50 protein-coding genes and 1 tRNA gene (2 of these 51 cut by a window edge) are annotated in these 57671 nt (G+C 69.1%); 23 read left to right on the top strand and 28 right to left on the bottom strand.

Annotated features, from left to right (window positions below):
* Window positions 1–1245, top strand: partial view of an alpha/beta hydrolase gene (locus A3CE_RS0123520; protein WP_084641741.1) — the 3' portion only. Its footprint begins 393 nt before the window's first position; only the last 1245 of its 1638 coding nucleotides appear in the window; the start codon falls outside the window, past its left edge; its stop codon occupies window positions 1243–1245.
* Between the two features lie 111 nt (window positions 1246–1356).
* Window positions 1357–2151, top strand: coding sequence for a maleylpyruvate isomerase family mycothiol-dependent enzyme (locus A3CE_RS0123515; protein ID WP_020642565.1), 795 nt, complete (start codon window positions 1357–1359; stop codon window positions 2149–2151).
* Between the two features lie 594 nt (window positions 2152–2745).
* On the opposite strand, the gene A3CE_RS0123510 is transcribed toward A3CE_RS0123515, so the two are convergent.
* Window positions 2746–3980 (bottom strand): IS3 family transposase gene (locus A3CE_RS0123510; protein ID WP_245589481.1). Its coding sequence is split into 2 segments (ribosomal slippage): window positions 2746–3701 and window positions 3701–3980, totalling 1236 coding nucleotides; the frame shifts between segments, so codons are not numbered across the junction.
* A 57-nt stretch (window positions 3981–4037) separates the two neighbouring features.
* Between A3CE_RS0123510 and A3CE_RS0123500 the strand changes: the two genes are divergently transcribed.
* Entirely contained in the window at window positions 4038–4841 is an 804-nt protein-coding gene (locus A3CE_RS0123500; RefSeq protein ID WP_020642564.1) for a hypothetical protein, read from the top strand.
* A 358-nt stretch (window positions 4842–5199) separates the two neighbouring features.
* On the top strand, window positions 5200–5616 hold the full coding sequence (locus A3CE_RS56660) for a hypothetical protein (RefSeq protein ID WP_125592395.1): 417 nt from the start codon (window positions 5200–5202) through the stop codon (window positions 5614–5616).
* Between the two features lie 8 nt (window positions 5617–5624).
* Here the strand turns inward: A3CE_RS56660 and A3CE_RS56655 are convergent, their stop codons facing one another.
* Window positions 5625–6089, bottom strand: a complete 465-nt coding sequence (locus tag A3CE_RS56655; RefSeq protein ID WP_125592393.1) for a hypothetical protein — start codon at window positions 6087–6089, stop codon at window positions 5625–5627.
* Between the two features lie 22 nt (window positions 6090–6111).
* On the opposite strand from A3CE_RS56655, the gene A3CE_RS55330 reads away from it, so the two are divergent.
* Complete coding sequence (locus A3CE_RS55330) at window positions 6112–7164, top strand: serine/threonine-protein kinase (protein WP_084641738.1); 1053 nt, start codon at window positions 6112–6114, stop codon at window positions 7162–7164.
* An 11-nt stretch (window positions 7165–7175) separates the two neighbouring features.
* On the opposite strand, the gene A3CE_RS0123490 is transcribed toward A3CE_RS55330, so the two are convergent.
* Both A3CE_RS0123490 and A3CE_RS0123485 read right to left on the bottom strand, forming a co-directional pair.
* Window positions 7176–8408: a helix-turn-helix domain-containing protein gene (locus A3CE_RS0123490; protein WP_020642562.1), complete on the bottom strand. Its 1233-nt coding sequence runs from the start codon at window positions 8406–8408 to the stop codon at window positions 7176–7178.
* Window positions 8409–8441: 33 nt separating this feature from the next.
* Complete coding sequence (locus tag A3CE_RS0123485; RefSeq protein WP_020642561.1) at window positions 8442–8930, bottom strand: NUDIX domain-containing protein; 489 nt, start codon at window positions 8928–8930, stop codon at window positions 8442–8444.
* Between the two features lie 133 nt (window positions 8931–9063).
* Between A3CE_RS0123485 and A3CE_RS0123480 the strand changes: the two genes are divergently transcribed.
* From A3CE_RS0123480 to A3CE_RS51530, 5 genes are all read left to right on the top strand, one after another.
* Window positions 9064–9276: a hypothetical protein gene (locus A3CE_RS0123480; RefSeq protein ID WP_020642560.1), complete on the top strand. Its 213-nt coding sequence runs from the start codon at window positions 9064–9066 to the stop codon at window positions 9274–9276.
* Window positions 9273–9572 carry a hypothetical protein gene (locus tag A3CE_RS0123475; RefSeq protein WP_020642559.1) on the top strand — a complete coding sequence of 100 codons (300 nt, stop codon included), beginning with the start codon at window positions 9273–9275 and terminating at the stop codon, window positions 9570–9572. Before A3CE_RS0123480 ends, A3CE_RS0123475 begins: the two co-directional genes overlap by 4 nt.
* Before the next feature lie 49 nt (window positions 9573–9621).
* Window positions 9622–9819: a hypothetical protein gene (locus A3CE_RS51540; RefSeq protein ID WP_245589576.1), complete on the top strand. Its 198-nt coding sequence runs from the start codon at window positions 9622–9624 to the stop codon at window positions 9817–9819.
* Window positions 9820–9822: 3 nt separating this feature from the next.
* Window positions 9823–10620: a helix-turn-helix domain-containing protein gene (locus A3CE_RS0123465; RefSeq protein WP_020642557.1), complete on the top strand. Its 798-nt coding sequence runs from the start codon at window positions 9823–9825 to the stop codon at window positions 10618–10620.
* A gap of 133 nt (window positions 10621–10753) precedes the next feature.
* Entirely contained in the window at window positions 10754–11368 is a 615-nt protein-coding gene (locus tag A3CE_RS51530) for a tyrosine-type recombinase/integrase (RefSeq protein WP_084641735.1), read from the top strand.
* A 139-nt stretch (window positions 11369–11507) separates the two neighbouring features.
* Here A3CE_RS51530 and A3CE_RS53590 read toward each other — a convergent pair whose 3' ends face one another.
* The 10 genes from A3CE_RS53590 to dnaA form a co-directional block, all read right to left on the bottom strand.
* Window positions 11508–12317 (bottom strand): hypothetical protein, encoded by an 810-nt coding sequence (locus tag A3CE_RS53590; RefSeq protein WP_020642556.1) that lies wholly within the window; start codon window positions 12315–12317, stop codon window positions 11508–11510.
* 1522 nt (window positions 12318–13839) lie between these two features.
* Window positions 13840–13913: transfer RNA gene (locus tag A3CE_RS0123450), tRNA-Ile, on the bottom strand.
* A gap of 49 nt (window positions 13914–13962) precedes the next feature.
* Complete coding sequence (locus A3CE_RS0123445; protein ID WP_020642555.1) at window positions 13963–14640, bottom strand: DUF3566 domain-containing protein; 678 nt, start codon at window positions 14638–14640, stop codon at window positions 13963–13965.
* Window positions 14641–14687: 47 nt separating this feature from the next.
* Window positions 14688–17225 carry a DNA gyrase subunit A gene (gene gyrA / locus A3CE_RS0123440; protein ID WP_020642554.1) on the bottom strand — a complete coding sequence of 846 codons (2538 nt, stop codon included), beginning with the start codon at window positions 17223–17225 and terminating at the stop codon, window positions 14688–14690.
* Window positions 17226–17276: 51 nt separating this feature from the next.
* Entirely contained in the window at window positions 17277–19244 is a 1968-nt protein-coding gene (gene gyrB, locus A3CE_RS0123435; protein ID WP_020642553.1) for a DNA topoisomerase (ATP-hydrolyzing) subunit B, read from the bottom strand.
* Between the two features lie 197 nt (window positions 19245–19441).
* A complete protein-coding gene (locus tag A3CE_RS0123430) occupies window positions 19442–19996 on the bottom strand; it encodes a DciA family protein (protein WP_020642552.1) in 555 nt (184 codons plus the stop codon).
* A 196-nt stretch (window positions 19997–20192) separates the two neighbouring features.
* Window positions 20193–21347 (bottom strand): DNA replication/repair protein RecF, encoded by a 1155-nt coding sequence (gene recF, locus A3CE_RS0123425; RefSeq protein ID WP_020642551.1) that lies wholly within the window; start codon window positions 21345–21347, stop codon window positions 20193–20195.
* 9 nt (window positions 21348–21356) lie between these two features.
* Complete coding sequence (gene gnd / locus A3CE_RS0123420; RefSeq protein WP_020642550.1) at window positions 21357–22247, bottom strand: phosphogluconate dehydrogenase (NAD(+)-dependent, decarboxylating); 891 nt, start codon at window positions 22245–22247, stop codon at window positions 21357–21359.
* Between the two features lie 33 nt (window positions 22248–22280).
* Window positions 22281–23414: a DNA polymerase III subunit beta gene (gene dnaN, locus A3CE_RS0123415; RefSeq protein WP_020642549.1), complete on the bottom strand. Its 1134-nt coding sequence runs from the start codon at window positions 23412–23414 to the stop codon at window positions 22281–22283.
* Between the two features lie 851 nt (window positions 23415–24265).
* Entirely contained in the window at window positions 24266–25912 is a 1647-nt protein-coding gene (gene dnaA, locus A3CE_RS0123410) for a chromosomal replication initiator protein DnaA (RefSeq protein WP_020642548.1), read from the bottom strand.
* Between the two features lie 601 nt (window positions 25913–26513).
* On the opposite strand from dnaA, the gene rpmH reads away from it, so the two are divergent.
* From rpmH to A3CE_RS0123370, 9 genes are all read left to right on the top strand, one after another.
* A complete protein-coding gene (rpmH, locus tag A3CE_RS0123405) occupies window positions 26514–26657 on the top strand; it encodes a 50S ribosomal protein L34 (protein ID WP_013231070.1) in 144 nt (47 codons plus the stop codon).
* Window positions 26658–26678: 21 nt separating this feature from the next.
* Complete coding sequence (rnpA, locus tag A3CE_RS55325; RefSeq protein WP_084641732.1) at window positions 26679–27113, top strand: ribonuclease P protein component; 435 nt, start codon at window positions 26679–26681, stop codon at window positions 27111–27113.
* A 5-nt stretch (window positions 27114–27118) separates the two neighbouring features.
* Window positions 27119–27475, top strand: coding sequence for a membrane protein insertion efficiency factor YidD (gene yidD / locus A3CE_RS0123400; protein ID WP_043792525.1), 357 nt, complete (start codon window positions 27119–27121; stop codon window positions 27473–27475).
* Between the two features lie 5 nt (window positions 27476–27480).
* A complete protein-coding gene (gene yidC, locus A3CE_RS0123395; protein WP_020642546.1) occupies window positions 27481–28629 on the top strand; it encodes a membrane protein insertase YidC in 1149 nt (382 codons plus the stop codon).
* Between the two features lie 29 nt (window positions 28630–28658).
* Window positions 28659–29219, top strand: a complete 561-nt coding sequence (locus tag A3CE_RS0123390) for a Jag family protein (RefSeq protein WP_026468784.1) — start codon at window positions 28659–28661, stop codon at window positions 29217–29219.
* 72 nt (window positions 29220–29291) lie between these two features.
* Entirely contained in the window at window positions 29292–29834 is a 543-nt protein-coding gene (locus A3CE_RS0123385; protein ID WP_020642544.1) for a DUF6886 family protein, read from the top strand.
* Between the two features lie 145 nt (window positions 29835–29979).
* Window positions 29980–30672 (top strand): 16S rRNA (guanine(527)-N(7))-methyltransferase RsmG, encoded by a 693-nt coding sequence (gene rsmG, locus A3CE_RS0123380; protein ID WP_020642543.1) that lies wholly within the window; start codon window positions 29980–29982, stop codon window positions 30670–30672.
* Between the two features lie 77 nt (window positions 30673–30749).
* Entirely contained in the window at window positions 30750–31670 is a 921-nt protein-coding gene (locus tag A3CE_RS0123375; protein WP_020642542.1) for a ParA family protein, read from the top strand.
* Window positions 31667–32668 carry a ParB/RepB/Spo0J family partition protein gene (locus A3CE_RS0123370; protein WP_020642541.1) on the top strand — a complete coding sequence of 334 codons (1002 nt, stop codon included), beginning with the start codon at window positions 31667–31669 and terminating at the stop codon, window positions 32666–32668. Before A3CE_RS0123375 ends, A3CE_RS0123370 begins: the two co-directional genes overlap by 4 nt.
* Window positions 32669–32802: 134 nt before the next feature.
* Here the strand turns inward: A3CE_RS0123370 and A3CE_RS0123365 are convergent, their stop codons facing one another.
* Complete coding sequence (locus A3CE_RS0123365) at window positions 32803–33747, bottom strand: D-alanine--D-alanine ligase family protein (protein WP_020642540.1); 945 nt, start codon at window positions 33745–33747, stop codon at window positions 32803–32805.
* 35 nt (window positions 33748–33782) lie between these two features.
* Window positions 33783–35102, bottom strand: coding sequence for an aminotransferase-like domain-containing protein (locus tag A3CE_RS0123360; RefSeq protein ID WP_020642539.1), 1320 nt, complete (start codon window positions 35100–35102; stop codon window positions 33783–33785).
* 213 nt (window positions 35103–35315) lie between these two features.
* On the opposite strand from A3CE_RS0123360, the gene A3CE_RS0123355 reads away from it, so the two are divergent.
* Window positions 35316–35960: a GNAT family N-acetyltransferase gene (locus A3CE_RS0123355; RefSeq protein WP_026468783.1), complete on the top strand. Its 645-nt coding sequence runs from the start codon at window positions 35316–35318 to the stop codon at window positions 35958–35960.
* 221 nt (window positions 35961–36181) lie between these two features.
* Here A3CE_RS0123355 and A3CE_RS0123350 read toward each other — a convergent pair whose 3' ends face one another.
* The 9 genes from A3CE_RS0123350 to A3CE_RS0123305 all read right to left on the bottom strand — a co-directional run bounded on the left by A3CE_RS0123350 (window position 36182) and on the right by A3CE_RS0123305 (window position 47508).
* On the bottom strand, window positions 36182–37330 hold the full coding sequence (locus A3CE_RS0123350; protein WP_020642537.1) for an N-acetylmuramoyl-L-alanine amidase: 1149 nt from the start codon (window positions 37328–37330) through the stop codon (window positions 36182–36184).
* A gap of 281 nt (window positions 37331–37611) precedes the next feature.
* Window positions 37612–37935, bottom strand: coding sequence for a thioredoxin (gene trxA, locus A3CE_RS0123345; protein ID WP_020642536.1), 324 nt, complete (start codon window positions 37933–37935; stop codon window positions 37612–37614).
* A gap of 33 nt (window positions 37936–37968) precedes the next feature.
* A complete protein-coding gene (trxB, locus tag A3CE_RS0123340; RefSeq protein ID WP_020642535.1) occupies window positions 37969–38961 on the bottom strand; it encodes a thioredoxin-disulfide reductase in 993 nt (330 codons plus the stop codon).
* Between the two features lie 77 nt (window positions 38962–39038).
* Window positions 39039–39836: a hypothetical protein gene (locus A3CE_RS0123335; RefSeq protein ID WP_026468782.1), complete on the bottom strand. Its 798-nt coding sequence runs from the start codon at window positions 39834–39836 to the stop codon at window positions 39039–39041.
* Entirely contained in the window at window positions 39833–40456 is a 624-nt protein-coding gene (gene sigM / locus A3CE_RS0123330; protein ID WP_026468781.1) for an RNA polymerase sigma factor SigM, read from the bottom strand. Before sigM ends, A3CE_RS0123335 begins: the two co-directional genes overlap by 4 nt.
* Window positions 40457–40487: 31 nt before the next feature.
* Window positions 40488–42077, bottom strand: a complete 1590-nt coding sequence (locus A3CE_RS0123325) for a protein kinase family protein (RefSeq protein WP_043791015.1) — start codon at window positions 42075–42077, stop codon at window positions 40488–40490.
* A gap of 79 nt (window positions 42078–42156) precedes the next feature.
* Entirely contained in the window at window positions 42157–44076 is a 1920-nt protein-coding gene (gene murJ / locus A3CE_RS0123320; protein WP_020642531.1) for a murein biosynthesis integral membrane protein MurJ, read from the bottom strand.
* Window positions 44077–44803: 727 nt separating this feature from the next.
* On the bottom strand, window positions 44804–46957 hold the full coding sequence (locus A3CE_RS0123310; protein ID WP_020642529.1) for a DUF6049 family protein: 2154 nt from the start codon (window positions 46955–46957) through the stop codon (window positions 44804–44806).
* Window positions 46954–47508, bottom strand: a complete 555-nt coding sequence (locus A3CE_RS0123305) for an NUDIX hydrolase (protein ID WP_026468779.1) — start codon at window positions 47506–47508, stop codon at window positions 46954–46956. Before A3CE_RS0123305 ends, A3CE_RS0123310 begins: the two co-directional genes overlap by 4 nt.
* A gap of 101 nt (window positions 47509–47609) precedes the next feature.
* Between A3CE_RS0123305 and A3CE_RS0123300 the strand changes: the two genes are divergently transcribed.
* The 3 genes from A3CE_RS0123300 to A3CE_RS0123290 all read left to right on the top strand — a co-directional run bounded on the left by A3CE_RS0123300 (window position 47610) and on the right by A3CE_RS0123290 (window position 51336).
* A complete protein-coding gene (locus tag A3CE_RS0123300) occupies window positions 47610–49046 on the top strand; it encodes a CCA tRNA nucleotidyltransferase (protein WP_020642527.1) in 1437 nt (478 codons plus the stop codon).
* Between the two features lie 3 nt (window positions 49047–49049).
* Window positions 49050–50369 carry a sensor histidine kinase gene (locus tag A3CE_RS0123295; RefSeq protein WP_020642526.1) on the top strand — a complete coding sequence of 440 codons (1320 nt, stop codon included), beginning with the start codon at window positions 49050–49052 and terminating at the stop codon, window positions 50367–50369.
* 115 nt (window positions 50370–50484) lie between these two features.
* Window positions 50485–51336: a class I SAM-dependent methyltransferase gene (locus A3CE_RS0123290; RefSeq protein ID WP_020642525.1), complete on the top strand. Its 852-nt coding sequence runs from the start codon at window positions 50485–50487 to the stop codon at window positions 51334–51336.
* On the opposite strand, the gene A3CE_RS0123285 is transcribed toward A3CE_RS0123290, so the two are convergent.
* The 3 genes in view from A3CE_RS0123285 to A3CE_RS0123275 are tightly spaced (at most 34 nt apart) and all read right to left on the bottom strand, a layout consistent with a single transcriptional unit that may run on beyond the window.
* Window positions 51323–53230: a TNT domain-containing protein gene (locus A3CE_RS0123285; RefSeq protein WP_026468778.1), complete on the bottom strand. Its 1908-nt coding sequence runs from the start codon at window positions 53228–53230 to the stop codon at window positions 51323–51325. The genes A3CE_RS0123290 and A3CE_RS0123285 overlap by 14 nt on opposite strands.
* 34 nt (window positions 53231–53264) lie before the next feature.
* Window positions 53265–56105 carry an ADP-ribosylglycohydrolase family protein gene (locus A3CE_RS58705; protein WP_020642523.1) on the bottom strand — a complete coding sequence of 947 codons (2841 nt, stop codon included), beginning with the start codon at window positions 56103–56105 and terminating at the stop codon, window positions 53265–53267.
* A gap of 16 nt (window positions 56106–56121) precedes the next feature.
* Window positions 56122–57671 carry the 3' portion of an ADP-ribosylglycohydrolase family protein gene (locus A3CE_RS0123275; RefSeq protein ID WP_020642522.1) on the bottom strand. 694 nt of this gene lie beyond the right edge of the window, so 1550 of the gene's 2244 nt are visible here — the last part of the coding sequence; its start codon lies beyond the right edge, outside the window — the gene reads right to left on this strand; its stop codon occupies window positions 56122–56124.

Here is a 57671-nt window from a genome sequence, read left to right as displayed (position 1 = left end):
CCGCGCGGCATTCGCAACTCCACCCCCGTCACCTGCTCCGACGACCCTGCCGACGACGCGAAACTGAGCCCGGTCTTCCCCGTCACCGAAGCCGAAGAGGCCGCCGCGATCCGGCAGGTCGGCGAGGTCACCGCGCGCTGCGCACAGCACGCCGGGCCGCTGCTGGGGCACATGTCGACGGCGAACGTGGCCCGGGACCTGGACCTGCTGCGCCGCGCCGTCGGCGACCAGCAGCTGAGCTACCTCGGCACGTCCTACGGGACCCACCTGGGTGAGGTGTACGCCAACCTGTTCCCGCAGCGGGTGCGGGCCATGGTGCTCGACGGCGTGCTGCAACCCCAGGAGTGGACCACCGGCACGCTGCCGGGGCAGAGCGGCGAGCCCTACATCTACCGGATCGGTTCGTACCTCGGTGCCCAGACCGCGCTGAACACCGTGATGCGGGAATGCGCGGCCCACGCCCAGTGCGAGTTCGGCGAGCCCGGCGCCACCGAGCAGAGCCTGCACCGCAAGTACGACGACCTGCTGGCCACGCTGCGCCGGGGACCGGTCACCCTCACGGATTCGCACGGCGAGACGCAGCAGATCACCTACCAGGACCTGGTCATGCGGATGTTGAGCGGGCTCTACAACCCGGACGCCGCCGCAGACCTGACCCCTTTCTTGCAGACGCTGTACCTCGCCGCGCAGCACCCGGCCGCCACCGCACCGGCGCCCGGGCATGTCCCCGTGCCGGCTCCGCCACGGTTCTCCCGCGCCGCCGAGCCCGACGAGCCGCAGATCGCGTACAACACCTGGCACAACGCCGTCGCCTGCACGGACACCGACAACCCGCGCGATCCGCGGGCGGTCGGCCGCTACGCCCGCCTTGCCGAGGCAGCCGCTCCCGGGTTCGCGTCAGTCTGGATCTACGCCGGGTTGCCCTGCGCGAGCTGGCTGGTGACCGACCCCGACCGCTACACCGGCCCGTGGAACCGGCCGACCGCCAACCCCGTCCTGCTCATCGGCAACCGGCTCGGCGACCCCGCAACCCCGTACGAAGACGCGGTCTCGACCAGCCACCTGCTCGGCCGGGCCCGCCTCCTCACCGCGGACATCGCCGGACACGGCGTCGCCTACGACGGCCGGAACCAGTGCGTGGACCAGTGGCTGGACGGTTACCTGACCGACCTGACGCTGCCGCCGGCCGGCACGGTCTGCGCCGCCGAGCGCGGGCCCTTCGACCCACCGTCCGGCTCGCGCTGACCCCATGATTGTCGAGCCGGAAAAATCGTGGCGGGCTTGTCGATCGCGGCTGTCGTCGTTCGACGCGTCGTCGAAGACTCAGAGGCCGGCGAGACGAGAAGGAACGATCCCATGACCGAACTGAACGCGGAAGACGCCCGGCGAGCGATCGTCGAACACACCCGGCGCCTGGCGGAGTCAGCAGTCGCGGCCGGACCTGACGCCGCCGTGCCGACAGCGCCGGGGTGGACCGTCACCGACCTGGTCGAGCACGTGGGCCAGACACAGCACTGGGTCGCGGAGCTCATCGAGCGGCGCGTCACCGACCCCACCGAGCTGCCCACGGAGATGGCCGTACCGCCCACCGGCCCCCGCGAGTGGCAGGCATGGCTGTCGGAGTCCGCGCAGCGAGTCGCGAACGCGTGCTCCGACGACGCACTCGACGCACCGGTGTTCAACGCCGCGGGGGACGAGCGGTCCGGGACACGATTCTGGCTGTCGAGCATGCTCAACGAGGCGGTCGTCCACGGCGCCGACGCTGCCACCGCGGCGAACCGACCGGCCGACATCGACGCCGGCATCGCAGCGGCGCTCATCAGCAACCACCTCGCGATGCTCACGTCCCCGACGTGGGAGATGCAGCGGTCCGAGTCCGCGCAAGCCCTCCGGGGCACCGGGCAGACCCTGCAGTGGCAGGCCACGGACACGGCGAACGCCTGGTTCGTCGAACGACGGTCTGACGGGGCGACGTGGCAGCCGGGAACCCGGCAGGCCGACGTGACGGTGACCGGCCCGGCACAATCGCTGCTGCTGACCTTGACCCGGCGACTCAACCTTGCCGATCGCGAAACCACCAACATCAGCGTCAACGGCGACGTCGGTCTCGCCCAGCACTGGGTCGACAACACCGCCCACGCCAGCAACTGACCCAGGTCACGACAAAGCCCGGTTCGCATTCCGCGAACCGGGCTTTGTGATGCGTGGGCCTACCAGGACTTGAACCTGGGACCTCTTCGTTATCAGGCCAAGATCACCCCTTTGTGATCAAGGCGCACACCTCATGACCTCGGGTTCGGGCGTCCGTGGACGTCCACCGACGGGTCCGGCAGTACCGGGTGATTGTCAGGCGGTTCGTCAGGCCATCGTAGGTGCGCGACCAGGCAAAACAGCTAACCCAGGGACGGCCAAGATCCCAAGGACGCCCCGCGAGTCGGCCGCCATGACGACCGGAATGTCAGACCTGAGGAGCACAATCGTGCCATGTGGCACAGCGACGGATTCCGGATGCCCGAGGGCGCCGAGGTAGTAGGCCGGCAAGAAGACGTGTTCGAGATGCGGATTACCATCCCGTCCGACGAGCATGGTTTCTTCGGCCGACAGTGTCCGAGCTGTACACAGATGTTCCGGGTCGGCTCTGACGACTACGAGGCTCTCCCTGACGACCTTGAGCTGTGGTGCGTGTACTGCGGTCATCACGCCGAACACAGTGAGTGTCAAGTACCGGGTTTGATGGAGACTGGATTAACTGGTTTCCAGGGTTGCGGTGACCGTGTGGGTCATCGCGTGTAGTGCTTCGTGCTCGGCGGGCGGTACGTGTCCGAGTTCGCCGTGCAGGCGTCGGTTGTTGTACCAGTCGATGTACTCGACGGTGGCGATCTCGATGTCGTCGATACCGCGCCATGGTCCGCGGTTGCGGACGAGTTCGGCTTTGTACAACGAGTTGAACGCCTCAGCCATCGCGTTGTCGTAGGAATCTCCTTTGCTGCCAACGGATGCGACAGCGTCAGCCTCGGCAAGGCGCTGCGTGTAGCGCACTGCCCGGTACTGCACGCCGCGGTCGCTGTGATGGACGAGCCCGGTCAGGTCCGCGCCGGCGGCCTGGCGGCGCCAGATCGCCATCTGCAGCGCGTCCAGCGCGAGCTCGGTGTAGAGGCTGGTGGCGACCTGCCAGCCGACGATCAGGCGGGAGAAGACATCGAGCACGAACGCCGCGTAGACCCAGCCGGCGGCGGTGCGCACGTAGGTGATGTCCGCGACCCACAGCTCGTTGACACGCGTGGCCGTGAAGTCACGTTCCACCAGGTCAGCGGGCCTGCTGGTCTCCGCCGCCGGCCGTGTCGTGCGCGGAGACTTGTCGCGCAGCAGGCCACGCAGTCCGCTCTCGCGCATGAGTCGCTCGACCGTGCATCGGGCCACGTCGACGCCCTCGCGTTTGAGCTGCTTCCACACCTTCCGCGCCCCGTAGACGCCGTAGTTGTCCTTGTGTACCCGCCTGATCGTCGCGGTCAGCTCCCGGTCTCGTGCCGTACGGGCCGATTGCGGGCGGGACTTGGCCGCGTAGTACGTCGACGGTGCGATCTCGGCGGGCGTCTGCTTGAGCGCCTGCAGGACCGGCTGGACACCGTGTTCTTCCTTCTGGGAGTCGACGAACTCGACCTTCATCGCGACGGACGGTCCAGCTCCGCCGCAAAGAAACTGGCCGCTGACCTCAAGATCTGGTTCGCCCGCCGCAGCTCACGGTTCTCCCGCTCCAGCTGAGCGAGCCGCTCCGCGTCACCGCTCGTGGTGCCCGGCCGGTCCCCGGCGTCGGTCTCCGCGCGCTTGACCCAGGTCCGCAGCGCCTCGGGGTGGATCCCGAGTTGGTCGGCGATCCGCTTGATCGCCCCGGTCGCGGCCGCTGGATCCCGCCGCGCCTCCACGGCCATCCGGGTCGCCCGCTCACGCAGCTCGTCTGGGTACTTCTTCGGTGGGGCCATCAGTCCTCATCATCCAGGCTTGAATGTCTCCATCAAACCCGGGGCGGGACAGAGTTCTTGACCCAGCAGCAGCTCGACCGGGCGATGCGTGCCGCAGGTGATCTCGGAACGCAACTCGTCCAGGAAGCACTGGATCACGCCTTCAGAGGTATATCAACGTCCAGGTCAAGACCGCGGCCATCTGGATTCGGCATCGAGATCAGCTACCGCACCGAGCCGTTCTACCCCCAGCCGCTCCCCGGCATCGACGAGGAACAGCTCATTCGGGTGCGCACGTGCGCTAGCTGCACTCTCCGCTACGCGGTGTTTGGCGAGCATCGATTCTGCCCTGTGTGCGGGCTGCTATCAGCCGACGTCGTGGCGCTGGACGCTCTCGCTGCCGAAACCGCGCGGCTCGACGGCCTGGGCCGACTGCCTGCCGAGGTCGCCGCGACTCTGCGCGAGCAGGGTGTCTTCACACGCATCTGGGTGGACACGTTGGAGAACCTGGTCGGCGTCGTCGAGACAATGGCATCGAGGGTGTTCCGCGCCAGCGTGACCGATGCCGCCAGCCTAGTCAGAGGCAAGGGCAACATCTTCCAGCGACTCGACGACACTGCGGATCTCTTCGCCGATTCCGGGCACTCAGATGTCCGTACGATGATTGACGCACCAACTTGGCAGCGACTGCAGGAAGCCTGGGCCGCTCGTCACCTGTTTACTCACAACGATGGCTTGATCGACGCCAAGTACTTGGCCAAGGTGCCCGGCAGCACGGCAAGGCCCGGACAACGACTGACGATCACCGAAGCGACATGCCGGCAGGCCATCACGGACACAGAAGCACTGTGCCGTGCGATTGCGGCACTGACCAGGCCTTGACCTCGTTGCGCAACGCAAGACCATCCGCCGAAGGGTCAGTCTGGTTCAGCTTGTCGTGCGCCAGCTCATTATGACGAGCACAGTTGACCGAATGACCTACTCTTCCGGCACCCTCAGTCCGGCCACCAGGCTTCCCTGCCTACCCCAGCCTGCACTACATTAGAACACGTGTTCGATATGAACGAAGGCAACTGGTCACCCGTGAACTAGGTGGAGGCCCAACTTGAGATTGAGTTGGCGACGGGTTGTAACAAGTTGCACTCCACTGGCCCTGTTTCCGACCTGGAAGGGCACGCATGCTGGATGCTGACCGTCCGCTTACTCGGTTTCTGTCAGAACTCGACCTCGGGGAGTAACCGTGACAGACCTGCTCGAAATGATCAGCCTGGGCAACCGCAACATCGATCACCTCTCGAACCCAAGCGAGTTGAGGGCAGCTGCAGAGCAGGTCACCGAGGTTGCATCGGACTTTGGTACCTCAACCCTGATGGCGGCTAGTTCGGCAGCGGAACGCATCGTTGGAGCCGCGCTTGTCGGCCATGCGGGCATGGTCCACGGCCCGCACTCAGAAGCAGGCAGCGCGAGCGGCACTGTCTTGATTGTCGACGTCAACGTGGCAAGCGGTACTTCACTCGCCAGAGCAGCGCGCCGAGCACGACAAGCGGGAGCAGAGCGTGTAGTGGCCGTGGTTCTCTACCAGCTAGCCGTGAGGCTGCCCGATCCTCACGTTTGGGGCATAGACCAACTCATCGTCATTGATCAGGGCAGCGCCTGACAGGCGCTCTATCCGCTTGTCGTCGCTGTCGGCAGGCCGGAGATTGCGGCAGCAGCGGCCTCAGCGTGCTTAGCTACAAGGCGCTTACCTGTGGCAACAGCTTCAACCTTCGGCACGCCGAGCACCTCGCCCACTTCTTTACCTGTCCTTGCGCACACTGAACCATGAACTTGCTCGCGGCAAACCAGCATGAGAGCGCCTTCGATCAAAAGGCGATTACGTGGCGCAGCCGAACGGTTTCCCTTCGGGCTAACGTCCGCCACACGGATGACAGCGTGCTCAATCTCAAGTCCGGAAATCTTACTACGCAGGTTCTGCGCAAGATGAACTAACCGATCAGCTTGTCCGTCAGCGCTTGTCTTCAGCACGTACGAGTCAACGACCGACGGGTTATCTCGATCACCTGAAACCAAAACGCAAGAAACCGTAGGCCCTTTGGGCGAAATCACCACGCACAGCCCGATCACTGTCATCTCGCGAATATAGACTACTCACGTGGCTCAGTCGAAACCGTATCCGAAGGGGACTCGCATCAACGACCGCTACGAGCTTGTGGCCTTCTTAGGCAAGGGCAAAGGCGGTCAGGTTCATCGAGCACGCGATGAGCACCTGGGCACTGAGGTAGCCCTCAAGTTGCTTACTCCAACAGACGGCCAGCCAGCCACGTGGGACGAGGCTCAAGTCCTTGAGCAACTCCGCAGCGACTACCTTCTTCCCGTGTTCAATGCGGATGTGGTGACCGGGACCGATCTCCGCTATATCACGACCCCTGTCATGGAAGGCGGCAATCTCTCGACGGCGGCGAGCCCATTCGGGGTTACGCCAAGACAGGCATCCGAGTGGGGGCAGTACGTCGGATACGGGCTGGAGAAGGTGCATTCAGCTGGCCTTCTCCATCGAGACGTGAAACCCGAAAATTGCTACTTAGACACCAACGGAAAAGTGCTCCTCGCAGACCTTGGCATGGCTCACAAGATCGACAAGAACGGCAGAACCCCTCCGGAAGGAACTCTCGTAACAGTTGCGCCCGAGGCTCTGTCTTCACCAGATCGCCACTGCACCAAGGCCTCGGACATCTATTCCCTGGCTGCCACTGTTTTCTTTTTACTAGCAGGCGACTATCCAGTTTCAGAAAAATTTGGGTACGATGAGACCTGGGAGAAAGTTCGCACGGGACAGCGGAGCAAACTACGAGACGTTGCCCCTCACGTCTCCATCGGGCTAAGTCGCGTCGTAGAGAAGAGTCTCTCGCTCGATCCTAACGAACGAGCAACAAGTCCGTTAGAATTCGCCAACCAACTTGCAACAGCCACTCACCATAGACGTAACTGGCGGAGGATTACCCCCCACGCCAACCATCTCCGATGCATGGTCGCAGACAGCACCAAAACAGCAAGCACATTGAATATATGCGTCGTAGCAGAAGGCAACGATTTCGCTGTAGTAGCCACACTAGACAGTGGTCGGAGAGTTCGAAAGCATGAGAGGACTGGTGTAAAAGCGAGCAAAATTGCTCAAACACTCAGAGAGATTATCGGGAAGGTCTGACCTGTCGAACTTCATAAGCCTCGGTCTGGCTGACCGACCACGCCGTAATGAGTTGCAAGCGCGGCGAACTCAATGCCCTGACGTCGCGTTGCCCGATCGACTAGGCGTCGCATCGTGGTCTTACCGAGCGGCTGATAACGCACCCAGTCCGGCGCGAGGTCGCGTGCCTCCGCAAGCCAGGCCAACGCATCGCGATCCTGACGCAGGTCGGCGGCTGCTGCAGCGAGCAACAGTCGATGGCCAGCCTCCCAGAAGGCTGGGACGTCGCCCGCTGTGTCCGGCACGGCGGCCGCCAGGCGGAGCGCCTGCTCGGGGTCGCCGGCCCGCGCTGCAAGCTCGACGTTCTGAAGTGCCGCAACGCGCGGGCCGAAGATCGCAGCCTCTGAAGCTGTGTCGCCGCGTGACCGGATCGCAGCAGCGTGGGCCGCAGCAAGGAGATCCTCGGCGCGGCCAGCGCTCCCAGTACGGAGTGCCGCGGTTGCGGCGTTGAACAGCAGGTTGCCGAACACGCCGGCGCGGACCGGGTCGCGGTCGAGCATGCGCGGTTCGATCGCGGCCGCCGCCTGGGTAGCGACGTGCTCAGCGTCCTCGGCACGTCCCTGGCGGACCAGTGTCCAAGCCAGGTAGCGCAGCGAAATTGCGGCCTCGACCTCGGGAGCGTCCGACTCGGCCGCGGCCTCAATCGCCCGAGCAGCGGAGGTGTACGCCAGGTCATCGAAGCCGAGCCGACCCGCGATGCCGGCACCGAGCCGGTACGCCGTCGACAGGACGCGGTGAGCGCCAGCGCGCTCCTCGTCCCGGGTGTCGCGGACGCCTCGACGGGCATCGGCCAGGACGACCGGCAGCGCGTGCAGCAGCTCGGCGTGGCGCCCGTCGACATACGCCCGCCAGGCAGCGTGCGCACTGGCCGTGAGTTCCGGGAGCGGCAGCAGCTCGCGGGTGTCGGCCAGATCCTCAAGACCGGGAATGGATGCATCCGCGGTGATCGCCCGGCGAAGCGGAGCCACATCGACATCGCGGGAGTGCGGCGCCGGCAGTGTGCCGAGCAGCGCATCGACCGGGACCCCGAGCGCAGCCGCGAGTTTCCGAAGGGTGGCCGGGCGGCTCGTCGTCCTGGTGCCCTGCTCGATGCGCGCCACGGTGTCGACGCCGACCGAGGCAGCCTCGGCGAGGCCCTCCTGGGAGAAGTCGCGGGCTTTGCGGATGCGCGTCAGGTTCTCGGCGAGCGGGTTGTGAGCGGTCATCCGTCCTCCGGCTGTGTGCACCCAGTAACCAGACTACTGCGCTATGCGCCTGCCGTCCTCACATATCAGCAGCTCACCGGCGCGCGCAGCGTCGAGGGCAACCGCAATCCGGCGCGCGAGGATCGGCTTCAGGCGCGATGCCGCGGTGTCGAGCGGCAGCAGCTCCGCCGACAGGATCTCGGGGTCCGTGATCGTCAAGGCCTTGATCTCGGCCTCGGCGACCAGCCCGCCGTCGAAGACGTACGCCATCCCCTCTGGCATGCGCGAGTCGTCCGGGATGTAGTCGATCACTAGCAGGTTGCCGAGCGGCCGATCGATGCCGACCTCTTCCGCGACCTCCCGGGCCGCCGTGCGCCAGGGCGGCTCGCCCTCTTCGCACGCTCCACCGGGGATGTCCCAATGCGGCTTATACGACGGCTCGACGAACAGCACGCGGTCGGCCTCGTCGCGGAAGAGGACGCCGGCGGACATGCGCTTGCGGTTGAGCGAGCGCACGTACTCGTCGAAGGGGAGTAAGTCCACGAGGCGAGGCTACCGGCGGCGAGCGACCTCCCGCTGATCTATGCCTTTCACGCCTAGTTCGTGTGCGTTGACCTGCTGAAATCATGGTTACCGGCTGTGTTTTGTGTGTCCGGATTCGACGACAGTTGATCAGGTGACGGCACAAGACGGGGGCTCGACCGGACGCGAGGACCGGCCGACGTTCTGGTGCGGCGGCTCGCTGTTCAACACCGGCGGTCAGCGGCTCAACGAGATCGACTGGAGCACGACTCAGCACCCAATGAAGCACGCTGACATGACCGATGCTGACTGGGAGCAGGCTGCCGCTGCGCTTCGGACGTTCGAGGTCGAGCGGGGACTTCGATGACCACGCTGGAAGACCGCCCGGTGAGGCAAACGGCCGGCCCTCGGCGAGATTTCTGGGAGTGGCACGAGTTCACCGACGGCGACGGCTGGGCGCACCTGTACCTGCACTCGGAGATGGCGAACCCGCGGCTCGTGCTGCTGCTGCCCTGGTGTCTGATCAACGATCCGTTTCCGCTGGAGCACGACCGCCCGAGCGTCAGCCGCGGTCGGGTGATCCCGAAACCCGGCCGGATATGCCCCGTCTGCGCGAGCCAGAACGAGCACCGACAAATCGAGGTGCCGCATGCACGCGCGTGATCGCGAACTGCTGGCCGGCCTCTCGAAGATGAACTCTCGGATTGGGAGCGTGACGGTCGAGCTGCTGACCCTCCAGGCGAACGACGCGCGCTATGCGGCGGCGCTGCGCACGCTCGCCCGTCAGCTGGCGCAAGTCGGCGCCGCGCTGGCTCGGCGCGCCAGCGAGTTGGACGACGGCGACATCGATCTCGTGAATTTGTTGGATGCCCCGAGCGAAGACGCTCAACGACTGAACGGAGCGGGTTGAACCGTGACCGACGCTGCACCCCGGCCTGCCCTCATCGCGCTCGCAGACGGTCTCCGCGACGCCCGTACCCGCCGCGGGGTCGGCCTCCGCCGGCTCGCCGACATGATCAATCTCCACCCGGGAGTGCTGTCGAGTTTCGAACTCGGCAAACGCATACCGCCGGACACGACCGTGGCGCACATCCTCGGCGTCCTACGCTCGCCGACCGCCGTGTGCGATCAGCTCGTCGACCTCGCCCGTCGAGCCCACGAACGAGACTTCATCGACCACGCCGGGCGCGCCGAAGACCTCTTACGGACGACGTACGAGCAGCGGTCGACGCACGTCTTCGAGTGGTCGCCGACCCTGATTCCGGAGGCTCTGCAGACCGTCGAGTACGCCCGCGCGCTGCGGGATACTGGCCTGGTCGAGCCCAGCCCTGACGTCGGCCGCCGATCGCTTGCCCGGACGGTCCAGGAGCTCACTTCGCCGACGGACACGGGGCCGCGACGCACCTACCTGATCGGCGAGGCCGCTACTCGTTCCGATTTCGGCTCGACGGATGAGTTCCGCGCCCAGCTCGACGCGGTGATCGCTCTGACGCGCCACCCCCGTATGTCCGTCTGTCTCGTTCCGGCAGTCGAGTGCCCGCCCGGCCTGGTCGAGCGATTCACCCTTTACGAGAACCGTGCTGGTGCCTTCACGGTCGCCGTGCCACACCACCGCGGAGCCGTCTTCATCACGCACGAAGACACCGTGACGGCCTACAGGAAGACCGCCAAGGCGCTGCAGCGCCACGCCACCGACACCGGGTGGCGTTGACCAGCTCCCGGCCGGCGCGTCCTGACCTCCCTCCAGGCGGCGCGCTGGCCGGGTTCCACCCACGCGTCATTCGCCGCGCACACGTTCCCGCCGAAGCTCTAGCCTGGCTGAGGCACCCCGATAGAGGAGTCTGATGACCACGACGAAGGCTTTCACGTCAGAGCGGACACAAGCCGTCTTCGAGGCAGCCTGTGCCTTCGCCGGGCTCGACGCGGCTGGCGCGAAGCGGGTCCGATTCGGGGAGAACGCCATCTTCCGCCTGGCCGACAATTCGGCCGTCGTCCGCGTCGGACGCTCGATCCCCGCGGCGACGAAAGAAGTGCTCGTCGCCGGCTGGCTCGCAGAGAACGCCTTCCCCGCTGCCACGTCGTTACTCGGCGCCGAGCAGCCGTTCATCGAGGACGGATTACCCGTCACCTTTGCGCGCAGATTGGCCGGAGACAACTGGGAGGAGAACGGGTTGGTGTTCGCGTCAGCGGTCGGTCGCGAGCTGGACGCAGCCAATGTACGCCGAGCGTTCCGACGGGTGCTCAAGAAGGCCGGGCTTGTTCCGGCCGACTGGACGCCACGTGAACTACGACACAGCTTTGTGTCTCTACTCTCAGACAGCAGCATGGAGCTGGAAAAGATTTCACGACTAGTGGGCCACAACGGCACCACCGTGACTGAGAAGGTTTACCGCCACCAACTGCGGCCAGTGATCCAGCACGGAGCAGAGACGATGGACAGGATCTTCACCAGCATGTGAGCCGTACTTACGACTTCAGTAGCCGGCCCGGTCTCAGCAGCGACCGGGCCGGCGATTTCAGAATCACGCGGAGACTGTTCGGGCGTCTGTACTCCGGCTCTCCGGATGCTTCCAGCCGAGGGTCCGGCGTATCCCACTGTCAGTGCGCGATAGTCGAAAGTGACGGCGAGGGGCGAAAGCCAACGCGACGAATGATCGACCGAAGCTGCTCAAGGTCGAGGTTTAGCTCGGTTGGCAGATGGTGAAAGTCATAGCCGCTGCGGTCAAGAATGCTGACCACTTGCGCCAACGGCACGAACAGTCTCATTGGCGTTTCTCCCTGCGCGTAGCGGCGCACAGTGCGTAGGTATGGCGCGAGATCTCCGCCAAGCTGGTCGCGATGGTAGGCCCGCTCATTTACCGGCAACTGGTCCCAGGTGGCCGCAGCCTTCCTGGGCGCCGGCCCGGTTGCGCTTGCATACAGGTTGTCATCGACAGCGTCAGGCAGTAGACGAGCCAGGCGCCTCAATGCCGGCTCACTTGCAGTCAAGATCTCCAACAGCTCGTTCTGGCGACGTCGGCGCTCGCGGACCGGTGTCACATCTCGATTGCCAGCTGCGGAGGTGTGACCAGCCTGCAAGCGAAGGTAGCGCTGCTCCGCCGCTTGGCGACTGCGCAGTGACAGTCTTTCAGCGATGTCAGCCCAACTCATTTTCCGTTCACGGGCCCCGCTGATGAGGCGTAGCTCGATCTCTTCCAGCTGATGTTGCGCCAAGGTGATCAGCTGCAACGCGTCGCCGACTTCGTCCGCGCCCACCTGCTCCGAGTAGGGACTGTTCGGCGTGCTGATCTGGTGCAACAGTTGCGTTAGCTTGCCGGGACGCATCACAAAACGGCGGATGCCGACACGGCGCGCGAGACGGCTTGCACGCTCAGTGAGTTCGGCCAGGTCACCAGTGGTGAGCCTCATGATCAATCCACCCTTGACGTCAACGGGACATTGACAGTGTAGGTCAATAGTTTGTTGACCGATCCACTCTCCCAACTTACCCGCAAGTAACTTCTCGAGAACGGTCGCGCCCGCAAGGAGGGTTCACCCTGGGCCATGACCAGCAAGAAGTCGCACACGAGCAAGCAACCAAAAGTCCACAAAAACACGCTTCGGCGTTTAACCGTCACACTTCGAAGTCATCTTCGGATGTAAATGTGTCGCTCATCACACTCGCGTCATCCCGCTACGTGCCGCATGATGACGCCAACAACCGAATAGCACGAATGAGGCTATTACCAGACAGGGTGCCCGTTCGCTAGAGATACACCCATTCGGCCTAAGATGTACTAGATCGTCGAAGGTCCGACATGGAAAATCCGCCGGCCGCACCTACGCAGTGCGAACCGACGGATCTCCGTTTACGTGTACCTGTCACCTCCGTGCTTTTAGTTGTGTGGTGTACGACCTAGCGGCGTCGGTTCCGGGCTCCAATCCAGCCGACAGCTAAGCCGAGTAACAGCCGTGAGGCCCTGGCGACCCATGTCAGGGCCTCATTGTTTGAGGCCTCTGCCCAGAGTTCAGCGGCGGTAGCTGCGCTCTGGGTGACGCGAAGGATCCGGACGAGCCGATCGCGACTGGGACCCTCCGGAGCACCACCGTGAGGCGGGCCGATCGAAGAATCCTGCGGGTCATCCATGGGGGAAAACCTCTTTCCCGGCGTGGTTCTGGGAGGTTTCACGCCGCGGCAGGGAAAGCTCCCCGCGATCGGGAAAGAGCAGTCGCCTTTCGGTGATCCGCTGAGCAGTCACCTTACAGTGCGGGGGTGACGCAGTGCATGCACCGTCACCTCGGACGTGTCTTCCCACAGGAAGATTCACGCCGCCTTCACGTCGAACCCCGGCGGCAGTTCGGGGCTGCGCCCCCGGACCTAGTGGCGTTTCGTTACGCTAACCAAATTTCTGACTAGGTCATATAGCGAGAGCTGTCCCGAATTTGACCTTATTCATCTTGGCTCTACAAGCGAGCTTGCCGATGGTCAAAAGGTGTCGCATTTACTTTAAGTGATACTTTTCGGGCGCACCACCGCGAGGAGTGACGCCTACTGTGATGCACATCTCGACCTCGGCGGCGTGATCCGGCCAGCTCTCACCCGGTCTTGACGACGCGGTCAGTCCACTGCACGTTACTAACGCGAACAGGCCATGCCCGTTCTGTGATTCATCGATGCGTCTGATGGGGCACAGACAGCTTCGAAAGCGCGCCAGCCCGGTCGGTGCGCACGGGCCTTGTCTGATCTGACACCCCCGGCGAAGACGGTGACCGAGATGCAGTTACTCAGCCAGTCGCGCGTCCCTGGCCCGTCCGATCAGCTGTGAAATCCACCGAGATAGATCTAGTCAGGCAGGCGACAGGAAGCCGATCAGACTGGTAGTCAGGCACCTAGCCAGGCAGGTAGCAAAAAGCCCGGTCCACCAACGTGGTGAACCGGGCTTGACCTGCGTGGGCCTACCAGGACTTGAACCTGGGACCTCTTCGTTATCAGCGAAGCGCTCTAACCACCTGAGCTATAGGCCCTCGAACGAGAAGAACCTTACAGGACCCCCGAAGGGGTCCTGCAACCGGGTTACTCCCGTTCCGACAGGGTGACCTCAAGGCCTCCTGCGAGGTCCGCCGACACGTTGTAGATGAACGCGCTGACCGTGGCCAGTGCCGACACCAGGACGATGTTGATCGCTCCCAAGATCGCCGCGATGCCGAATACGCGGCCCGCGCTGATCAGCGGTTCCGAGGACGCGTTCGCGCCTTCGCCGCCCACCAGGGACGAGTACGTGCCGTTCAGTTTGTCCCAGACGCCCATGCCGTCGAGGACCGTGTACAGCACGCCGACCGCTACCAGCCAGACGAAGAACATTGCCACGCCCAGGACCAGGGACAGCTTCAGGACCGACCACGGGTCGAACCGCTTCACCTGCAGCGAAGCCCGGCGGGGCCCTCGGCCCGGGCGCCGCAGGGCGCTCGGGCGGGCTCGCTGGGTCGATGCCGAGGGGACGGCCGCCGCGGAGGGCTCGCCGGTTGGTGGGGTGTCGGCGCCGCCGAAGAGGCGGGGGGCCGCGCTTCCTGTCACCACCGGGCGCTCGGCGGGCTGTGTCTCGTCGGCCGCCGGCTCGGGTTTGTAGAGTGCCTCGTCCGTGGCCAGCTTGACCGTCGCTTCGGCGTCGCCTTCCTTGTCGACCCGCTGCCAGGGCGGGCTGGCCGCAGTCCCGTTCGAACCCGCTGCCTCGGGATTCTCGGATGGTGTCACGAAGAGTCAGTCCTTACCCGTGCCGTGGGGCGCTGTCCGCAGTGAACTTACTGCTCCGACGGCGCCGTCGTTTCTTCACCCGCTTCAGGTGTTTCCGGAGCTTCACCATTGGCGACGTCCGAGGGCTCGTCCGCGTTGCGTGCGACCGCGAGAAGAGTGGTGCCTTCGCCGAGATTCATCAGCCGGACCCCCTTCGTCTGCCGCCCTGCCTTGCGTACGTCGCCCGCCGGCGTGCGGATCACGCCGCCGCTCGAGGTGATCGCGTAGAGCTCGTCCTCGGCGTCGACGATGAGCGCACCCACCAGCCTGCCACGTTTCCGGTCGTGCTGGATGGTGAGCACACCCTTGCCGCCGCGGCCCTGCACCGGATAGTCCTCGATCGGGGTGCGCTTGGAGTAGCCGCCGTCCGTCGCGACCAGCAGGAACTTGCCCTCCTTGACGACGCTGACGCCGAGCAGCTCGTCGCCGTCGTTGAAGCGCATGCCCATCACGCCGGACGTCGGGCGGCCCATCGGCCGCAGCGCCTCGTCGGTCGCGTGGAAGCGGATGGACTGGCCCTCGGCCGACACCAGCAGCAGGTCGTCCTCGGCCGCCGCCAGCACCGCGCCGACCAGCTCGTCGCCTTCGCGCAGGTTGATGGCGATGAGGCCGCCGGAGCGGTTGGAGTCGAAGTCGGTGAGCTTGGTCTTCTTCACCAGGCCGCGCTTGGTGGCGAGCACCAGGTACGGCGCGACCTCGTAGTTCTTGATCTGGATGACCTGGGCGATCTGCTCGTCCGGCTGGAACGCCATCAGGTTCGCCACGTGCTGGCCGCGCGCGTTGCGGTTGGCCTCGGGCAGGTCGTAGGTCTTGGTCCGGTAGACCCGGCCCTTGTTCGTGAAGAACAGGATCCAGTCGTGCGTCGAGCAGACGAAGAAGTGCTGGACGATGTCGTCCTGCTTCAGCGTCGCACCCTGCACCCCCTTGCCGCCGCGCTTCTGCGAGCGGTAGAGGTCGGTCTTCGTTCGCTTGGCGTACCCCGTGCGGGTGATGGTGACGACGACGTCCTCGACCGCGATGAGTTCCTCGTCGGTGACGTCGCCGCTGAAGCCGATGATCTTGGTGCGCCGGTCGTCGCCGTACTTCTCGACGATCGCCATCAGCTCGTCGCGGATGATCGCGCGCTGCCGCTCGGGCTTCTCGAGGACGTCCTTCAGGTCGGCGATCTCGAGCTCGATCTCGGCCAGCTGGTCGATGATCCGCTGACGCTCCAGGGCGGCGAGGCGCCGCAGCTGCATGTCGAGGATCGCGGTGGCCTGGATCTCGTCGACGTCCAGCAGCTCCATCAGGGCCGGCCGGGCCTCGTCCGCCGAGGGCGACCGCCGGATGAGGGCGATGACCTCGTCGAGCATGTCCAGCGCCTTGACGTAACCGCGCAGGATGTGGGCCCGCTCTTCGGCCTTCCTCAGGCGGTACTTGGTCCGCCGGACGATGACCTCGACCTGGTGCTTCACGTAGTGCCGGATGATCTGGTCGAGCCGCAGCGTGCGCGGCACGCCGTCGACCAGCGCCAGCATGTTGACGCCGAAGTTCTGCTGCAGCTGGGTGTGCTTGAACAGGTTGTTCAGCACGACCTTCGCGACCGCGTCCCGCTTGATCGTGACGACGATCCGCATGCCGGAGCGGCTGTTGGACTCGTCGGCGATGTCGGAGATGCCGGTGAGCTTTCCGTCGCGGACCAGGTTCGCGATGTTCTCGACCAGGTTGTCCGGGTTGACCTGGTACGGCAGCTCGGACACGACCAGGATGGTGCGGCCCTTCGCGTCCTCCTCGACCTCGACGATCGCGCGCATCCGGACCGAGCCACGGCCGGTGCGGTAGGCGTCCTCGATGCCGGACGTGCCGAGGATCATCGCCTTGGTCGGGAAGTCCGGGCCCTTGATCCGGACCAGCAGCGCGGCCAGCAGCTCGTCGTCGGTCGCCTCCGGGTTCTCCAGCGCCCAGACGACGCCCTCGGAGACCTCGCGCAGGTTGTGCGGCGGGATGTTCGTCGCCATCCCGACCGCGATCCCGGAACCGCCGTTGACCAGCAGGTTCGGGAACCGCGATGGCAGGACGTCGGGCTCCTGCGTCCGGCCGTCGTAGTTGTCGGAGAAGTCGACGGTGTCTTCTTCGATGTCGGCCAGCATCTGCATGGCCAGCGGCGCGAGCCGGGACTCGGTGTACCGCATGGCGGCCGCGGGGTCGTTGCCCGGCGAGCCGAAGTTGCCCTGCCCGTCGATCAGCGGGTACCGCAGCGACCACGGCTGCGCGAGCCGGACCAGCGCGTCGTAGATCGCCGAGTCGCCGTGCGGGTGGTAGTTGCCCATGACGTCGCCGACGACGCGGGAGCACTTGTTGTAGCCACGGTCCGGCCGGAAGTTGTTGTCGAACATCGAGTACAGGATCCGGCGGGCGACCGGCTTGAGGCCGTCGCGCACGTCCGGCAGCGCGCGCGACACGATCACGCTCATCGCGTAGTCGATGTAGGAGCGCTGCATCTCCTGCTGGATGTCGATCGGTTCGATCCGATCGTGGTCCGGAGCCGGCGGCAGAGTTTCCGTCATGAGGTCCTTCTCGGGTGCGGAGGCCTAGCGGGGGCGAGGAACGGGGGACGCCTACACGTCCAAGAAGCGCACGTCCTTCGCGTTGCGCGTGATGAACGAGCGGCGTGCCTCGACGTCCTCACCCATCAGGACCGAGAACAGGTCGTCGGCCTGAGCGGCGTCGTCCAGGGTGACCCGGCCCAGCAGCCGGTTGGCCGGGTCCATCGTGGTCTCCCACAGCTCTTCGGCGTTCATCTCGCCGAGACCCTTGTAGCGCTGGATCGCGTCGTCCTTCGGGAGCCGCTTGCCTGCTTCGACACCCGCGCGGATGACGGCGTCGCGCTCGCGGTCGGAGTAGGCGTACTCGGGGTCCGCCCGCGGCCACTTGATCTTGTACAGCGGTGGCCGCGAGAGGAAGACGTGGCCGTGCTCGATCAGCGGCGTCATGAACCGGAACAGCAGGGTGAGCAGCAGCGTGGTGATGTGCTGGCCGTCGACGTCGGCGTCGGCCATCAGCACGATCTTGTGGTAGCGGAGCTTCTGGAGGTCGAACTCGTCGTGGATGCCGGTGCCGAGCGCGGTGATCAGCGACTGGACCTCGGTGTTCTTGAGGACGCGGTCGATGCGGGCCTTCTCGACGTTGATGATCTTGCCGCGGATCGGCAGGATCGCCTGGTACATCGAGTCCCGGCCCTCCTTGGCCGAGCCGCCGGCCGAGTCACCCTCGACGATGTAGAGCTCGCACTCCTCCGGCTTGGTGGAGCGGCAGTCCTTGAGCTTGCCGGGCAGGCCGCCGATGTCGAGCGCGCCCTTGCGGCGGACCAGGTCACGCGCCTTGCGCGCGGCCATCCGTGCCTGCGCCGAGGAGATCGACTTGTTGATGATCGTCTTCGCCTCGGTGGGGTTGCGCTCGAACCAGTCGGCCAGCCATTCGTTCGACTGCTGCTGCACGAACGTCTTGGCCTCGCTGTTGCCCAGCTTGGTCTTCGTCTGGCCCTCGAACTGCGGCTCGCCCAGCTTGATCGAGACGATCGCGGCGAGACCCTCGCGCACGTCGTCACCGGTCAGGTTGGTGTCCTTCTCCTTGAGCAGCTTCTTGTCGCGCGCGTAGGTGTTGACGACGCGGGTCAGCGCGGCGCGGAAGCCCTCTTCGTGGGTGCCGCCCTCGTGGGTGTTGATCGTGTTGGCGAACGTGTAGACCGACGGCGTGAACCCGTTGTTCCACTGCATCGCGACCTCGACCTCGAGGCCGACGCCCTTCGCGTCGAAGGAGATCACGCTGGGGTGGATCGGGTCCTTGCTGCCGTTGATGTGCTTGACGAAGTCCTCGAGCCCACCCGGGTAGCAGTAGACCTTCTCCTTGACCCGGGCGACCTTGCCCTCGGCGTCGGCTTCGGTCTCCTCGTCGGCGACGCGCTCGTCGCGCAGGGACAGCGTCAGCCCCTTGTTGAGGAACGCCATCTCCTGCAGCCGGCGCGAGATGGTCTCGAAGTTGTACGTCGTGGTCTCGAAGATGCTGTCGTCGGCCCAGAACGTCATCGTCGTGCCGGTCTCGGTCGCCGGGCCGAGGTCCTCGAGGGGTCCCGGGATCTGGTCGGTGTACAGCTGACGCCAGCTGCGGCCGCCGTACTTGACCTCGGCCAGCAGCCTCGTCGAGAGCGCGTTCACCACGGAGATGCCGACGCCGTGCAGGCCGCCGGACACCGCGTAGGAGTCGCTGTCGAACTTGCCGCCCGCGTGCAGCTGGGTGAGCACGACCTCGATGGTCGGCTTGTTCTCCTTGGGGTGCATGTCGACCGGGATGCCGCGGCCGTCGTCGACGACGCGCACCCCGCCGTCGGCGAGGAGAGTAACCTCGACCTTGGTGGCGTGCCCGGCCATCGCCTCGTCGACGGAGTTGTCGACGACCTCCTGGACGAGGTGGTGCAGCCCGCGTTCACCGGTGGAACCGATGTACATGCCGGGGCGCTTGCGGACCGCTTCGAGGCCTTCGAGCACCGTGATCGACGACGCGTTGTACTCGCTCTTGTTCTCGGTCACCGGCGTTGTTTCTCCTCGTCTCGCCCGAGCGGACGCTCGCTCCCTCCCAGTGTACTTGGCCGCGTCCGCTGACATGCGGCAAGGACACCCCTGAACGCGTCACAGACGGACGAAATCGGTTCGAGCCGAGTCTTGACGTATCTCGGGAGGTCTGAATGCGTTCTCGGGGCATTCAACCGAGCATCACGCAAGCCGGGTCAGCCGTACGTGTCACGAGGGCCGCGGCCCGGCACGTGACGGGGCCCTTTGCGCCAGCTCGGGGCGGTCGGGCCCTGGATCCGCATGCGCTTGACGACGCCGTTCCCGACCCCCGCCGCGATCTTGTGCAGCAGCTTTCCCTGCAGCAGCCGCAGCTGGGTGGCCCACGCCGTGGAGCTGGCGCGGACGGTCAGCTCGCCGTCCTTGAGCACGATCGGCTGCGCGTGCTCGGCGACGTCTTCGCCGACCAGGCGCGCCCACTGCGCGAAGACACGGGCAGTCGTGACGCTCTCGTTCCAGCCGCGGTCCCTCATCAGCCGGGAGACGAGCTGACCGAGCGGCTGCGGGTCGCGCGCGTCCGCACCCGGTCCCGACCAGCGGCGGCGGCGCGGGTTCTGCCCCCCGCCACCGACGGCGCGACGCCGGTAACCCGGGGACGTGCCCCGCTCCTTCGCCTTGGCCTTCGCGGCCTCGAGCGCCGCGTGCGCGAGGTCCCGGCCTGTCGACGCCTGCCCATTCGGAGCAGTGCCATTCTCACTCTGCGTGCTCGACACGGCCTTCCCGTCCGGGTTATCCCCCGCGCGGGGGGTGTCAAGCGGCCGATTCGGCGTTTTGGTGACGCGCGGCGATAACTCGGGCACGGGTTTATCCACACTGTCCACAGGTTTGTCCCCAGATCGGTGGGTAACTGCTGTGTCGGCGATCACACCGGGTGCTCGACTCGATCTTGCCGCCCCTTGTTCGCGCTGCTCAGCCACCCGAAATCTCACCATCCGCCACCACGAACCGGCGCCCGGCCAGCTCACTGGGCACGTCTTCGTCGACCGCGGCGGTCACCAGCACCTGTTCGGCACTCGCGGCCACCTCGGCCAGCCGGGCCCGGCGCTTGCGGTCCAGCTCGGCGAACACGTCGTCGAGCAGCAGCACCGGCTCGCCCGCCTCCGCGCGCAGCAGCTCGTAGCTGCCGAGCCGGAGGGCGAGCGCGAACGACCACGACTCGCCGTGACTCGCGTAGCCCTTGGCCGGCGCCTCGCCCAGGATCAGCTCCAGCTCGTCCCGGTGCGGGCCGACCAAGCTGATCCCACGCTCGAGCTCGGCCTTCCGGGCTTCTCCGAGCGCCTTGAGTAAGACGTCCTTGAGGACCTCGGGTTGCGCGCGTTCACCATCCGGTACGCCGTACGTGTCGGGCAGGGCCCCACCCAGTGACGACCGGTAGGAGATCTTCGCCGGCCGCGAGTCGGGCGCGACCCCCATGTACGCCGAAGCCGAGTACGGCTCGAGGTCCGCGACGAGGTTCAGGCGCGCGGCCAGCAGCTCCGCACCCGCCACCGCGAGGTGGTCGTCCCAGACCTCGAGCGTCGACAGCGCGTACGGGTCTTCGCGACCCGTACGTCGCTTTCCTGCCGTTTTGAGCAGGGCGTTCCGCTGCTTCAGCACCTTCTCGTAGTCCGCCCGGACCCCGGCGTACCGCGGCGCGCGCAGCACCAGCAGCTCGTCGAGGAACCGGCGCCGCTCTCCCGGGTCACCGCGCACCAGCGCCAGGTCCTCCGGGGAGAACAGCACCGTGCGCAGGATCCCGAGCACGTCACGCGGACGGCCGACCGCACCGCGGTTGACCCGCGCGCGGTTCGCCCGGCCGGCGGTGATCTCCAGCTCGACGGTCAGCTCGCGGTCGTCGTTGATCACCGCGACCCGGACCAGCGCGCGCTCGCAGCCGTGCCGGATCAACGGCGCGTCCGTCGCGACGCGGTGCGAGCCCAGCGTCGCGACGTACCCGATCGCTTCGAGCAGGTTGGTCTTGCCGCGACCGTTCTGGCCGACCAGCACGGTCGGCCCGGGTTCGAGGGCGAGATCGGCCTGTGGCCAGGAGCGGAAGTCGGTGACCTGCAGATGCCGCAGATACACCAGTACTCCTTACCCGCCGGCCTTCTTCACCGCGTGCCCGCCGAACTGGTTGCGCAGCGCGGCGACCGCGCGCATCGCGGCCGAGTGTTCCTGCCGCGAGGCGAACCGCGCGAACAGCGCGGCCGAGATGACCGGCGCCGGCACCGCGTTGTTGATCGCCTCTTCCAGCGTCCAACGGCCTTCGCCCGAGTCCTCGACGTAGCCTTCGAGGTCGTCCAGCTCCGGGTCCTCGTCAAGCGCGCGCACGAGCAGGTCGAGCAGCCAGGACCGGACGACCGTGCCGCGCTGCCAGCCCTTGATCACCGCGGGCACGTCCTTGACGACCTTGGCCGCCTCGAGGAGTTCGAAGCCCTCCGCGAAGGCCTGCATCATGCCGTACTCGATGCCGTTGTGGATCATCTTCGCGTAGTGACCCGCGCCGACCTCGCCCGCGTGCGAGAAGCCTTCCTCGCGCGGGCCTTCCGGGCGCAGCGCGTCGAAGATCGGCATGGCCTTCTCGACGTCGGCCGCGGTGCCGCCGACCATCAGGCCGTAGCCGTTCTCCTTGCCCCACACGCCACCGGACACGCCGCAGTCGACGTAGCCGATGTTCTTCGCGGCGAGCAGGTCGGCGTTCAGCCTGTCGTCGGTGTACTTCGAGTTGCCGCCGTCGATCACCATGTCGCCCTCGGCGAGCAGGTTGCTCAGCTCGGTGACGGTCTGGCGAGTCGGGTCGCCGGCCGGGACCATGATCCAGACGATCCGCGGGGCGTCCAGTTTGGACACCAGGTCTTCGAGCGACGTCGTGTCGCTGACGTCCGGGTTGCGGTCGTAGCCGACCACTTCGTGACCGGCCGCACGCAGCCGCTCACGCATGTTGAAGCCCATCTTGCCCAGGCCGATCAGACCGAGCTGAACCATGAGATCCCCTTACGTGCTAACGAGAATTGCGGGTCAGCCCGGCAGGCGGACCGGCATCAGGAGGTAGAGGTAACCGGGGACGACGTTGCCCTCGGGGTCGGCGGGCTTGATCAGCGCGGGCCGGTTCGGCGTGGTGAACGTCAGCTCCGCCCGGTCGCTGTGGAGCGCGCCGAGGCCGTCGACGAGGTAACCCGGGTTGAACGCGATCGTCACCGGCTCACCTTCGTACTCGACCTGAAGCTCCTCTTCGGCGCTTCCCTCGTCGTCGCCGCCCGCGGACAACCGCAGCGAGTTGTCCCCGAACTCCAGTCGTACCTGAGTCCCCCGCTCCGCCACCAGTGAAACGCGCTTGATGGCCTCGGTGAGCGTGGACACGCCGATGACCGCGCGTGAGGTGTGCGACGCGGGCAGCAGCTGGCGGTACGGCGGGAATTCCGCGTCGAGCAGCCGGGTCGTCGTGTAGCGCCCGGAACCGGACAGGCCGAGCAGGCCTTCGCCGCTGGCGAGGGCGAGGCGGATCGTGGCGCCGCTCGCCCCGAGCGTCTTGGCCGCTTCGGCGAGGGTGCGCGCCGGGACGAGCACCGCGGCGTCGGCCAGCCCCTCGGCGGGCTGCCAGGTGAACTCGCGCATGGCGAGCCGGAACCGGTCGGTCGCGACGAGGGTCAGCGAGCTGCCGGAGATCTCGAGCCGCATGCCGGTCAGCATCGGCAGCGTGTCGTCCTTGCCCGAGGCGACGACGACCTGGGTGACGGCCTGGCCGAAAGCGTCGCCGGCGAGCTCCCCGGCGAAGGCGGGCTGGGACGGCAGCTGCGGGTAGTCCTCGACCGGCATGGTCGGCAGGGAGAACCGCGCGGTGCCGCACGTGATGGTGGCGCGCGCGCCGTCGACGGAGATCTCGACCGGCTGTGCGGGCAGCGCCTTGGTGATGTCGGCCAGGAGACGCCCGGAGACCAGCAGGCGGCCGCCGTCGGCGATCGTCGCCGGGACCCCGACCGTGGCGGAAACCTCGTAGTCGAAGCCCGAGACCGTCAGCGCGTCGGTGTCGCCGTCCGAACCGGCGTCGAGGAGGACACCGCCCAGCACCGGCACCGGAGGCCGGGAGGGGAGGCTTCTGGCCACCCACGCGACGGCGTCGGCGAGCCCGTCACGCTCGACGCGGATCTTCATGCGCGCATCCTTTCGACGATCGAGCCCACTACGGGCTCGGGCCAGGCCTCGTTCTCGCGGGACAGTGACCGGCTGCCCCCTCCGGCCGGTCCGCCCTCCGCTTGAGCGGCCGGAGCGCGGACCAGGTGCAGGCATCCACGTTAGGCCGTCGCGGGCGCCGACGTCACCTCGGCCTCCCGTTGACTTTGTCGACATGACGACTCAATCTCGCGGCTGTCCCCAACTTCGTCGATCGCCTGTTTTTGTTTTGTTCTCTCTTAGAAGAGATCTAAAGGCAGTAACAGTAGTAAGCGTTGTGGATTGTGTGGATTGAGCTCGTTTGCGCAGGTCGGACGGCTCGCGGGCATGTGGAGAACCATGGTGGTGAACCTGTGGGCAACTCGGGGCGTCCGTGGATGGTTTCGGCCATCCCCCGTTTCGTCCACAGTCATCCCCAGTTGTCCCCACAGTTGTCCCCAGGTGTGAGGCGATCTGTACCCAGGGTCTGGGGGTGCACGGCGGGGTCCGAATCGCCCTTCCGAGTGACCGGGCCGTCCTGTGTACAGCTTGTGGGCAACCTGGGGAATCCGCGTGGACAACGGTGTGGATTTCCTGTGGACGGCCTGTGGGCGGGGTGTGGACTGATCCGGTGTCGTCGCTGGTGGGAGATCCGTTGGCACTGTGGGCAATCTGCCCACACCATGGGGAAACTTCCTTGTGTACAAACAATTTTCGCGACTTTGCGAAGCGGGCGTACGCGCGCTTCAGACACTCCAAAGACGACTGTGTCCATAAAAGACTTCACTCGAAGACGACGAAGGGGCGTCCACAGTGAGCGGACGCCCCGAAGTCGTTGCGGGATAAGGGATGTGCTACTGGCGGGCGCGCTGCTTGATGCGCGACGTCAGCTCCTGCACCTGGTCGTAGATCCGCCGGCGCTCGGCCATCTCCTTGCGGATCTTCTTGTCCGCGTGCATGACGGTCGTGTGGTCGCGGCCGCCGAACGTCTGCCCGATCTTCGGCAGCGACATGTCGGTCAGCTCGCGGCAGAGGTACATCGCGATCTGGCGGGCCGTGGCGAGCGCCTTCGTCTTGCCGGGACCGCACAGGTCGTCGAGCGTGACGTCGAAGAACTCGGAGATGACGCCCATGATGGTCGGCGCGGTGATCTCCGGGGCGTGGGAGTCGGGGATGAGGTCGCGCAGCACGATCTCGGCGAGCGCGCTGTCGACCGGCTGCTGGTTCAGGGACGCGAACGCGGTGACCCGGATCAGTGCGCCTTCCAGCTCCCGGATGTTCGCCTCGACCCGCGAGGCGATGAACTCCAGGACGTCACCCGGCACGGCGAGCCGATCCTGCGCCGCCTTCTTCCGGAGGATCGCGATGCGCGTCTCCAGTTCGGGCGGCTGGATGTCGGTGATCAGGCCCCACTCGAACCGCGTCCGCAGCCGGTCCTCCAGCGTTTCGAGGCGCTTGGGCGGCCGGTCGGAGCTGACGACGATCTGCTTGTTCGCGTTGTGGAGGGTGTTGAAGGTGTGGAAGAACTCTTCCTGCGTACCTTCTTTGCCTTCCAGGAACTGGATGTCGTCGACGAGCAGGATGTCTATGTCGCGGTAGCGCCGCTGGAAGGCGACCTTGCGGTCGTCGCGCAGCGAGTTGATGAAGTCGTTAGTGAACTCTTCGGTCGAGACGTACCGGACGCGCATGCCCGGGAAGAGCCGTTGCGCGTAGTGGCCGACCGCGTGCAGCAGGTGCGTCTTGCCGAGCCCGGACTCACCCCAGATGAAGAGGGGGTTGTACGCACGGGCCGGCGCTTCGGCGACGGCGACCGCGGCCGCGTGCGCGAAGCGGTTGGACGCGCCGATGACGAACGTGTCGAAGGTGTACTTCTCGTTCAGCTTCGTCTTCGACGTCTGCGGCTGCGCCGGTGCGGTGTACGGCTGGCCGGCGATCGGCTGGCCGGAGAACGTCGGCCAGATCTCGTGGACCGCGGCGAGCGCTTCGCCTTCTTCGTCCACCTCTTCATCGGTGTCGTCGCCGTCGTCCGGCTTCGGCCCGGCTTGGTTGTGCGGCAGATTGTGTGAGAGTTCGTGCGCCAGTCGTGGCGGCATCGGCGGCGCGGGTTCGGCCGGGCGCGGCGGTGGCAACATCGGGTTGCCGTTGTTCGGCAGGGGCGGCGCGGCTTCGAGGCTCGCGCCGTTTTCCACTCGGCCGGGTGACGGCGCGTAGCGGGGTGCGGGAGCCGGGGCGACCGCTTCGGTGTTGTCGACCTTCACCGCGAGGGAGATGACGCGGCCGAGCCGCCGGGAGAGCGCGTCGGTGATCGCGCCGCGCAGCCCGCGTTCGATCGCTTCCTTGGCGAAATCGCTGGGCGCCGCCAGCAGCGCCGTGCCGTCGAGCAGGCCGATGGGCCGGGTCACGCGCATCCAGGCGCGCTGCTGGGGGGACAGGGTCCCGTCGGACAGTTCGCGTACCACCTGTTCCCAGATGACGCCCAGATTGTGCTGGTGTTCCGACACCTGTCTGGCTCCCCTCCCCTCGTCGGCGTGGACGGCCGATCCGCTCCCGGAACGCCCTGGTCACTCCACCCGGCGATCACAGGGAGCCTGTCCGCGCACCGGCACAGCGAATATCCACATAGTTGTCCACAGCTGTGCACTAATGTACGGCGACCCGCGGTGCCGCCACCTGCGGGCTCGTCGTACGCCGGTGGGCACTCCACCACCCGGATACTCGTGCACCTCGACCGGTGACCCGAGAGAGGCACGCTAACAAGCCCTGCTCGCGGCCACAAGGCATCCTGGGCCGCAAGCATTTCACGGTGTACGCCGCGTTGCCATTCGGTGCCGCGGCGTCGACGATCGCGGGCCCGCTCGCCCGTCGCGTACGGTGGCCGAGGGGGTGCTTACCGGCCGCCCGACGGGGGTGCGTACCCTCGTAAGGTCTCCCGTATGCGACGGGTGCGTTTCGCGTGCCCACGTTGTCGTCGCTCGTCGTGACGAGGCCACACGTTGGTAGGAGACACCAGAGACTGCCGTGCGCCCGCACGACACGCCAGGCGGGGAAGGAATTCTTCCCGGGCCGGGCGGGGACACGACACCGCGAGACACAGGAGAAGCAGTGAGCAAGGGTAAGCGCACCTTCCAGCCGAACAACCGCCGCCGCGCGAAGACCCACGGGTTCCGCTTGCGCATGCGGACCCGCGCCGGCCGGGCCATCCTGGCGGCCCGCCGTCGCAAGGGCCGCGGCGCGCTGTCCGCCTGATCGCCCCGATCGAGGCGCGCCGTGCTGCCGGCTGCCGCACGTCTGCGGCGGAGTGAGGATTTCCGCGTGGTTCTCCGTCGCGGCTCCAGGGCAGGCAGGCGCCGCCTCGTCGTCCACGCGCTCACCACGGACCCGTCCATGGCCGCCGATCCACCGTCGGCGGCCAGGGCGGGTTTTGTGGTGAGCAAGGCCGTCGGGAACTCGGTGGTCCGCCACCGAGTCACCCGCCGGTTGCGTCATCTCGTTTCGGCCAGACTCGGAACACTGCCCGCCGGCACTTCGTTGGTCGTACGGGCATTGCCACCGTCGTCGACCGCGTCCAGCGCCGAGCTGGGATCCGATCTCGACGCCGCGTTGCGTCGGCTGGGGCTTCTGTCGTCGCACCGTCCGGCCGGGGATGTCCTCCGCCCGACGCGTCCCGCGGACGCGGCCCCCGACCACGGATCAGCGGTGTGACCGGCATGCGAGCCAACCCCGAGCACGACTCAGCCCACGACCACTCCGAGCACGGCCACTCCGGGCACGACTTCGACGACGTCGTCGAACCGAGGCCCGGACCGGTCGCCTGGGTGCTGCTGCTCCCCATCAAGCTCTACCGCAAGGCGATCTCGCCCTTCCTGCCGCCGGCTTGCCGGTTCTACCCGAGCTGCAGCGCGTACGCAGTCGAAGCCCTCACCCGGCACGGTGCCGGCCGCGGCTCCTACCTCGCGCTGCGCCGGCTGCTGCGTTGCGGCCCCTGGACGCCGCCCGGCCGCGACCCTGTGCCCGAGCCGTTCTCGTGGCGTCACCGCAGACCTGAAACACCGATCGAGGAGTAGCAGCAGTGCTCGATTTCATCTACTACCCCGTGTCCTTCATCCTCTGGTGTTGGCACAAGGTCTTCGGCCTGGTCTTCGGGGAAGCCTCGGCGATCGCGTGGATCCTCGGCATCATCTTCCTGACGTTCACCGTGCGCGGCATCATGTTCAAGCCGTTCGTGAACCAGGTCCGGTCGATGAAGAAGATGCAGGACTTCGCGCCGGAAATGAAGAAGATCCAGAAGAAGTACGCGAGCGACCGGCAGCGCCAAGCCGCGGAGATGCAGAAGCTCCAGAAGGAGCACGGCGTCAACCCGCTGGGCAGCTGCCTGCCGATGCTGCTTCAGATCCCGGTCTTCATCGGCCTGAACCACGTGCTCCGCGCGTTCACGATGCCGCCGCCCGGTGGCGGGCCGAAGACCGAGAACTACTTCTTCACCCAGCACGACGTCCAGTCCTACGTCAACGCGAAGCTGTTCGGGGTCAACCTCGGCGAGGCCGTCTACAACGGCGTCGGCGTCGTCAGCGGTGGAGCCACGAACGTCGGCTTCCAGTGGGGCGTCCTCCCGGTCGCGCTGCCCCTGATGATCGTCGCGTCGATCGCCACGCACCTCACCGCGCGGCACTCGGTGGCCCGCCAGAACGCCGCGTCGGCCACCCCGCAGACCGCGATCATGAACAAGCTGACGATGTACATCTTCCCGCTCGGTGTGCTCGTCTTCGGTGCGCTGTTCCCGCTCGGCCTCCTCTTCTACTGGCTGGCGAACAACGGCTGGACCCTGATGCAGCAGCGGCTCGTCTACACGAAGATCGACAAGGAAGAGGCGGCCCGCAAGGCGGAGGCCGCCGAGAAGCGCGCGACGCTCGGGCCGAAGCCGGGCCAGAAGCCGACCGCGCCGAAGGTCGGTCAGAAGCCGGTCCAGCAGAAGAAGAACCAGCCCGCCCAGACCGGCTCCCAGAAGAAGGTCACGAAGGCGGGCTCGGCCCACGGCTTCGCGCAGACCACGCCGGCGGAGGCGGCCGCAGCAGCCGCCGCCGCCAAGGCGGACGGCGCGACCGCGGCGGAACCGGCCTCGGCCGACGCAGGCAGCCAGAACGGCTCGAAGGACAACGGCACCGGCGTGCCGGGCCTTCTCAAAGACTCGACCAGGAAGTCGGGCCGGAAGCGCCGCTGAGCGCGACCGGTTCGGAGAGGAGACGAATGATGTCGGAGACGATCGACACGATCGAAGCCGATCAGGACGACGTGACCCCGGAGCCGGCCGCCGACGAGGCGGGCGAACAGAAGGCGGGCGGTGGCGACGACATCCTCGTGCAAGAGGGTGACATCGCCGGCGACTACCTCGAGCGCCTGCTCGATCTGCTCGACTACGACGGTGACATCGACCTGGACGTGGAAGCCGGCCGCGCGATCGTGAGCATCGACGGTGGCGAAGACCTCGAGAAGCTCGTCGGCCCGCGCGGCACGGTGCTCGAGGCGCTGCAGGAGCTGACCCGCCTGGCGGTCCAGCAGGAGACCGGCTCCCGCAGCCGGCTGATGCTGGACATCGCGGGCTGGCGTGCGGACCGCCGTGAGGAGCTGCGCGAGCTCGGCAGTTCGACGGCGGAGTCGGTCCTGAAGAGCGGCGAGCGGGTGCGGCTGCAGCCGATGAGCCCGTTCGAGCGCAAGGTGGTCCACGACGCGGTGGCGACGGTCTCCGGAGTCACCAGCGAGAGCGAGGGCGAGGACCCGAAGCGCCGCGTGGTGATCTTCCCGGAGTCCTGAGACCCGGTTGCCGAAGCGGCCCCACCCGACTGGTTCGGGTGGGGCCGCTTCTTTGTGTGCTAGGTGTTGCTCATGCGTCCCGCGCCCGGTGAGGTCCTCCACTTCTCGGAGGACCCGGCGATCACCCGCTTCGAGCCACACGTCGCGGCGACCGCGCGACAGCCGGAGGCGTACGTCTGGGCGGTCGGCGCGGACCGGGCGCCGGACTACTGGTTCCCGCGCCAGTGTCCGCGCGCGATGGCTTGGGCGACGGTGGAGACCTCCCCCGAGGATCGATCACTCCTCGGCCCCGGCGTCGATCGCGTGCACGCGATCGAGTACGGCTGGCTGGAGGCGATGCGCACCGTGCGGCTGTTCGCCTACCGGTTCGCGGCGGCGTCGTTCCGGCCCTTCGGTACGCACGCTCATGCTGTCGTCGCGACCGAGCCGGTGGCTCCGCTCGGACCGCCGGAGCCGGTCGGTGATCTGCTGGCGTGGCACGAGGAGGCCGGCATCGAGCTGAGGGTGCTGCCGAACCTGTGGCCGTTCGTCGACGCGGTGGCGGACAGCTCGCTGGGCTTCAGCGGCATCCGGCTGGGCAACGCCCGGCCTCGGCCGAGCGAATTACACACGTGATGTTTCACGTGGAACCGTCCACAGCGGCGGCCGCCTGAGTGGAGTTGTCCACATCTGCGGTCTGTCGGCTCGTTTTCGCCTCGACATCGGGGACAATCGAGCGAGCGCGGTTTCACGTGAAACCGGCGGACGAGGAGCAGGCGGAGTGAGCTTGGAGCAGGCCGCCGCGGCGGTGCGAGCCGCGGCGGAGCGAGTGTTCGGTGAGCACGTCGACCAAGCGGCCGGGTACGTCGAACTCCTGGAGCGCCACGGCGTCGAGCGTGGCCTGATCGGACCCCGGGAAGTCGAGCGGCTGTGGGAACGGCACGTGCTCAACTCGGCGGTGATCGGCGAGCAGCTGCCCCCAGGGGCTCGCGTCGTCGACGTCGGGTCGGGGGCGGGGCTTCCGGGAGTACCGCTGGCGATCGCGCGACCGGACCTCGATATCGTTCTGCTCGAACCGATGGCCCGCCGGGTGGACTGGCTGGCCGAGGTCGCCGAGAAGCTGGAACTCCCGATTACCATCGTCCGTGGACGCGCGGAGGAGCGGCCTGTGCGTGAGCAGCTCGGTGGCGCCGACATCGTCACCGCTCGCGCGGTCGCCCCGCTCGCCAAGCTCGCGGACTGGTGCCTGCCGCTCGTCCGTCCCGACGGCTTCCTGGTCGCCCTCAAAGGTGCCAGCGCGGCGGACGAGATCGATCGGGACGGCGCTGCCATCCGCGAGGCCGGCGGTGCCGATCCGCTGATCGTCGAGTGCGGTGCGGCTGTGCTCGAGGTCCCCAGCACGGTCGTGAAGATCCGTCGCCTGCCGTCGAAGACGGCGCCGGGCAAGCCGAAGGCGCGGAGCAGGAAGCGTTAACGAGTCGCGATGTTCCACGTGAAACGACGCGACTCGACCACCGACCAGACGTCTAGATGGAGGAGGTGTCGAGACCGGTGAATCCCCCGCCGTCCGACTCCACGGAGACCAGCCACGACGTGGGCTGGACGCCGATCGCCGAAGAAGCCGCCCGCGCCGCGCGTCTGCTGCACCCGGAAAGGACGCTCCCCCGCCCTGGTCGCCGTCGCGTGATGACCGTCGCCAACCAGAAGGGCGGCGTCGGCAAGACCACCAGCACGGTCAACCTCGCCGCCGCGCTCGCCGTCCATGGGCTCAAGACGCTCGTCGTCGACCTCGACCCGCAGGGCAACGCGAGCACCGCGCTCGACGTCGACCACCGGTCCGGGACGCCCTCCATCTACGAGGTGCTCATCGGCGAGGTGACGCTCGCGGAGGCGGCCCAGCCGACCGAGCAGTCCCCCAACCTCTTCTGCGTCCCCGCGACGATCGACCTCGCCGGCGCCGAGATCGAGCTCGTCTCGATGGCGTCCCGCGAGTCCCGGCTCAAGGAGGCCATCTCCTCGGAGATCCTCGACGAGATCGGCGTCGACTACGTCCTCATCGATTGCCCGCCGTCGCTCGGTCTGCTGACGGTCAACGCGATGGTCGCCGCGCAGGAGGTGCTCATCCCGATCCAGTGCGAGTACTACGCCCTCGAAGGTCTCGGGCAGCTGCTGAGCAACATCGAACTCGTGCAGCAGCACCTCAACCGCGAACTCCGCGTCTCGACGATCCTCCTCACCATGTACGACGGCCGGACCAAGCTGGCCGACCAGGTGACGAACGAGGTGCGGAACCACTTCGGCGACACCGTGCTGAAGACCGTCATCCCCCGCAGCGTGAAGGTGTCCGAGGCACCCGGATACGGCCAGACGGTGCTGGCTTACGATCCCGGTTCGCGTGGGGCGATGAGCTACGTCGACGCGGCCAAGGAGATCGCCGAGCGCGGCGCACAGATGGAGGGCAGTTCGACATGACCGAGCGTCGAGGAGGGCTGGGGCGCGGCCTCGCCGCCCTGATCCCGACCGGACCCACCGGCGGTGGTCCCCTGCCCGCGCCCGGCGACGGGACGGCGGCGGACAAGAAGGCGGCCGAGGACAAGGGCTGGTTCGCGGCCAACGGCCAGGCGAAGCAGCACAGCGGCGAGGTCGCCGGTGCGGTCTACCGCGAGATCCCCGTCGGTTCGATCAAGCCGAACCCGAAGCAGCCGCGCCAGGTCTTCGACGAGGACGCGCTCGCCGAACTCGAACACTCGATCCGCGAGTTCGGGCTCATGCAGCCCATCGTGGTCCGCGAGCTCGGGAACGACGAGTACGAGCTCGTCATGGGCGAGCGGCGGCTGCGGGCGTCGCAGCAAGCGGAGCTCGAAGCGATCCCGGCGATCGTCCGCCAGACCGCCGACGAGTCGATGCTGCGCGACGCGCTCCTGGAGAACATCCACCGCGTCCAGCTGAACCCCCTCGAAGAGGCGGCGGCGTACCAGCAGCTGCTCGACGAGTTCGCCGTCACCCACGAGGAGCTGGCGAGCCGGATCGGCCGCAGCCGTCCGGTCATCACCAACACGATCCGGCTCCTCAAGCTCCCCCTGCCGGTGCAGCGGCGGGTCGCCGCGGGCGTCCTGTCCGCCGGGCACGCGCGTGCGTTGCTGTCGCTGGAGGACGCCGAAAGCCAGGAAGAGCTCGCCGCCCGCATCATCGCGGAAGGCATGTCGGTCCGGGCGACCGAGGAAGCCGTCACGCTCAAGAAGAGCGAGAAGCCGGCCAAGCCGAAGCCGGCGCCGCGCAAACCGATCCAGGCGCCCGGGTTGCAGGAGCTCGCGAACCGGCTCTCGGACAGGTTCGACACCCGCGTGAAGGTCGACCTCGGCCGGCGCAAGGGCCGGATCGTGCTCGAGTTCGGCTCGGTCGACGACTTGGAGCGGATCGTCTCGATCATCGACGCGAACACGGCAAATCGGACACCGGATTCCGATTAGGGATCACCCCAGGGCGTTTCGTCACGGTGATGATTGCGAATCGCAGCCGCGGAGAGCACGCTGGGTGATGATCTTTCGCGGCACGAAAAAGGCCACCACGGAGTCATCCGTAGTGGCCTTTCGCGTGTCAGGGATCAGCGGGCGATCGCCCTCGAGATCAGCTCCGAGAAGACACCGCCGAGCGACTTGCCGGCCGCTTCGATCGACATCGGCACCGTCGACGTCTCGGTGAGACCCGGCGACAGATTGACGGCGAGGAAGTTCACCGTGCCGTCCGCGGCGACGATCGCGTCGGTGCGGGAAATGTCGCGCAGCCCCATCACGCGGTGCGCGGCGACGGCCAGCTCGGCCACCGCCTTGGCCGCGGTGTCGTCGAGCCGGGCCGGGGTGAAGAAGTCGGTCAGGCCGGCGGTGTAGCGGGCCGTGAAGTCGTACACGCCGCTCTCCGGCACGATCTCGACCGCGGGCAGGGCCTGGGGCCCGTCCTCGCCTTCGACGACCGTCACGGCCACCTCGACGCCCTCCACGTACCGCTCCGCGAGCACCGTGTCGCCGTAGGCGAAGCAGCCGACCATCGCCGCCGGCAGTTCCGCCGCCTCGCGCACCACCTGGGTGCCGAGCGCGGAGCCGCCCTGGTCCGGCTTGAGGATCAAGGGCAGGCCGAGGCGCTCCACCATCGCGTCGAGCACCGCCTGCGCGCCCAGCTCGCGGAACATGCTGTGCGGCAGCACCACCCAGCCCGGCGTCACGAACCCGGCGTTCTCCAGCAGCGCCTTCGCGGTGGGCTTGTCCCAGGCTCGCCGGCAGCCCTGCGAGCCGGTGCCGACGAACGGCACGCCCAGCGTCTCCAGGACCGTCTGCACCGAGCCGTTCTCACCCTCGCCGCCGTGCAGGGCGACGACCACCGCGTCCGGGCGCTGGGTGCGCAGACGCTCCAGCAGGCTGGCGTCGGTGTCCCATTCGTGGGTGTCGAAGCCCTCGGACTTCAACGCCGCCGAGAGCCGCCGGCCGGACCTCAGAGAAATGTCGCGTTCGTGCGAGAGCCCGCCGGCGAGCACGGCAACGGTACGGTCGACCACCGTAGAAACTCCTTAGTAACTGCGGACTTCCGGTTTCAAACGGTGTCCGGTGAAGGTGTCTGCGGCCCGCGGATCCGGCGCGTGCCCACGTTACCGAAGGTGCGGGCAAGGTCCATTTCGGACTCGAGCACGCCGGCCAGCCGCCGCACGCCCTCGGTGATGCGCTCGGGCGTGGGGTAGCAGTAGGACAGCCGCATCTGCCGGCTGCCGAAGCCGTCGGCGTAGAAGCCGGTTCCGGACGCGTACGCCACCCGCGCGGTCACCGCGCGCGGCAGCATCGCCTTGGTGTCGACGCCTTCCGGCACCGTCACCCAGACGTAGAAGCCGCCGTCCGGCTTGGTCCAGGTGCAGCCCGGTGGCAGGTGCTCGTCGAGCGCGGACAGGATCGCGTCGCGCCGCTCGCGGTAGTTCTCGCGGAACTTCTTGATCTGGCCCTTCCAGTCGTGCGTGGCCAGGTAGCGCGACACGATCATCTGGTTGAACGTCGGCGGGCACAGCGTCGCGGACTCCGCGGCGAGCACGAGCTTCTCGCGCACGGCGTGCGGCGCGAGCACCCAGCCGACGCGCAGGCCGGAAGCGAACGTCTTGGAGAACGAGCCGAGGTACACGACGTTCTCGGGGTCGGCCGACCGCAGCGCCGGGTAGGTCTGGCCGTCGAAGCCGAGCAACCCGTACGGGTTGTCTTCGACGACCAGGACGCCGTGGTCGCGGCAGATCTCCAGGATCTCCGCGCGGCGCTCCACGGCCAGCGTGACGCCGGCGGGGTTGTGGAAGTTCGGGATCGTGTAGAGGAACTTGACCCGGCGGCCGGCCTTCTCGGTCTGGTCGAGCGCCTCGCGCAGGAGTTCGGGCACCAGGCCGTGGTCGTCCATCGCCACGTGCACGACCTGCGCCTGGTACGCGGCGAACGAGCCCAGCGCGCCGACGTACGAGGGGCCCTCGGCGATCACGACGTCACCCGGGTCGCAGAACAGCCGCGTGACCATGTCCAGGCCCATCTGCGAGCCGACGGTCACCACGACGTCGTCCGGGTGCGCTTTGATGCCCTCCAGGGCCATGATTTCGCAGATCTGCTCGCGCAGCACCGGGACGCCGTGCGCCGAGCCGTACTGCAGTGCCACCAGACCGTCTTCGGCGATGATTTCCGCCACCTGCGCGGACAGCGTGTCGAGCGGGAGCGCCGCCAGGTTCGGCATGCCGCCGGCCAGCGAGACGACCTCGGGCCGGCTGGCCACCGCGAACAGCGCCCGGATCTCGGAGGCGGTCATCCCGGCGGTGCGCGCGGCGTACCGCTCGAGATGCGGGTCGAGGCTGTGGCGGCCGCTCTGCGGCTTGCTGGGGCGGTTCTCGGTCATCGACGATTCACCCAGGGCTCGGTGGACACGGCGGCTCCCGCGGGAGCCGGTAGATCCCATCGAGTGTAACCGGGCACCCATCCGGGACCCCTGGCCTTTCGGTGCTTGTCACATCGGCCTATCCTCGACCGTGGCTCCTGTCTTCGTGCTGTGGATCTTGCGCGGCCGGACGAGCGGGCAGCCGGTCGGGAGCGCAGGTCAGGGAGGTCGCGAGTGTCGCGTCGCGTCGTGGGCGTCACACTGGACAACCTTGAGCACCTGCCCAAGAGCTGCCGCCGGTGCGTGTACTGGGAACTCGCCCCGCACCTGAAGAACCAGGCGGAGGAGTTCGGCGCCACCGAGGTCGAGAAGGAAGCCTGGGTCTCGAGCGTGCTGCTCGAGTGGGGTTCCTGCGGCCGCATCGTCTACAGCGACACGCTGCCGGTCGGGTTCGTGCTGTACGCCCCGCCGAACGCCGTCCCGCGCGCACTGGCCTTCCCGACGTCGCCCCCGAGTGCCGACGCCGTGCTGCTGACGGCGTTCCAGGTGCTCCCGGAGTTCCGCGGTGGCGGCCTCGGCCGGATGCTGGTGCAGGCGGTCGCCAAGGACCTGACCAAGCGTGGCGTGCGCGCGATCGAAGCGTTCGGCGATGCTCGTCCGGAAGAAGCCGATCCGGACGGCGGCCACAGCTGCGTGCTGCCGGCGGCGTTCCTGCAGAGCGTCGGCTTCAAGACCGTCCGCCCGCACCAGAAGTGGCCGCGCCTGCGCCTCGAACTGCGCTCGGCGATCACCTGGAAGGAAGACGTCGAGGCGGCGCTGGAACGGCTGCTCGGCCAGGTGACGATCACCACCGCCGAGCCGAGCCTCGGTCGCGCCTGACCTTCCCGCGAAACCTACCCGCAAACGTTTGCGTCCCTGCTCGGGCAGGCCTGTAACGGGCGTGTGCACAGCTGTGGAAGAAGTGCCGAGTTATCCACAGAGCGCTGATAGGAGCGGTGGACAACCTGTGGAGAACTGCCCCGAAACCTGGGGACGCGCGCGTGGCGTCCCCAGGGGTGGTGGGGCAGGTGAAGGAGAGCCGCTAGGGGTTGTGGTCGGGCTTATTCGGCCTTCGCGAGCTCGTGCGCCAGGACGTCGGCGAACGTGAACGTTCCCGTCGGCTGGTCGCCCTCGCCGAGCAGGTACAGCCGCTTGACGGCGATGAGGATGCCCTCCGCGACGATGTCCCGGAACGCCGGGTCGCCGAGCTTGCGGGCGTCGTCCGGGTTCGTCAGGTAGCCGATCTCGACCCGGACCGCCGGGCAGCGGGTGCGGGTGAAGATCTCCCACGTCTTGTAGTGCGTGCGGCAGTCCAGCATGCCCGTGCGGGCGGCGACCTCGCGCTGGATGAAGCCGGCCAGCAGCTCACCGACGGTGGACGTGGTGCCGTTGCCGGTGCCGAAGTGGAAGCTCGCGATGCCCTGCGCGCGCGGCGAGGGGTTGCTGTCGCTGTGCAGGGACAGGAACAGGTCGGCGCCCGCGTCGTTCGCGAAGCGGGCGCGCTCCAGCTCGGTCGGGCTGTGGTTCGGGCCGCGGGAGATCAGCGCCTCCATGCCGGTGGCCTTCATCCGGCCCTCCAGGCGGCGCGCCAGGTCCCACGCGATGTCGGCTTCACGCAGCTCACCGGCGACCACGCCGAGGTCGTCGCCGCCGTGGCCGGGGTCGATCACGATGCGCTTGCCGCGCAGCCGCGGCCCGGCCTGGCGCACCTGCTCCTGCTCGCGCAGGAACACGGGGCGACCGCCCCGGGCCCGCGGCGACGACAGGCGGTGCAGCTCACGGATGGTCGCCGGACCGCACATGCCGTCCGGCGTCAGGCGCATGTCGCGCTGGAACGTCTTGAGCGCGCGCTCGGTCTGGGGGCCGAAGTACCCGTCCGGGCGGCCGGCGTCGAAGCCGAGCTCGGTCAGCCGCTCCTGCAGCGTGAAGACGTCGTCACCCTGGATCGGGGCCGCGATCGTGTACGACAGCGGGCGGCTGCCCAGGTGGTAGCTGGAGCCCTTGAGCGCCTGGAACGTGGCCGGACCCACGATGCCGTCGGTGATCAGCCCACGGCGCTGCTGGAAGGCACGGACAGCGTGCTCGACGGCGACGTCGAACGTGTCGTAGTCGCCGGTGTCGGTGACCGGCGGGAGCAGGTCCATCCCGGCCAGGATGGACCTGATCTCGGCGACGTCCGGACCGGCGTCACCGCGGCGGAGTACCCGCATGCACTCCTCGCTCTTCCTCAGGCACCGAATCGGGGGCTCGGTGCGTGGCAGGACTTCGGGAAAACCTTCGCTGGGACGCACCCAGGCCCTCTATTGTGCCTTGCCAACTCTCGGTGACAGCGTAGGCCCGGTAGGTGCGTCAAGGGCCCGATCGTGGAGTACCCGCGGTGGCCGTCGTCACGCTCCATTCACCCACATCGGACAGATTCCCCCGAAGGACGGACAAACCCGGGGTCCGCGGAAGATTCCCGCAGGCCCCGGGTCCGCCGGGCTGGTTCGGTTCAGAGGACGTCGGCGAGGTCCGACAGCAGCGCGGCCTTCGGCTTCGCCCCCACGATCTGCTTCACCGGCTTGCCGCCCTGGAACAGGATCAGCGTCGGGATGGACATCACCTGGTAGTCACGCGGCGTGTTCGGGTTCTCGTCGATGTCGATCTTGGCGATGGTCAGCTTCTCGCCGTTCTCGGCCGCGATCTCCTCGAGCACCGGGGCGACCATCTTGCACGGCCCGCACCAGGTGGCCCAGAAGTCGACGAGGACCGGCTTCTCGCTGGTCAGGACCTCGTCGACGAACGTCGCGTCGGTCACCTTCACGGTGTTGGACATGGTTTCTCCTTCAGGTGGTCGAAAGCCGGAAAGTCAGTTGGTGCCCGCGCCGTAGCCGCCGCCGACCAGCTCGGCCGCCTCATGGGCGTCCGGCTCGCCGTGCTCGGCCAGCCATCGTTCCGCGTCGATCGCCGCACTGCACCCCGAACCCGCGGCGGTGATCGCCTGCCGGTAGGTGCGGTCCACGAGGTCGCCGGCCGCGAAGACGCCGTCGAGGTTCGTGAAGGACGTCTTGTCCTTCGTGACCACGTAGCCGTCCTCGTCCAGCTCGACCTGCCCCTTCACGAGCTGGCTGCGGGGGTCGTGGCCGATCGCCACGAAGAATCCGGAGACGTCCAGCGTCGACTCGGAGCCGTCCTGGGTGTCCTTCAGCCGCAGGCCCTCGACCTTGCCGTCGCCGAGCACGCCGGTGATCTGCGAGTTCAGCTTCCACTTGATCTTCTCGTTCGCGCGGGCGCGCTCGAGCATGATCTTGGACGCGCGGAACTCGTCGCGCCGGTGGACGAGGGTGACGGACTTCGCGAACTTCGTCAGGAAGGTCGCCTCCTCCATCGCCGAGTCGCCGCCGCCGGCCACCACGATGTCGTGGTCGCGGAAGAAGAAGCCGTCACAGGTCGCACACGCCGACACACCGCGCCCGAGCAGCTCCTGCTCGCCCGGCACGTTCAGGTACCGCGCCGCGGCACCCATGGCGAGGATGACTGCGCGCGCGGCGTAGCGCTTGCCGTTCGCGTTGACGTACTTGACGTCCCCGGTCAGCTCCAGCGACTCGACGTCCTCCGCGCGCAGCTCCGCGCCGAAGCGCTCGGCCTGCTTGCGCATCTCCTCCATCAGGTCCGGACCCATGATGCCGTCCCGGAACCCGGGGAAGTTCTCGACCTCGGTCGTCGTCATCAGCGCGCCGCCGAACTGCGTGCCCTCGAACACCAGCGGTTCCAGCTGGGCCCGTGCCGCGTAAACGGCAGCGGTGTATCCGGCAGGACCCGATCCGACGATGATCAGGTTCCTGATTTCTTCGGCAGCCACCCGTGACCTCCGCTCGTAGTGACCTGTACCAGGCTCAACACGATCGTAGGTGGCCATGTTCCCAGCCGTGACGGCCGCTACTTCTCCCCGACGACCTTGTCGAACAACACGGCCGGATTCCCAGGCCCACAGTCCGCGCCGAAGGCCACGAGCCGGAACTGGGCGAGCTTGCCGGTGGTCAGGATGATCATCACGCCGGCCTTGCCGCCGACGTTCACCGGCCGGATGCCCTCCGGGCGCACCTTCGGGTCGAGACCGGCGGCCGCGACGCACGCGTCGAGACGGTCTTCGTTCTGCAGCGGGCCGAAGTCGCGGACGCCGACCGCCTTGCCGACCAGGGCCTGGGCACCACTGCCGTCGCTGCCCACCGACGGGCCGGACGGGGGCGGTGCCGCGACGTTCGGGTTGCCGGTCTGCGACGACGTGTTCGGGATCGCGACGGTCACCGCGATCGCCGCCGCGGCCGCGGTCAGGACGCCGGCGGCCCAGCCGAGCCGCTTGTTCCGGCGCCGCCGGGCCGCCGCGAGGTCCACCACCGGGGCGTTCCCGGGCCCGGCCTGCTCCGGTGCCGTGTGCGGCGACGACTGTGCTTTCCCCGGAAAGGCGGCGGCCGCCTCGGCGGCCAGTGCCGCCTCGAGCCGGGCCGCGAACTCCGCGGGCATCGGCGGGGCCGGCGCGGCCGCGAGCGAGGCCAGGTCGGCCTGCGTGGCGTCGAGGGCCTCCAGGATCGCCCTGGCCTCCGGGTCGGCGTTGACCAGCGGCCACAGTTCGGCCGCCCGTACGTCGTCCAGGACGCCGGCGTGGAGATCGGCGAGCACGTCGACAGACCAGGGCGGACCAATGGTCCCCCCGATCCCCCGGCTTTCGTCCGTCATCGTCCCTCCCCGCTACCCGGCTGACGCCCGGCCCGTTTGCTTTCGTGAGTTGGGACGTTCGCAATCGCATCGGGGTTCCGCAGGTGCCCGAGAACCTTCGCGAGCTTCCCGCGGCCCCGGGCGCACCGGCTCTTCACGGTGCCTTCGGCGATGCCGAGCATCTTCGCCGTCTCGGCAACGGAGTATCCCTCGACGTCGACCAGCACGATCGGGGCACGCTGGTCTTCGGGCAGCCGGCTGAGGGCTTCGCGCACCAGCAGGCTGGTCTCGCGCTCGGCCATCGAGTCACGGGGCGTGGCGGGCTCGTTGAAGCCGGTCTCCGGCAACGGCACGGTCGGCCGCGCCTGGCGGCGGCGCATCCGGTCGAGGCAGGCGTTCACCACGATCCGGTGCAGCCATGTCGTGACCTGCGACTCCGCTCTGAAGTTCCCGGCCGCGCGAAACGCCGAGATGAAGGCGTCCTGCAACGCGTCGGCGGCCTCTTCCGGGTCGCGGACCGTGCGCAGGGCGACCGCCCACATGCGGTCGCGATGTCGCTGGACGAGTTCGCTGAACGCATGAGGGTCCCCCGCGGCGTGAGCCGCTATCAGATCCGCATCCGTGGGAGCTGCAGCTGTCACCCGCGAGAGCCTACTGACCCTGTCGGGTGCGTCACCCCGCAGGCAGGAAGGCCAAGTCACCGATTTCGGTCATGAACTGCCCGTCGGCGTCGCCCAGCTGGGTGATCCAGACGATGAAGTACTCGCCCTGTGTCGGCTGAGCCAGCGGGATGGTCGTTTCGCCGTCCTTCAGGTCGCCGTTGCCGATCACCTTCGTGTCGGCCAGGTCGGGGTTCTTCGCGGTCGCCGAACGGATCTCGACCTTCGTGCCCGCGGTGCCGGTGATCTTCACCTGGCTGAGGTTGATCGGGTCCTTGAAGACGACGATCAGCCCGACGCCCGGCTTCACCACGGGCAGCTGCTGGCGGTACTTCTCCGTCCGCCAGACCGTGTCGGGATTGCCGTCGGTCGCGTACTTCGCGCGTCCGGGGTTGTCGCCCTTGCCTTCGGGGTTGTAGACGGCCACCGACTGCGGCGGCACCGCGGCGCCCACGGCCGGTGGCTGCGAGGAGGCCGGCGCCGGCGAGGTCACGGGCGGCTTCCCGGCCGGCTGGCTCGACGCCGGCGGGTCGGCGACGTTGATGGTCGGCCCGCTCACCTTCGAGTCGCCCTGGAAGGCGTTGATCAGCATCAGCCCGCCCCAGGCGAGGATGACGACGGTCGCGACCACCAGGACCGTGACGCCCAGCGCGAGCTTGCGGCGCCGGGCGACGTCCTTGACCGGCTTCTTCGTCGTCCACACCGTGCCGTCGGGCTCGGCCGGATCGCCGCCGACGGCCTTGATCAGCTGGGTGCGCTCTTCTTCCTCGGCCACCTGGTCGAGGACGCGGAGGATGGCCGCGCTGGTGCGGATGCCGCCGTTGCCGCCGTCCTCGATCGTGCGCACGGCCAGCGACGAGAGGTCCGCCGGGACGGTCGGCACCAGCTGGCGCGGTGGGACGATCCGGTTCTGCGGCGTCATCGGGGCCGCCGGGATCGCGGGCGGCCCGCCGGGCAGCGCCCAGCGGCCGGTCAGCAGCAGGTAGAGGACCGCGCCGAGCGCCTTGACGTCGTCGCGCAGCGTCGCCTCCGGCAGCGGGCCGGGGAACGCGAGCTTGAGCGCGCCGCTCGGCGTCAGCCGCAGGCGCTGGGGGTGGTCGAGGCCGAGGACGAGCCCGTTCTGGTGCGCCTGTTCGACGGCTTCGGCCAGCGCCTGCACCATCCGGGCGGCCGCGGCGGGCGCCACCGGCCGCTGCGCGACGAGGTCGACCAGGTCGCTGCCCTTGGTCCACTCCGCGACGACGACGCCGAGGAGGCCTTCGCTCGAGGTGACGCCGCTGCCGAGCGCGAGCACGTCGAGCACGCGGGCGACGCCGCCGTGGCCGAACTTGGACGCGTGCGTGGCGCGTTCGAGCGTTCGCCGGGCCAGCCGCGCGGCTTCGGGATCCGCCGGGTCGCCGACCAGCAGCGTCAGCGCGACGTCCCGCTTCAGCTGCCCGTCGCGCGCACGCCAAAGGTGCGCGTCGCCCCGCTCGTCCACGCCGAACTGCGCGAGGAGGCGGTAGCGGCCGTCGCCGACCACACGCCCGGGGGCCAGCGATCCGACCTGGGCCTTGCCCACGTGGTTCGCACCCCCCGCCTGTTCGCTCCGCCTCGTGTCCACCCGCACTCTCCCGTTAGCTCCCCGCGCCAAGGTTACCCAGAATACGACGCGGGAGTCGTCGCCATCCGTACCGCAATCGTTACCCGCGCTTGATCAACCGGGTGAACCTCGAAGTGGCCGGCTTCAGCTCCTCGACCTTCAGGGCCATCAGCACACCGAACGAGACCACGATCCCCACGATGCTCTGCAGGAGAAGCTTCGCCCAGGCTCCCAGTTTCGGGCCGAACGCGTCCGGCACGATCTGGCCGGCCACCCACGCCGCGCCGACGCCGAGGGCGCTCGCCACGACCGTGAAGAGAATCACGCCGATCACTCGTTTGCTGCGCAAGTTGCCCAGCGTCACCCAGAGCCAAACCTGCCCGAGGATCGCGCCGACCACGAACGTCAGCGCGTTGACCATCATCACGCCGAGCACGACGTTGTCCGGCGACAGCAGCACCGGGCACAGGTACAGCAGCGGCACCTTGACCAGCGTCATCACGATCATGATCAACGTCGGCGTGCGGGCGTCCTTCATCGCGTAGAACACGCGCATCTGGAGCATGACCAGCGCGTACGGCAGCAGCGCGAACGCCGAGATCGCCAGCGCGTCGCCGAGCCGCTCGGCCGTCTCGACCGTGCCCTTGCCGAAGGTGAACAGCGCGATGCCGATCGAGCCGCCGACCACGGTCATCACCGCGGAGATCGGCACCAGCAGCACCGTCGACATCCGGGACGCGTACGACAGGTCGCCGATCAGCTTCTTGTGGTCGCCGTCGGCGGCCGCGCGGCTCATCCGCGGCATGATCGCCGTCAGCAGGGAGACGCCGATGACGCCGTACGGCAGCTGGAAGAGCAGCCAGGCGTTGCTGTACGCCGTCACACCGCCGGGAGAACCGCTGGTCAGCACGCGGGTGTTGATCGTGTAGCCGACCTGGCTCACCGCGACGTAACCGAGGATCCACAGCGCGAGGCCGCCGAACTCCTTCATCTGCTTGTCGATGCCCCAGCGCCACTTGAAGCGGAAGCCGGAGCGCAGCAGCGGGGGGATCAGCAGCAGCGCCTGGGCGACGATGCCGCCGGTGACGCCGATGCCGAGCGTCAGCACCTTGGGGTCGGTGATCGAGACGTGGCCGGTGTCGATGTCGCCCGGCATGACCCAGACGACCAGGATCGTGAAGATGACGACCAGGTTGTTGATCACCGGCGCCCACGCGGTGGGGCCGAAGATCTGCTTGGCGTTCAGCACCGCCGAGAGCAGCGCGAAGACGCCGTAGAAGAAGATCTCCGGCAGCAGCAGGTAGGCGAACGCCGTGGTGAGGTCCGCACTCGCCTTGCCGGACGAGTCGACGTAGAGGCTCGTGAAGGCCGGTGCCGCGATCACCGCCACGATCGTGCCGACCAGCAGCAGCACGAACGCCACGGTGATGAGCCGCTGGGTGTACGCCGTGCCGCCGTCGGGATCGTCCTGCGAGCGCACCAGCAGGGGCACGACCACGCTGGCGAGCACGCCACCCATCAGCAGCTCGAAGATGATGTTCGGCATCGTGTTGGCGACGTTGAACGAGTCGTTCGCGATGCCCTGGCCGATGGCGCCGACCAGCAGCAGCTTCCACAGGAAGCCGGTGATGCGGCTGATCAGCGACGCGATCGCCATCCGCCCGGACGCTTTCGCCAGTGACGGCGCCTTCGCCGGGGCTTCGGGTGCCTCTTCGCCCGGCCGGGGCTTGACCAGCGGCCCCTTGAGCGCCGGCATGACCTGGGTGGCCAGCGCGTCGTACGGGCGCATGACGTCCGGGTCGGCGACCGGCCAGCGCGAGTTCATCGGGACGCCGGCGGTGCGCGGGATGAACCGCGTCGCCTCCGGGTCGCGCGGCGGCTGCTGGGCCTCCTCCTGCCACGGCCGGACCGGGGCCGGACGACGGGTCCCGCGGCCGCGGGGCGGCACGGGGGTGCCGGGCGGCGGCGTGCCGGGGACCGGGTTGCCCGGGGGCGGGGTCGGGGCCGGCGGCGGGGACACCACCGGCGGGGCGGGCTGGGGCAGCCGGCCCTGGACCGACTGCGGACCCGGCGGACCGGGCGGACTCAGCGGACCTGGCGGCGGCGGTACCGGCTGGACGCGCGTGGGAGCCGGAGCGGCGGCGCGGGGTGGCTGTCCGCCGCGTGGCGGGGGGCCTTGCGGAGGCGGGCCCTGCGGCGGCGGGGGGAGCCGGCGGGGCGGACGCCCGTCGCGGGGCTCGTCGCGCACCGGACGCGGGCCGTCGTCCTGGACCGGACGGCCGTCGCGTGGCGGGCCGTCCTCGCGAACCGGCCGCCGGGGCGGCACATCGTCCCGGACGGGCCGGCCGTCGCGAACCGGCGCGTCGTCGCGGACCGGGCGCTGGGCGCGTGCCGGTCGCGGGTCATGCACCGGCACGTCCTCGGGCGTCGGCAGATGGCGCGTGCTGCCGTTGCGGGGCGGCTGACGGCGCCCGCGCTCGGGAGGAGGCGGCGGCGGTTGCTGTGGTGGTGGCTGGCGGCGCACCGGCTGCGACGGTCGAGGAGGCCCCTCAGCCCTTTGCGGGGGCTGCGGCGGGGGTGGGGCGCCTTCGCGCCGAGGACGACTCGCACGCTCGGGTGGTAAGCCCGGCTCTCTCTCCAACGCGCGCCCAATCCTCGGTGCTCTTCCCCCGTGCCGCGGCCCGGTGCCGCGCACGTGCGGACCAAGGGTAATCGGGAACGGCCCGGAACACTCAAAGGCCGAGCGATCAGTCCACGACGTCCCGGCCGGCGCGGGCGTCCTTCACCCGCCGGTAGATCCGCCGGGAGGCGAGCAGAAGCAGGGCCACACCTGCGGCGACGGTCGCGATGATGGTGATCGCGCCGTACTCGGTGGACGTCAGTTCGAACCGCGCGGACGACCCGAGTGGGGTACCGGCGGGGGTGCGCAACGACACATCGACGCTGAACCGGCCGGCCCGCAGCGCCTCCACCGGGAGGAAGTAGTTCTTGCCGCCGCTGGCCGGGAAGAACCGGTCCTGGGCGTCCGCCGGGCGCAGGCCGGTGTTGTTGTCGAGCTTGAACCGGGCGTTGATCCCGACCGGCAGGTCGTTGCTGACGTACACCGGCAGCGGCGAGTTGCCGGACGCCAGCGCGATGGTCTGTTTCGGCTGCGTGACGCTCACCCGCCCGCTGATCGCCGCGAGCTCGGCCTGGGCGTTCGTGGTCGCCGCGCCGGCGGGCAGCCCCCGCCACGCCGTCGAGGCGCCGCGCAGCTCGGCCAGCCGGACCGGCTCGACGACGTCGTCCGGTTTCACCCGTTTGGTGGGATCGATCTGCATCGCGGCCGCCAGGCCGGTGGCCTGGTCCTCGATGTCCGACAGCGCCGAGACGACGCCGGCGTCGATGCCGGCGGCCGTGTCCGGCGCGCCGTCGCCGACCGCGCCGGAGGCCGCCGGATCGTCGGCGAGCAGCGACGGCAGCCCGGTCGCGGTGACCAGACCGGCCTCGAGGAAACCGCCGACCTGCCGGAGGTAGGTGGTGAACTCCTCGGCCGGGGCGTCCCAGCGCCGCGGCGGCGCGACCAGCAGGTGGTCCGGCCGCTGCCCGCCGGTCTGGCCCAGCCCGGCGCGGAAGGCGAGGGCGCCGAGACCGTTCTGGCTCGCGACGGCCGCCTCGGTCGTGGCGGGCACGGTGACCGAGTCCGGCACGGTCGGGACACCCGCCATCGCGGCCGCGATCAGCGAGTCGGTCGGCTGCACGCGGACGGTGCTGCCCTGCACGGTGACCCCGCCGCCGGCCGCGGCCGGCGCGAGCTTGCCCGCGTCGGTGAGGACCGTGCGGACGCCGGCCTCGGCGAGCGCCGAGAGCACCGACGCGCTGGGCGTGCCCGCCGGCCAGAGCACGCCGGTCTGCGGGGTGACCCCGGTCAGCTGCTGGATGATCGCCGCACCGGAGGCGGCCCGGGTGACGAGGCCGGCGTCGCCCGGCCGGATCCGGGTGAGCGCGTCGAGGTCGGCGTCGGCGAACGGCAGGGCCACCACGCACCGGCCGCCGGCCAGTGAGCGGAGTGCGGACAGCCAGGTCTTCGCGACGTCGGCGCCCTTGCCGTCGACGTTCCCCGCGTCGGTGTGGACGAGGTAACCGCGGCTCATCGCCGCGACGGTGGCGAGCAGGTCGGGGTCGAGCGCGAAGCACATCGACTTGGCGAGGCCCGGGTTGCCCGGCAACGCCGTGGCGGCCGCCGTGACCAGCGCGTTCAGCCGGCCGTCGGGGCCGATCTCGGCCGCCAGCCGGTCGTCGGCCAGCACCAGCGGGCTCCCGTACGGCGCCGCGTAGACGTGCGGGACGTTGCTGGTCAGCGGCCAGAGCAGCGTCATGCTCGGCGCACCCGGATGGCTGCCTGCCGCCCGGCCCGGCCCGGCCAGCACCGGCAGCAGCAGGCTGACCGCGCCCAGCCGGGCGGGGCCGCCGAACTCCGGCGTGCCGTTGACGTTGACCAGCAGCGGGTAGACGCCGGCCCGGTTGAGCTGGGCCGCGCGTGTCCCGGTCAGGTTGACGGTGATGTTCAGCGGGGCGCTCTGCCCGGGCGCCAGCGCGTCCGCGACCGGCGTGAAGTCGGTCAGCGGGTTGTCCCTGAGGACCGCGCCGGACAGCACGTCGCCGATCCCGCGTTCGCCCGTCGCCCGCTCACCGACCTGCAGCCGCACCTGCGGCCGGGTGACCTTCCGGTCACCGGTGTTGGTCACCGTGCCGGCGACGGTCAGCGTCGTCGTCGTGCCGGTGATCACGCGCGGGCTCAGCTCGGTCAGGTCGACGCGCAGGCGGGCGGCGCCCTCGGCGGCCAGGGCCACCGGGGCTCCGGTGAGGGCGGGGACGGCCAGGAAGAGGACGGACAGGAAGGCTGCGGCGAACCGCTTCACTCGGGGGCTCCCTCAGGGGCGTGCTCGTCTAGTCCGTGGACGTCCGGGCGCGCGAAAAGTTCCTTGAGCATCTGATTGGCCTTCCGGACGAGCTTGCGCTCGTCGGAGTAGGCGAGTTTGGTCTCCAGCTCGGCCAGCGGAACCCAGGCCACCTCGGTGACCTCGACGTCCTCGTCGGACAGCTCACCGCCGAGCGCTTCGAGCAGGAAGTGGTGCACGGTCTTGTGGATGCGCCGCTTCTCGGCCACGAACCAGTAGTCGATGGTGCCCAGCGGACGCGTGACGCGCGCGGAGATGCCGGTTTCCTCCTTCACCTCGCGCACGGCCGTCTCTTCCACCGTTTCACCGTCCTCGATGTGGCCCTTGGGCAGCGACCACAGCAGTCTGCCGTGCCGGTCGAGCCGGCCGATCAGCACCGCCTGTTCGCGCTCCGCGTCCACCACGAGGCCGCCGGCCGACGTCTCGTCGACCGTGGTCAGGCGCCTGCCGCGCTGACGCCTCCGCCGCCTGCGCGGTTTCGAGGCGCCGGGGCGGCCGGCTGATCCAGACATGCTGCGATGCTAGAGCAAACGGTTGCCCCGGTAGGCTGGCTCTCCGTGTCCGTGTCCGCCGGTGCCTGAGGTAATCGCACCTGGAACGTAGTGGGATTTTCGTGAACGACGTGGTCGACAAGCAGGTGGTGGAGCTGATGCAGGTCTCCCCCCTGGCGGAGGAGCTGGCGGAGCGGTTCGCCGGCGCGGGCCACCGCCTGTACCTCGTGGGCGGCAGCGTGCGCGACGCGCTGCTGGGCCGTCAGTCCGGTGACCTCGACTTCACCACGGACGCCCGGCCGGACCGGGTCCTGAAGATCGTCAGCGGGTGGGGCGACGCGGTCTGGGACGTCGGCATCGCGTTCGGCACGGTCGGCGTGACGAAGAAGGGCATGCAGCTCGAGATCACGACGTTCCGCGCCGACACCTACGACCGGGTCGGCCGCAACCCCGAGGTCACCTTCGGCGACAGCATCGAGGGCGACCTGCTGCGCCGCGACTTCACGGTCAACGCGATGGCCGTCGAGCTGGCGTCGAAGACGTTCATCGACCCCCACGACGGGCTGGGCGCGCTGCGGGAGAAGGTCCTGGACACGCCGGCGACGCCGCAGGAGTCGTTCGCCGACGACCCGCTGCGGATGCTGCGTGCCGGCCGCTTCGCCGCGCAACTGGGCTTCACCGCCGCGCCGCGCGTGATCGACGCGATGACGTCGATGGCGGGCGAGATCGACCGGATCACCGCCGAGCGCGTCCAGGCCGAGCTGTCGAAGCTGCTGCTCGCGGCCGACCCGCAGCCGGGACTGGAGCTGCTGGTCGGCACCGGGCTGGCCGACCGGGTGCTGCCCGAGGTGCCCGGGATGCGGCTGGCCATCGACGAGCACCACCAGCACAAGGACGTCTACCAGCACTCGCTGACCGTGCTGGCCCAGGCGATCGACCTGGAGAAGACGCACGAGCCGACGTCGGAACCCGACCTGGTCCTTCGGCTCGCGGCGCTGCTGCACGACGCCGGCAAGCCGGCGACCCGGGAGTTCCAGCCGGGTGGTGGCGTGAGCTTCCACCACCACGAGGTGGTCGGCGCGCGGATGGCCCGCAAACGTTTGCGGGCGCTGAAGTACTCGAAGGAGATCATCGACGACGTCTCCCAGCTCGTCTTCCTCCACCTGCGGTTCCACGGGTACGGCAAGGGCGAGTGGACGGACTCGGCGGTGCGCCGGTACGTGACCGACGCCGGTCCGCTGCTCACCCGGCTGCACAAGCTCGTCCGCGCCGACTGCACCACGCGCAACCGCCGGAAGGCGGCCGCGCTGCAGGCGACCTACGACGACCTCGAGGCCCGGATCGCCGCGCTCAGGGCCAAGGAGGACCTCGACCGCGTGCGGCCGGACCTCAACGGCGAGCAGATCATGGAGCTGCTCGGCCTCCAGCCGGGGCCGGACGTCGGGAAGGCCTGGAAGTTCCTCAAGGAGCTGCGGCTGGACCGCGGGCCGCTGGAGCACGACGAGGCCGTCGCCGAGCTGAAGAAGTGGGCCGCGGAAAACGGCATAGGGGGCGTCTGACCGGTGGCCGGCGGGGGCAGCTTCCTGGTAGCGCTGCTGAAGCGCGGCGCCCCGGCGATCGCCTCCGCCACGAGTGAGCTGCCCGACGAAATCGCCGACCCCGCTCCGATGCACGCGCTCCGGCGGATTTCGCGGATGTCCGGCCCGATCGACCCCACTGAGCGCGACACCCTGCTCCTGCGCGCGACCCGGTACGTCGTGCTCATCCCGCTGGGCTTCCGGCTGCTCGCCGTGCCCGGCCAGTTCGGCGTCTTCGTCTTCCAGCACGGGGTGACCGGGCTGGTGCCGGTCGGGGTGTTCACCCTGCTGTCGGTGCTGCTGAACCTGGTCGGCTTCCGCTGGATGTTCCGCTCGGCGCCGTTCCGCGGGCGGGACGCCGGGAAGCTCCTGGCCGTCGACCTGGTCTTCACGGTGCTCTCGCCGCTGGTCCTCGCGCTGACCGTGCCGGTGGAGGCGTACTTCGACGCGCTCGCGGTGAGCAGCGCCCACCTGTTCGGCGAGGTCGGGCTGCTGACGCTCGCGCTGGGCGTCCCGACCGGACTGGTGTTCGGGCTGGCCGCCTTCCCGCTGCGGATGCTGGCGAACTGGCTGAACACCGGCCGGTTCCACCTCGGGCCGGCGCTCTCGACGTTCTCCGCGCTGCTCGTGGAGATGTTCCTGGCCACCGCCGCGCTGCTGCTGACCGGGCTCGGGACGCGCTTGGCCCTGGCCTACGGCACCCGCAACGGACGGCTCGCCGAGCGTGCCCAGCAGCACCGGATGCTGCACGACACCGTGCTGCAGACGCTGGAGGCGATGGCGCTCTCCGACACTCCGAACGCCACCTCGAACGCGGAGGAGAGGCTGGTCGAGATGCAACGGCTCGCGCGGGCGCAGGCGATGGAGATCCGGCAGACGATCGAGTCGGCGGCGTCCGAGCGGGCCGAGGCCGGCGCCCGGCCACTGGGCGAGAAGCTCGCCACACTGGCCGCCGAGATGGCTCGCGATGGGCTGCGTGCCCAGCTCGTGGTGGCGGAGCTGGACGACGACACGCTGTCGGAGGTCCGGCAGATCGCGATCCGCGACGCCGTCCGCGAGGCGATGCGGAACACGATGAAGCACTCCGGCACCGACCGGGTCGTGGTCCGCGTCGAGGAGCGCGACGGCGGGATCGCGGTGATCACCCGCGACCACGGGAGCGGGTTCAGCGCGGCCGACCACCCGGCCGGGTTCGGCATCAGCGAGTCGATCACCGCGCGGCTGGCCGAGGTCGGCGGGACGTCGCTGGTCGAGTCGGGACTCGCCGGAGGTGGCACGCGGGTGACGTTGTGGGTCCCGTTCTGATGCTCTGCCGATGGATACCAATCCGACCACAGCCACGGCCGAATGGCTTCGTAGCAACGGTTACGCTCCGCGTGGGGGGCCGGCCTACTTTTGGCCGGATTAGTATCTCCTGACCATGACCTCGATCGAGCTGCTCGCCGACGCCCTCGCCGCCCACCGCGCCGGTGACCGCGACCAGGCCGCCGAACTCGCCGCCCAGGCCGGCCGCGCCGGCTCGTCGCTGGCCGCCGAACTGCGGACCTACCTGGCCGGGGACGGCTCGGCGCCGGTGTACGACCAGCCGAGCGCGTTCACGGCGTTCATCCGCGGCGGCGGCAACGTCGCGCTGTACCGGGCGCTGAGCGCCGCACTGGCCTCCCGCTACGACGCCGCGAAGCCGGAGTCGCTGCTGGACCTGGGCTGCGGTGACGGCCTCGCCGTCGTGCCCGCGCTGGAGCAGGCGTCGCACCTCCCGCCGCGGATCGACCTGGTCGAACCGTCGGCCGCGCTGCTCGAGGGCGTCCACGAGCGGGTGCCGTCGGCCCAGTGCTGGCAGTCGACCGCGCAGGACTTCCTGGCCCGCGACGACCTCGGCTGGGACTTCGTCCAGTCGACGTTCGCGCTGCAGTCCATCGAGCCGGAGCAGCGCGGGGAGGTCCTTCGCGCGCTTCAGCGGCGTACGGGCACGCTCGTGCTTGCCGAGTTCGACGTCCCGGAGTTCGCCGAAGGCTCGCCGGAGCACCTTCGCTCGCTCGTCGAGCGCTACGAGCGCGGCGTCGCCGAGTACGGGGACGACGCCAGGCTGGTCGCGCAGGGGTTCCTGCTGCCGGTCCTGCTCGGGATCGTCGACGGGCAGCAGCGGACGAACTGGGAGCACCCGGCCGCCGGCTGGGTCGAGCAGCTGAAGACGGCGGGCTTCACCGAGGTCGGCGTCGAACCGCTCGCCGACTACTGGTGGTCGCCCGCCGTCCTGATCACTGCCTGCTGAGGGCGCCCGTTTCGACGTGCTGGGCGAGCGGCCGCGGCAGCAGGTAGGCGACCGCGCCGCCCGGCATCGCGCTCCACGGCGCCATCACGCCGGTCAGCACCCGCAGCGACCGCTGCACCCGGTAGAGCCGCTTCTCCCGCTCGCGCTCGAACGCCAGCGACGCCTCGGCGAACCGCGTCCCGTCCGCGTGGACCAGGTTGCCGGTCTCGTTGCCGAACCGGACGACCGTCGTCCCCGGCGAGAGCACGATCAGGCGCTTGCCGCGGTAGAAGTTCAACGGCGGTTCGCCGCGCAGCGGCAGGACCGGCCAGTCGGCGGGCTGGTCGGACTCTTCCGCCGGTTGTGGCGGCATCATCAGCAGCACGCCGAGGAGGAACCGGGCCGCGTCGCCGAGCGAGCCGAACGCCACCGGTTCGTCGGCGGGCGGCCGGGAAACCTCCCAGCCGTTCTCCGCGCGGCGCAGTGTCCACACGCCTTCGTCGGGGATCTCGTCGGCGCCGATCCGGTACGCCGTGGCCGGCACGCCGTGCTCGGCGAGCCGCTGCTGGAGCAGCTCCAGGGTCTCCGCGCCCCGCAGGTTCCGGACTTGCTCACCGCGGGCGACACGGGTCAGCGCCCGGTCGTCCGGCAGGTCGGCGGTCGTCTGCGGCGGCCGCGGCTGGCCGAGGACCTCCGCCTCCGCCGTCGCGCGGACGAGCTCGCCGACGAACGGCGGCCGCCAGTTCATCGCCCGCGCCTGCTCGACCAGTTCCGGTTCCGGCGGCACCCCGTACTTGCGCAGGTAGTGCGGCACGGCGGCGGACCAGATCCAGGTGCCGTCGGTGTGGAACGCGTTCGGCACGTCCGGCGGCACGCCCGGCGCGCCGAAGATGTCCGGCAGCGGTGCGGGCCGGTGCAGCGCCACCGGCGCGCGGAACAGGTAGTCGAGCAGGCCGCGGACCTGGTCCGGCGGCACCGGCGGCCGGTTGACGACCGGGCGCTCCCCCTCGACGTGCGAGTCGGCGACCCGCGCGTGCCGGAACACGACGTCCAGCGGGAGCCCCGCCTTCGCGGTCAGCCACGCCGGCAGCTGCTTCGGCGTCCGCGGGAAGGTCGCCAGCTCCAGCTCGTAGGCGGCGGTCGACGGGCGGCCGCCGTCGTTGGGCGGCACCCGCCAGTCCGGCTCGCGGTCGGCGTCGAAGTCGAAGTCGAACTGCGACGCCGAGTCGAGTGTGAACGTGCCCTGGAACCACGTCCCGGCTTCGGGCTGGTACATCGCCGCCCGCAGCCGCGCGAAGAGCCCGCCGAGGCGGGGCACCGCGGGCAGTGACACCGACACCGGGCCGTCCTCGTCGCCGACCGCGCGGACCTCGATCTCCGCGTAGTCGCCGACCTGGCGGAACTGCGCGCCGACCCGCGCCCAGCCGCCGGGCACGGTGTGCAGCAGCGTCCGGCCGATCGCGCGCAGCAGCGCGTTCTGGTCGCCGGTGCCCGGCTGCGGCCGCGCCTCCGGTGTCTCGGTGAAGTCCTGCCGCGCCTGCCACAGTGCGCTGACCTGCTTGGCGGGCACCGTGACCGAGAAGTCCGTCAACCCCAGCTGCGCCGCGCGGGCGGCGTCGTCGCGGACCCAGCGCAACGTCAGCTCCGGCCGGTCGCCCGGCGCGACCTCGAAGATCTCGCCGTCGTACTCGCCGAAGGTGCGCAGCGTGAACGTCGACGGCACCTCGCTCGCCGGCACGACCCGCGCCGGACGGCCGTCGAACTCCTTGTCGAAGCCCTCCGGCGCCTCTTCCTCCGGCAGCACGGACAGCAGCACAGTGCCGTCCGTGGTCGACCGCTGCGCGCGGAAGGTCCCCTCACCCCATGTCGCATACAGGCCGTCCGGGCGTTCGGCCACTTCAACCCGGTTACGCACGTTTGTCCTCCCCGTCCCCAGTAGCCCCAAGAACCTAGTCGACCGGGTACCGAGCGAACCACCGGTCGTCGCCCGGCGCATCCGGGCCGAACTCGGCGAGCGCGTCGTCCGCCAGGCCGACGATGACATCGCGGAGCTCCAGCCGGTCCAGCCAGCTCTTCCGCAGGGCGTCCTCGCCGTACATCGCGCCGACGAGGTTGCCGCAGACCGAGCCGGTCGAGTCGCTGTCGCCGCTGTGGTTGACCGACGCGAGCAACGCCGAGTCGGCGTCCGTGGTGGTCAGCGCGACGTACACCGACATCGACAACGCCGTCTCGCCGACGTTGCCCTGTCCCAGCGATTCCAGCTTCTCCGGCGTCGGCGGCCCCTGTTCCGCCAGCTCCAGCGCCGCGTCGAGCGCCGTGCTCTGTTCTTCGTGCGCCGGGTGCTTCACGAGCTCGGCCCGTGCGGTCGCGACCGCCTCGAGCAGCGGCTTTCCGTGCAGCAGCTCGTGCACGATCACCGCGAAGCACCCCGACGGCAAATACCCGCTCGGGTGACCGTGGGTCAGCGCCGCGCTCTCGGCGCCGAGCCGGAACACCTCGGCGAGGTCGTCGGACCACAGCGCGATCGGCGCCGCCCGCATGACGCCGCCGCAGCCTTTCGAGTTGTTCACCGGCCGTTCCATCGTGCCCCGGACGCCGGAGCGGCCGTACGCCTCCAGTTCGCCGAAGCAGGTCAGGCCCGGTGCGCGCCGGCTGAACAGCTCCTGGTGCGTGATCAGCCGGCCGTCCGGCACCTCGGCGTCCGACCGCGGCCCGCGGGCCCGGTCCCACGCGACGCCCTGGGTGTGCAGCCAGCGCTGGTAGGCCATCTGCAGCGAGTGCACGACGTCGGCGGAGCCGGTCCGGCGCCGCTGGGCGTGCGCCCGGATCAGCGCTTCGAGCGTGAACAGCGTCATCTGCGTGTCGTCGGTGATCCGGCCGGCGCCGCCGTACGCGGGGATGAAGTCGGTGATGCCGTCCGGCCCGGCGAGCTCGCGGATCCGGTCGATCGAGTCGAACTCCGTCTTCGCGCCCAGCGCGTCGCCGATCGCCCCGGCCAGCAGGCTGCCCCGCAGTCGCGATCGCAAGGGAAGTCCCTTCGGTTTCGGGGTGAAGCGGCCGCTCGGGTAGCGGCGCTCCCAGCGGGCGTGTTCCGCGGTCTCCGTCTGGAGGCCGTTGCGGTTGAAGTACCAGAAGACGTCGCTGGCGACGTCGTCGAGCAGGCCGAGGTCGGGCAGGGCCGCCACCCACGCGGCGGGCAGCCCGGGTACGCCGAGCCGTGCGCCGGCCATCGCTCCGGCGAGTGCGCCGGCCACCGGGCCGGACCGCGCGGCGAGCGTGATCGCCGCTTCCGGGTCGTAACCGCGCTTGGCCGCGGCGAACAGTGCCCGGCCGAGCACCGACCGGACACCCCGGCCGTCGCCGATGGTTTCGAGCTGCGTGACGTCGTCGGCGTCGCGGTCCTCGCGCAACGCCAGCGTCGATGCCGCCAGGTCGCCGCCCAGTTCGCGCAGCCGCAGATGCACCGGCACCGCGAACGCGTCCCGGGTGAGCAGGGCCTGGAACAGCGCGATCAGCAGGTCGACGCCCTCGGTGACCTCCGCGCCGGCCGCGCTGCCGGTCAGCTCCCGGGCGACGTCCTTCGCGTACTGCTCGCCGTCGACGTCGGCCATGGCGGCCGCGCCCGTCGGCGTCGCGGCCAACGCCGTGGCCAGCAACGCGGAGAACTCGGCGGGCGCGGGACCCGCGTGCCGCGTCGCGACGGCGAGCCAGCCGTCCGGGTCCGGCTCGGGCAGGGTGGCCGGCACCTCGCCAGTGGGCACCGGCGGCAGGCCGCGCAGCACCGCGTCGGTGTGGAACAGCAGGCGCCGCGTCAGCCCGCCCATCGGCAGCGGGCCCGTGGCGCCGCCGCCCAGCGCGTCCCCGATCGCGAAACCGACGTACGCGCCGACGATCCGGTGCCAGGCGAAGCGCCCGGCGAGCGTGCCGAAGGCGGAGAACTTCCCGAACGTCCACGGCACCGGACGCGGGTGCGCGTGCTCGTCCACGTGCGCGATCAGGCCGTTGGCGCCCAGGTCGGCGGGCCATTCCGGCTCCTGGCCCGCCCGCCGCCGGACGCCGTTGCGGTACTGCCAGGCGAACCCGCGCAGGTACCGGACGCACTCGGCGGGCGTCAGCTCGAAGTGGTGGTCGCGGGCGTGGTCCACCGCGTACCGCAGGTGGCGTTCCAGCAGGTCGGGCGGCTCGACGCCGAACTCCGCGACCAGCGCGGGCAGTGCTTCGGCGACTTCGGGCCCGGCTTCCGGCGCGGGCTCTTCACGCTTCGGACGGCGCTCACCGTCATCGACCACGCCCAGCTCGGCCGCCGTGAGGCTGCGGACGAGCCCGGTGCCGGGATCGAGCGTCAGCCCGGTCGACGGCCGGTCGGCCAGCAGTTCGCGGACCGTCACCCGCCGTCGGCGCGGGTACCGTCCGGGCACCTTCGCCGACGAGCTGTAGGCGATGATCTCGCGCCCGGTCGGCACCGGTCGCACCAGTGGCTCGCCGTCCGGCAACGGCACCAGCACTTCACAGTCCAGCAGTGCGCGTACGAACTCGGGGCGGCTGATCCAGTTCGCGCCCAGGTAGTTCAGCAGCTTCTCGGCGTCCGTCGTGGGCACCGGAAAGCCGCTCCACACTGGACCCGGCCGGTACTGCTCGTTGACGCGGCGCGGGCCCGTCGGCTCACCGAACGCCGTGTACTGCGCCCAGCCGCGGATCGCCCGCACCGGGATGCCGAGGCCGGGAAACGCCTTCTCGTCGAACTCCGGGTCGACATCGGGTCGCCACTCGACGAAGCCCTCTTCTGTCATTCTCCCCATCCTCGCGCTAGTGCCGCGGGTAGCGCTCGATCCACTGGTCGCCGAGCGCGCTCAACGCCGAGTGCCGGTCGAAGTGCCAGTAGGCGTCCGAAGCGACGTTCTCGACCAGGTACCGCAGCTCCAGCTGGTCGACCCACTTCTGCGGCAGCCCGGGGATCCCGGTGCGCGCGCCGAGCAGGGCACCGGCGATCGCGCCGGTCAGCGCGCTGCGGCCGGAGTGGTTGACGGCGCGAAGCAGCGCCTGCTCCGGGTAGTTCTCGAAGCCGGACAACGCGGCGAACGCGCGTCCGAGCACGGACAGCGTCGTCTTGCCGTCGCCGATCAGCTCGGGCATCCGCAGGTCCGGCAATCCGTGCTCGCCGAAGAAGGGGACGGACTCGGCGACCATCTCCCCGATCTCCGTCCACTCGGGACCCTGCTGGAACTGGTTGTCCGGGTTGAGCACCTCGCGGCTGAGGTTCCAGATCGGGAAGCTGAACGGGTCCTTGGTCAGCGCGTGCTCGAACAGCCAGGTCAGGTAGGTCGCGGCGGCCAGGTCGGGCTCGGTGGGGTGGGTGACGCCCGCCAGGCCGCGCACCGCCTGCCGCGCGCCGCCGCTGAACCCGCTGCCGGGCCCGGCCATGGTCAGCGCGGCGGACAGCGCGGGGATCAGCGCGGCCGGCCCGGTCATCGGCAGCGCACTGGCGGCGCCGGTCGCGAGCTGGTGGTAGCCGTTGAGCTCGGCGTCGTCGGCGTCGCGCCGGGCGTGCAGGTCCGGAACCTGCACCAGCCAGCCGTCCAGCGCGTCCATCGGCGCGCCCTGGGTGCGCAGCCAGCGCTGCAGCGCCCCGCGGACGACGTCGGGGAAGAGCTGCTCGGCTTCGCGGGACTCCGGCTGCTCGCGGTGCGGGCTGCGGATCACGGCCTCGGTGTAGAACAGCAGCCGCTGCGTCAGCGAGCCGATCCGGCCCGGCTGGTCGAACGCCGGGACGAGGTCCGTGACGCCCTCGATGCCGAACTTCGAGTGGATGTCGTGCAACGGCATGCGGTCGACGGCCGCACCGAGGGCCTCTCCGAGCGCGAAGCCGACGTACGCGCCCGTGACGCGCTGCCAGCCGTAGCGGAAGCCGTCGAGGTCCCGCTCGAAGTACTTGCCGAACGTGTCCAGCCGCGGCACCGTGCGGCCGGTGTTGTCGTACGACGGCGCCAGGCCGTTCGCGCGCAGGTCGTTGGGCTTGCTGCGTGGCGGTTCCGGCATGCTCAGCCGCTTCAGCCAGGACTCACCCAGGATGGTCTTCGCGCACTCCTCGGCGGTCAGCTCGAAGCCCCGCCGCCGTGCCTTCTCGGCCGCGACGAGCGGCGGCTTCACCGGGTCGGGCAGCCCCATCCGGGACGCCGTTTCGGTGGCGACGCGGAGCAGGTCCTCCTCAGCTTCCGGGCAGCGGCCGTGCACGTCGATGCGCGGCTCGTGCCGCGGGAACCGCTGGACGATCTCGGCGAGCTCGCCGCTCGAGACGTCCTCGATGGTCGTCGGGCCGCCGTTGATCACCAGGTTCGGCGGGTGCTCGAACTCGGCCA

The sequence above is a fragment of the Amycolatopsis balhimycina FH 1894 genome, assembly GCF_000384295.1.
Classification (GTDB): domain Bacteria; phylum Actinomycetota; class Actinomycetes; order Mycobacteriales; family Pseudonocardiaceae; genus Amycolatopsis; species Amycolatopsis balhimycina.
This window is presented reverse-complemented; position numbering and strand designations above follow the sequence as displayed.

What these genes read in the sequence shown, in the direction of transcription:
- A3CE_RS0123370 (WP_020642541.1), top strand. Translation starts at nt 31,667, where the DNA reads ATGACCGAGCGTCGAGGAGGGCTGGGGCGCGGCCTCGCCGCCCTGATC.
- A3CE_RS51530 (WP_084641735.1), top strand. Translation starts at nt 10,754, where the DNA reads ATGACCACGACGAAGGCTTTCACGTCAGAGCGGACACAAGCCGTCTTC.
- gyrA (WP_020642554.1), bottom strand. Translation starts at nt 17,225, where the DNA reads ATGACGGAAACTCTGCCGCCGGCTCCGGACCACGATCGGATCGAACCG.
- A3CE_RS0123475 (WP_020642559.1), top strand. Translation starts at nt 9,273, where the DNA reads ATGACCACGCTGGAAGACCGCCCGGTGAGGCAAACGGCCGGCCCTCGG.
- A3CE_RS0123490 (WP_020642562.1), bottom strand. Translation starts at nt 8,408, where the DNA reads ATGACCGCTCACAACCCGCTCGCCGAGAACCTGACGCGCATCCGCAAA.
- yidD (WP_043792525.1), top strand. Translation starts at nt 27,119, where the DNA reads ATGCGAGCCAACCCCGAGCACGACTCAGCCCACGACCACTCCGAGCAC.
- A3CE_RS0123360 (WP_020642539.1), bottom strand. Translation starts at nt 35,102, where the DNA reads ATGACCGAGAACCGCCCCAGCAAGCCGCAGAGCGGCCGCCACAGCCTC.
- A3CE_RS56655 (WP_125592393.1), bottom strand. Translation starts at nt 6,089, where the DNA reads ATGACAGTGATCGGGCTGTGCGTGGTGATTTCGCCCAAAGGGCCTACG.
- A3CE_RS0123350 (WP_020642537.1), bottom strand. Translation starts at nt 37,330, where the DNA reads ATGCGGGTACTCCGCCGCGGTGACGCCGGTCCGGACGTCGCCGAGATC.
- trxA (WP_020642536.1), bottom strand. Translation starts at nt 37,935, where the DNA reads ATGTCCAACACCGTGAAGGTGACCGACGCGACGTTCGTCGACGAGGTC.
- dnaN (WP_020642549.1), bottom strand. Translation starts at nt 23,414, where the DNA reads ATGAAGATCCGCGTCGAGCGTGACGGGCTCGCCGACGCCGTCGCGTGG.
- A3CE_RS0123290 (WP_020642525.1), top strand. Translation starts at nt 50,485, where the DNA reads ATGACCTCGATCGAGCTGCTCGCCGACGCCCTCGCCGCCCACCGCGCC.
- A3CE_RS0123385 (WP_020642544.1), top strand. Translation starts at nt 29,292, where the DNA reads ATGCGTCCCGCGCCCGGTGAGGTCCTCCACTTCTCGGAGGACCCGGCG.
- A3CE_RS0123515 (WP_020642565.1), top strand. Translation starts at nt 1,357, where the DNA reads ATGACCGAACTGAACGCGGAAGACGCCCGGCGAGCGATCGTCGAACAC.
- A3CE_RS53590 (WP_020642556.1), bottom strand. Translation starts at nt 12,317, where the DNA reads ATGAGGCTCACCACTGGTGACCTGGCCGAACTCACTGAGCGTGCAAGC.
- A3CE_RS58705 (WP_020642523.1), bottom strand. Translation starts at nt 56,105, where the DNA reads ATGACAGAAGAGGGCTTCGTCGAGTGGCGACCCGATGTCGACCCGGAG.
- A3CE_RS0123335 (WP_026468782.1), bottom strand. Translation starts at nt 39,836, where the DNA reads ATGACGGACGAAAGCCGGGGGATCGGGGGGACCATTGGTCCGCCCTGG.
- gnd (WP_020642550.1), bottom strand. Translation starts at nt 22,247, where the DNA reads ATGGTTCAGCTCGGTCTGATCGGCCTGGGCAAGATGGGCTTCAACATG.
- A3CE_RS0123305 (WP_026468779.1), bottom strand. Translation starts at nt 47,508, where the DNA reads ATGTCTGGATCAGCCGGCCGCCCCGGCGCCTCGAAACCGCGCAGGCGG.
- A3CE_RS0123390 (WP_026468784.1), top strand. Translation starts at nt 28,659, where the DNA reads ATGTCGGAGACGATCGACACGATCGAAGCCGATCAGGACGACGTGACC.